Below are 56,695 nucleotides of genomic sequence, written 5' to 3' on the forward strand. Positions count from 1 at the left end.
TCGGGCTGGATCGCCTCCCGCTGGCGGACCGAGCCTTGGCGGATCTTTTCGTGCAGGAGTTGTTCGGCGATCGATACCGCCAGCTTATCGCCATGCGTCCGGGCGATGCGGTGGAGCATCATGTCCATCGCCGCCGTCCCGCCGGCGCAGGTGAAGCGGTTGCGGTCGACGGTGAACAGCTCGCCGGTCGCCTCGATCTCAGGATAAGTCTCGGCGAAGCCGGCCAGGTTCTCCCAGTGGATCGTGCAGCGATATCCGTTCAGCAGGCCGGCCCGCGCCAGGATGTGGCTGGCGGTGCAGAGGGAGCCGAACTCCACCCCCTGCGCCGCCCGTCGCCGCAGCCATGACAGCACGCCGCGGTCCTCGTACCAGTGGCCGTCGATGCCGCTGCACAGGACGATGGCGGGGATGTGGGGCGCCGCGTCGATGCCATGGTCCACCGCGATCCGCAGCCCGCAGCTCGCCTCTCCCGCGGTCCCGTCGGGGGAGAGCAATACCCAGCGGTACAGCTCCCGCCCGCTGATGTGGTTGGCGAGCCGGAGGGGCTCCAGGGCCGCCGTGAACGCGATCATCGAGAACCGGGGAATCAGCAGAAACCCCACCGTCTCAGGCGTGCTCGCGGTATGGCCCATGACTGGAGAGACCTCTCAGGACGCGCGGTTCACCGATGTATGCAGATTATGACTTCACCTTCTGGGCATCACCAAGGCAAGAGACGTTGCTTGGATCATCCGAAAGGGTTTCAAATACTCCCGGCTCACCCGGCGGAGCGATAGCTGGAAACCGCCGCTCCGGCCGGAACCGGCTGCCGGGCCGGAGCATCCCCCGCGACATAGTAGGGCACGTCGGCGCGCGGCAGCGCGTCCCGGCCCCGGATCACGTCGGCCAATTTCTCGGCCATCATGATGGTCGGCGCGTTCAAGTTCCCCGTGGTGATCTGCGGCATGATCGAGGCGTCGATCACGCGGAGCCGGTCCACCCCGTGGACCCTGCCTTGCCCGTCCACCACGGCCATGTCGTCGGTGCCCATCCGGCACGAGCAGGACGGGTGATAGGCGGTCTCGCCATGCTGCCGGACGAACTCGTCCAGTTCGGCGTCGGACTGGAAGTTCACGCCGGGGCTGATCTCCCGCCCGCGATAGGGGTCCAGCGCCGGCTGCGCCATGATCTCGCGGGTGATGCGGATGGCGTCGCGGAACTCCCGCCAGTCCTGGGCGGTGGACATGTAGTTGAACAGGATGCTCGGCGCCTCGCGCGGATCGCGTGACTTCGCATGGATGCGGCCCCGGCTGGGCGACCGCATGGAGCCGACATGGGCCTGGAAGCCGTGGGCGTTCACCGCGTTGGTGCCGTTGTAGTTAATCGCCACGGGTAGGAAATGGTACTGGATGTTCGGCCAGGCGAAGCTCTCGTCCGAGCGGATGAAGCCGCCCGCCTCGAACTGGTTGCTGGCCCCGGTGCCGGTGCCCATGAACAGCCACTCCGCCCCGATCGCCGGTTGGTTCCACCATTTCAGCGCGGGATAGAGCGACACCGGCTGGGTGCACTCGTACTGCAGGTACATCTCCAGATGGTCCTGGAGGTTGGCGCCGACGCCGGGGATCTCCGCCACCGGCGATACGCCGAGGTCGCGCAGGAGGTCGGCGGGACCGAGGCCGGAGCGCTGCAGCAGGGCCGGCGAAGCGATGGCGCCGGCGCAGACCAGGACCTCGCGGCGGGCATGCGCCGTCACCGGCTCGCCCTTGCGCAGGTACGACACGCCGACGGCGCGCTTGCCGTCGAACAGCACCCGGTCGCTCAGCGCGTGGGTGACGATGGTCAGGCCCGGCCTGCCCTTCGCCATGTCCAGGTAGCCCCGCGCGGTGCTGGCCCGGCGGCCCTGCGGCGTGACGGTCCGGTCCATCGGGCCGAAGCCTTCCTGCCGATAGCCGTTCAGGTCGTCGGTATGCGGATACCCCGCCTGCACCCCCGCCTCTATCATGGCATGGTAGAGCGGGTTGTTATGGGTCTTCGGCGTCGCCACGCTGACCGGGCCGTCGCCGCCATGGTATTCGTTCGGCCCGATGTCGCGGCTTTCCGCCTTGCGGAAATAGGGCAGGCAGTCGCGGTAGCTCCAGCCGTCAAGGCCGAACTGCTCCGCCCAGTTGTCGTAGTCCATCGCGTTGCCGCGGATGTAGCACATGCCGTTGATCAGCGACGAGCCGCCCAGCCCCTTGCCCCGGCCGCATTCCATGCGCCGGTTGTTCATGAAGGGCTCGGGCTCGGTCAGGTAGGCCCAGTTGTAGCGCCGCCCCTGGAGCGGGAAGGCCAGCGCCGCCGGCATCTGGGTGCGGAAATCCATCCGGTGGTCCGGCCCGCCGGCCTCCAGCAGCAGGACGCTGACTCCCTCGTCCTCGGTCAGGCGGGCGGCCAGCACGTTCCCGGCCGAGCCGGCGCCGACGATGATGTAGTCGAACTCCTGGATGGTAGGCATCGTTCAGGTCCCTCCTGGAAAGACGGGAGCGTTTCAAAAACCCGGAAGATCAGAATACCGAGGCGAAATCGCCCAGCTCGACCTGGACAGACTTGATCCGGGTATAGTGTTCGAGCGTGCCGAGGCCGTTCTCGCGGCCGATGCCCGACTGCTTGTAGCCGCCGACCGGCATCTCGGGCGGCGATTCGCCCCAGCTGTTGATCCAGCAGATGCCCGCCTCAAGCCTGTGGATCACGCGGTGCGCGGTGGTCAGGCTCTCGGTCACCAGCCCGGCGGCGAGGCCGTAGGAGGTGGCGTTGGCGCGGCGGACCACCTCGTCCTCGTCGTCGAAGCCCAGCAGGCTCATAACCGGGCCGAAGATCTCCTCCCGCACGATCGCCATGTCGTCGCGGCAGTCGGCGAAGATGGTGGGTTCGACGAAGGCGCCCTTGTCGAACGGCGCCCGGGTGACGCGCGATCCGCCGGCAAGAAGCCTGGCACCCTCCTTGCGGCCCAACTCGATGTAGCGGAGCACCTTCTCCAGGTGGCCGAAGCTGGACAGCGGGCCGAAATTGGTCCGCGGGTCGAGCGGATCACCCAGCCGGATGCGCTTGACGCGCTCCAGAAGCCGCGACTGGAAATCCTCCATGACGGAGCGGTGGACGAAGACCCGGGTGCCGTTGGTGCAGACCTGGCCGGAGCTGTAGAAGTTCGCCATCATCGCGATGTCGGCGGCGCGGTCCAGGTCGGCGTCGGGGAAGACGATCAGCGGCGACTTGCCGCCCAGTTCCATCGTCACTTCCTTCAACGTGGAGCCGCCGGCCGCCGCCATCACCTTGCGGCCGGTCTCGACGCCGCCGGTGAAGGAGATCTTCTCGATGCCGGGATGCTCGGCCAGCAGCGCGCCGACCCGGCCGTCACCCTGGACGACGTTGAACACGCCGTCGGGCAATCCCGCTTCCGTGTAGATCTCCGCCAGCTTGAGGGCGGTCAGCGGGGTGACCTCGCTGGGCTTGAAGATCATCGCGTTGCCGGCGGCCAGCGCCGGGGCGGACTTCCACAGGGCGATCTGGATCGGGTAGTTCCAGGCGCCGATGCCGGCGACCACGCCCAGCGGCTCCCGCCTGGTATAGACGAAGGACGAGGCGCGCAGCGGGATCTGCTGCCCCTCGATCGCCGGAACCAGCCCGGCATAGTATTCCAGCACGTCGGCGCCGGTCACGATGTCCACGACGCTCGTCTCGCTCAGCGGCTTGCCGGTGTCCAGCGTCTCCAGTTCGGCCAGTTCGTCGTTGCGCTCCCGCAGGATCTCGACGGCGCGGCGCAGGATGCGCGAGCGCTGCATGGCGGACAGGTCCATCCAGGCACGCTGCCCCTCCCGGGCGCTGGCGACGGCACGGTCGATGTCGGCGGCCGAGGCTTGGCTCACTTCGGCCAGCACCTCGCCGGTCGCCGGGTTGACCGTCGTGAAGGCAGCGCCCCCCTCGGCCGCCGAAGTGCTGCCATGAATGTAAAGCTGCTGCTGCCCGAACCTGGCCATCACACCCTCCCCGTCCCGCATATACCGATCGTTCCGTTCCGATCCGTTTCGATGTAATGGTTTTATATTGAACGTTCAACCAAAAAAGATTCGGCGACGGATCGGGAACTCCGGGCGATCTTCTTCGAAGCCGCTCAGGTCTTATGGAATGACACCATTAAGGTGTATCTTGACATTGAGGGCAGAAGGCGCAATTTGCCCCGATGACGGAGAAACGGAAGCCGACCTACGATCTGGATGCCTTCAAGGCTGCATTCGACAGTGCTGGAAAGCTCCGGGCGACGGGCTCAGCGATAAGGGGGGGCGGCAGCACTGGGATTCGGCCGCACCGAGATCGTGGCGACACTGCAGACCATGCGGCGATCTCATTTCTACAAGTCCATGACAGCCTATGCGGATCATCGGGTCTGGCAGGACGTGTACCATGTGCCATCGTCAGCAGGGATGCTGTACGTGAAGTTTACCGCCGATACCGTGACCGAATTCCTGCTGCTGTCCTTCAAGGAGAAAGACGATGAGTGATCCCGTCTGTCCCCAGACAGGAGCGCCCATGTACCGCGACACGCGGCCTATGACGCTGTCTTACCGGACTGAAAGCATCACCTTCGACATGCCGGGATGGTATTGCGACATGTCGGGCGAAAGCATCCATACCGGTGCCGACATGAAGGTTTCCGACCGGATGCTGAACCGGCTCAAGGCCCGGACCGAAGGATTGCTCGAACCGGAGGAGGTCCGCCGCATCCGCAAGAAACTCGGCCTCACCCAGGAACAGGCCGGGCAGCTCGTCGGCGGCGGCCCGCGCGCTTTTCAGAAATACGAAAACGGCGATCTGCTGCCCAGCAGGGCCATCAGCAGCGCCCTTGTCCTGCTCGACCACGACCCCGACGGTTTGAAGGTGCTCAGAGGGCGGAGCGGGAAAGCCGACATGGGGTCACTGGATAAACCGCATGAGGGGCCGCAACCCTGAGCGGCCTCATCTATCCCGCCGCGTCAATCCTGCGCCCGAGCTGCGACGCGAGATAGCTCTGCACGATCGCCCGCGCCGTGTCGGACTTCTCGACGCCTTCGAGGGAGGCGCGCAGCCACAGCCCGTCGATCAGGGCGGCAAGGCCGGTCGCCGCCTCCTCGGCGCGATCGGACGGCAGCAGGCGGCGCAGGTCGTAGAGCAGGTTGGAGCGCAGGCGCCGGGCGTTGACGCGCTGCAGGCGGGCCAGTTCGGGCACGTGCGGGACCTGCGCCCAGAAGGCGAGCCAGGCGACGATCACCGGCCGGTCGAACTGGTTGGCCGCGAAATTGCCGTCGATGATGGCGGCCAGGCGCTGTTCCGGCGAGGAGGCCGCCGCCAACCGCCCGACAACGTCCAGGCGCAGCTGCTGCAGAAGATTTCGCATCGTCGCCTCAAGAAGGTCGTCCTTGCTGCCGAAATAATGATGTATGATGCCGGTGGAAACGCCCGCTTCCTTGCTGATCCGTGATATGGTCGCATCAGCGAAACCGTAGCGGCTGATCGACGTGATCGTCGCCTCGATAAGCTGCTGTCGGCGTATTGGCTCCATACCGACTTTCGGCATGAGTTGATCCTCACCTTCTGGTTTTATCCGAAGGGGAACTTAGCTTTTTTTTATTGGACGATCAATCAAAATAAGCTATCTGTGTTCGGCATCACGGGCATGAACTGCGGGAGTTACCTGATGCAGACCTACACGCGCACGCCGAAATTTGGCGCCCTCGCACGCACCCTGGCGCTGGCCTTCACGGTATCGGCCGTAGCCTTGACGGCGGCCGTCCCCGGTCCCTCGGCCGCGGCGGAACCCGACCAGTGCAGGGCGGTACGCTTCGGCGACGTCGGCTGGAGCGACATCGCCGCGACCACGGGGACGGCATCGGTCGTGCTCCAGGGGCTGGGCTACAAGACGACGACCCAGATCGCGTCGGTGCCGGTGGTGTTCCTGGGGCTGAAGAAGAAGGACATCGACGTCTTCCTGGGCAACTGGATGCCGACGATGGAAACGTTCATCCGGCCCTATATCGAGGACAAGTCGATCGAGGTCGTGCGCGCCAACCTCGAGGGCGCCAAGTACACCCTGGCGGTCCCGTCATACGCCGCCGAGGGCGGCCTCCGCGACTTCTCGGACATCGCGAAGTTCAAGGACAAGCTCGACGGCAGGATCTACGGGATCGAGGCCGGCAACGACGGCAACGTGATCATCGACAACATGATCAAGGCCGATGCCTTCGGCCTGAAGGGCTTTCGGCTGGTCGAGTCCAGCGAAGCCGGCATGTTGAGCCAGATCAAGCGGGCCCAGCGGTCCAAGGAGTGGGCGGTCTTCCTGGGCTGGGAACCCCACCCGATGAACAAGTCGATCGACATGACCTACCTGACCGGCGGCGACGAATGGTTCGGGCCCAACCTGGGCGGGGCGACGGTCTACACCAACGTGCCGGCGGGTTATCGGCAGACCTGCCCGAACGTCGGCAAGTTCCTCGAGAATCTCGTGTTCGACCTGAACATGGAGAACGAGATCATGACGTCGATCATCGACGAAAAGCAGGCGCCGGAGGCTGCGGCGACGGCTTGGCTGAAGAGCAACCCCGCGGTTCTGGAAACATGGCTCAAGGGCGTCACCACCGTGGATGGCAAGGACGGCCTGGCGGCGGTCAGGAAGCATCTCGGCATCTCCTGATCCGGCACGCCTTATCCGGTCGGGGGAATCGGCCGGCGGACCGGGCCGTGGATGAAGTTTGTCGCAAAAAGGCAGGCAAGCCTTGTGCAGACGCCCAAATAATGGTCGCCTGGACCTTGCGACTTCTCCTGCCGTCCCTTTGCCCATCGGACCCCATGCCATGGACTCCCGGTTGATCCCGACGAAAGAAGCCCCGCCGACCTTGGAGGACGCCTGCGTGATCCAGGTCGGCGGCACCCTCGCCGATTGGGTGGGAACGGCCGACTGGATAGCGCTGGCGGCGCGGCTGGGTGCCGTACGCCCGACGATCATCGTGCCGACCGGCGGCCCCTTCGTCGATACGGTTCGGGAAGCCGAGGACATGTGGCGACTCCATCCCGCCGTCGTGCGACGGATGACGCTGCTGGCGATGGACAGCTTCGCCCTGCTGCTGCATGGCATCCACCCCGAGATCGGGATCGCGGCCGGTCCGGCGGAGATGAAGGCCAACGCCGCCACCGGGCGAGCCAGCGTCTGGCTGCCGTCTTCCCTGGCGCAAACGCGGCGGGAATTGATCGAGGATTGGGACGCGGCCTCGGACAGCCTCGCGGCGTGGCTCGCGGTGGAGATCCGCGCGGAGCGGCTGATCCTGGTCAAGGCGGGGGCCTGCCCGTGCCATTCCGTCGAGGCTCTCGGGGCGGATACCGCCGCGATGGTGCGCGACGGGGTCCTGAGCCCCGGCTTCCCGGTCTGGCGGCGCCGGTTCGGAGGCGCCGTCTGGTGCGTGGAGCGCGAGCGGGTGGAGGACGTGGCCGCCGCGCTGGAACAGGGCGGCGGCTTCGGATGCCCGCTGGCCGCGACACCCCTGATGGGCGTCGCGGCGCCGGAACGTTAGGGCCGCCCCCCCGGCCCGGTCTTCAGGCGGAGCGACGCCCGGTCAGGCGGCGGCCGATCGCGCCGGCGATCAGGCCCAGCAGCCAGACTCCCAGGGCTACGGCGACGCTGGCGCCGATCACGAAGATCCACTGCGACTGCTGGAAGCCGCAGTCGCAGACACTGTAAAGATATGCGAAGACCGCCCCGCCGCACAGCAGGGCGAAGATGGCACTGATCACCGCCGGCTCTCCATCGTTCAGGCCTGGGCCGCGAGGGCGTAGAGCCGGGCCTCGGTCTCGGCCAGGACCCAGCCTTCCACCTTGACCGTCCTGCCCTCGGCGAAGTCCTTCCGGATGCGGCCGCGCAGCCAGCCATGGATCTCGGCGTCGGGAGAGCCGGCGAGGCGGCCGCGCTCGGCGCCGAAGATCGTGTCGACCAGGACTTCGCGCGGCTGGCACAGGGCGGCGTGGCCCTGGCAGGCGAAGCCGACGCGGCGCGCGTCGTTCGGCCGGGAGAACATCCGGAGCGCCCGGTCGGCCAGATCGCGGTCTCCCGCCCTTTCCGGCAGGGCGAAGGCGCCGGCCGGGGACGGGGCCACGGCGGCCAGCCCGGTGACGGCGGCGAAGCCGGCGAGGGCGGAGCGGCGGGTAAGCTTCATGCGGGTGCTCATGCTGTCAACAGCCCCTTCAGATGTCCGGCCAGCCGGACGGAAAGCGCGGTGATGGTGAAGGTCGGGTTGGAGGTGCCGACCGTCGTGAAGACCGAATTGCCGACGACGTAGAGATTGCCGACGCCGTGGACCCTGCAATCGGCATCGACGACGCCGTCGCGCGGATCGGCGCTCATCCGGGTCGTGCCGGCATGGTGGAAGCCCCAGGTGTCGAAGCGCGACCAGACATTGGGATCGTCCTCCATGGCGATCTGCATCCGGCCGAGGCCGAGACGCCCCAGCTCCTCGCCCATCAGTTCCATGGAGCGGACCACGCTGTGCTTCTCGATCTCCTGCGTCGCCCAGTGCAGGTTGATCCGGCGCAGGCCCAGATCGTCGACCTGATCGGTCAGGGTGATGCGGCTGTCGGGGTTGGGGACCTGCTCGACCTCCATCTTCAGCAGCCAGACCGCCATGTTGCCCGGGTCGCCGGTGATCCGGCGGGCGAGGTTGCCGGCGACATAGTCGATGTCGCAGATGATGTTGCCGACATGGACGTTGAAGTCGCGAACCCAGCCGCCGCCCGAGACGAATTTCTTCAGCCCGTCGCGGATCGCAGCCAGCGACCGGTCGCCCTGGGTGCGGATGCCGTCATAGAGTTCCAGGCTGAACTGCGCGTTGCACATCCGCTCGGCGCGGATCGTCTCCTCGCTGAGGTGCAGGGAACCCTCGATGTATTCGCCGCTCGGCACCGTGTTCCGGCGGTAGAAGCTGAGGTCGGTCGAACCGTCGGACAGCAGGATCATGCCGGGGCTGGCGACCCGGTGCTCCATGAAGAACCGGCCGACATTGTCATGGTCGTTTCCGATGCCGTTGGGCCGCACCTTGTTGGCGTTCAGCAGCATCCGCGGGTTTTCCATCCCGCCGCAGGCCAGCACGAAATGGCGGGCGCGGAAGGTGGAGCGGTTGCCCGCCGCGTTCACGACGGTCACTTCCCGGATCAGGTTCTCGGTCTCGCCGATCACCAGGTCGACGACGCTGCAATTGAGGTAGCAGGTGACGTTGGGCGACGCCTTCACGGCATCCCGGTGGACCTCGCCGAAGCGGGTCGCGTGGATCTGGGTGGCGCCGGTGTGGAACCGCTTGGGGTCGAACGGCAGAACCGGCAAGCCGGCCGCCTTGGACCAGTACTCGCCGTCGAACAGATGGGGGTTGAGGCCGATGATCTCGGTCGCGCGCGGATAGTGGGCCTTGACGTCGTCCAGGGTGATCGGCCAGCCGCTGTGCGGGATCCAGTCACGCTTCTCGAAATCGATCGGGTCCAGGCTGCGGCAATAGCCGCCCCAATGGTTCGTCGTTCCCCCGAAATAGCGCAGGCGGCAGGCGTCCAGATCGGCATACTCGATACCGGTCTGGGTGCCCTCGTAATTGGGTTGGCCGTTCTCCGGATACTCGAAGCCGCCCGCTTCGATGATGGATACCCGGAAGGGCGCACCGGTCAGTTCCAGCGCCATCGTGATGCCGGCGGCACCGGCACCGATGATGCAGATTTCAGTCTCGATGACTTCGCCGGAAGGTATCTCGGCGCCTTCTAAGATCATGTCTCAATCATTCCCTGATCACTGGCCCTGGGCACGGCGAGCGCGAGCCTATGTTTCGCCCCGGACGCGGACAATCGAGCAGGGTTGGTACCCCTATCGCCACATATCTAAGGTAGAGCAACCGGCCCGGCCACAAACGTGTTTCCCCGGCACCGACGATTCAAGGAGACTCCTATGGCCCACATGGATACCGCCTTCGTGTTCGACCTGGACGGCACGCTGATCGACAGCGTCTACCAGCACGTGCTGGCATGGCAGGAAGCGCTGGACGCCGAGGGGATCGATCTGTCCGCCTGGCGCATCCACCGCAAGATCGGCATGAGCGGCGGGCTGTTCACCAACATGCTGGTCCGGGAGACAGGCCTCGACATCGAGCAGGACCTGCTGGACCGGCTGCGGGCGCGCCACGCCGAGGCCTACCGGCGGCAGTCCGGCCGGCTGCGGGCCCTGCCGGGATCGCGGGAACTGCTGGCGCACCTGACGAACTCCGGCATTCCCTGGACGATCGCGACCAGCGGCAGGATGGAGACGGCGGCGCCCGCGCTTGAGGTGCTGGGAATCGACCTGGAGAAGATCAAGGTCGTGACCCGCGACCAGGTCAAGTACGCCAAACCGGACCCCGACCTGTTCCTGACCGCGGTCGAACGGCTGGGCGTCGATATCCAGTCCACCATCGTGGTCGGCGACAGCATCTGGGACACGCTGGCGGCCCAGCGCGCCCGCGCGCTGAGCGTCGGCCTGCTGTGCGGCGGCTACGGCGCCGACGAGCTCCAGCGGGCGGGAGCCTTCCGGGTCTACGAGGATCCGGCCGACCTGCTGAAGCACCTGGACGAGGTCGGCGGCCGGCGCTGACCGGTGGCGGGCCGGACCAGGAACAAGGGATGCCGACCATGCGTTCTGTCCGGCATGGAAAATTCCTATCCGCTGCCGCGCACGGCGCGGGCGATGATCGCCCGCCGGCCGTTGGTTGCCAAGGCCTGCTCCCCGGAACCGACCGGGGTGGCGGGCCTTGACCTGATCGTCCGCAACTTCTGTCTCGACGACCCCGGACCCGTCGCCCAGGCGGTCAAAATCGCGGGACGATACGGCATCAAACGCCACGTCCTGATCCCCGCCTTCGCCCTGTGCTGGGCGGCGGGCAGTCATCGCGACCTGCCGGCGCTGGAGCAGGCCGGCAGGATCGGCGTGACCGGCGTGGTGGCGACGGCGCTGGTATCCGAAGCGATCAAGCGCAACCTGTGCCGCTCCCGCCCCTGCGACTGCGGCGATGCCGGCGAATGGGGCACCGAGGGCGCCCGCTCCTTCCCCTCCGGCCATGCGGGAAGCGCTTTCGCGGCCGCCACGGCGGTGGCCCTCGCGGCCGGGGACCGACGCATCGGCGGGGGCGTCTTCGCGGTAGCCGGCGTGCTGGCGGGCGGGCGGGTCTACGCCGACCGGCACTGGACCTCCGACGTGGTCGCCGGCGCCGTCCTGGGCACGGCGGTCACCGCGCTGGCGGCGTGGTGGCTGGGAGTACGGCGCTAGGAAAGAATGAGGAGATGGTGTCCGCGGCGGGATTCGAACCCACGGCCCCAGGATTCATCCCACTTCGGCTTTCGCCGCCGCCGGGCTATCGATCTGCCCGGCGTTCGTGGTCTGGACTGTCCCTTCACCATGGGCCGAAGCCGACAGGTGCCGCCCGTCCAGTCTCTACACCTTCCCCGACCTTTCGGAGGGGGCTTGGCTCGGGATCGGCAAGGTGCCGTCGGCACCGGAGCTTTCCCCGACTTTGAGCGGATCCGCCGCGCGGTTTCCCCTCGCGACGCCCAATTGAACTAGGAATCCTGTGCTCTATCCTGCTGAGCTACGCGGACATTATCTCCTGTGGAATGTCTAGCGGTTTTCGCCCCCTGCGGCAACCCGCAAATCGCCCGCCCCGGATCAACCTGCCCGTATCGACCTGGGGCACCGGCCATGCTATTTCCATGGACATGACCGACACCGCCCAGACCGATTCCGTCCAGACGGAAACCGCCGCCAAACCCGCCGATGGCCTCTATCTGGTGGATGGCTCCGGATTCATCTTCCGCGCCTACCACGCCATTCCGCCGCTGACCCGCGCCGACGGCACCCCGGTCAACGCGGTGATGGGCTTCACCAACATGCTGATGAAGCTGCTGGCGGACCATCATGCCGAGGCGGTGGCGGTGGTCTTCGACAGCAAGCGGCTGAACTTCCGGAACGAGTTCTACGCCGATTACAAGGCCCACCGGCCCGAACCGCCGGAGGAGCTGAAGCCCCAGTTCGGCATCATCCGCGAAGCGGTCGAGGCCTTCTGCGTACCGTCGATCGAGCTGGAGGGGTACGAGGCCGACGACCTGATCGCGACATACGCGCGCCTCGCCCGCGAGCAGGGGCGGCAGGTGACGATCGTCTCCTCCGACAAGGACCTGATGCAGCTGGTCAGCGACGGCGTCGCCATGCTGGACCCGATGAAGAACAAGCCGATCGGGCCGGAAGAGGTCTTCGAGAAGTTCGGCGTGACGCCGGACAAGGTGGTGGACGTGCAGGCGCTGGCCGGCGACCCGGTGGACAACGTGCCGGGCGTTCCCGGCATCGGCGTCAAGACCGCGGCCCAGCTGATCGGCGAGTACGGCGACCTGGAACAGCTTCTGGAGCGGGCCGGCGAGATCAAGCAGCCCAAGCGCCGTCAAGCCCTGATCGATAATGCGGAGCTGGCGCGGATCTCCAAGCGGCTGGTCCGGCTGGACGACCAAGCCCCGGTGCCGGTGCCGCTCGACGACCTGAAGGTGCGCGAGCCTGACCACGAGAAGCTGCTGGGCTTCCTGCGGCAGCAGGGATTCCGGTCGATCATCACCCGGGTCGAGAACGAGATCCGCGCCGACGGCAAGTTGGTGGACGGCGCCTCCGCCCCGGCCGGCCCGGCGGGGACCGTGGCAGCTCCGGCCTCCGCGCCGGAGGCGAAGCCCCGGGCGCAGTTCGGCGGCAAGGGCACCTACGAGCTGGTCCAGACCGCCGAGGCGCTGGACCGCTGGATCGCCGCCGCCCATGCCGCGGGAACGGTTGCGGTCGATACCGAGACCGACTCGCTCAGTGCCTGCAGCACCCGGCTGGTCGGCGTCTCGATGGCGGTGGAACAGGGGGCGGCCTGCTATATCCCGGTCGGCCATGTCGGCCCGGGGGGTGCTCCGGCGGAAGGATCGCTCGACCTCAGCCCGTCCGACGCGCCGCCGCAATTACCGATCGCCGAGGTGGTGGCGAAGCTGAAGCCGCTTCTGGAAGACCCGACCGTGCTGAAGGTCGGGCATAACCTGAAGTTCGATATCCAGGTGTTCGGCAGCCACGGCATCCGGCTCTCCCCGATCGACGACACCATGCTGATCAGCTACGTGCTGGAGACGGGATTGCACGGCCATGGCATGGACGAGCTGTCCAAGCTCCATTGCGACTATGCGCCGATCACCTACGACCAGGTGACCGGCACCGGCAAGTCGCGGGTCACCTTCGACCGGGTGCCGCTGGACAAGGCGACCGAGTACGCGGCGGAGGACGCCGACGTGACGCTCCGCCTGCATCACGCGCTGAAACCCCGGCTGGTCCAGGAACGGCTGACCACCCTCTACGAGACGATCGAGCGGCCGCTGGTCCCCGTCATCGCCGACATGGAGGCCTGCGGCATCCTGGTGGACCGCGACGTGCTCAAGGAGCTGTCGGGCGACCTGGCGTCCAGGCTGGCCGAGCTGGAGACCGCGATCCACCGGCTGGCCGGCCATCCCTTCAACGTCGGCTCGCCCAAGCAGCTGGGCGACGTGCTGTTCGGCGAGATGGGTCTCCAGGGCGGCAAGAAAGGCAAGACCGGCGCCTATTCAACCGACAGCGCCACGCTGGAGCCGCTGGCCGAGCAGGGCCACGACATCGTGCAGAAGGTGCTGGACTGGCGCCAGTTCTCCAAGCTGAAGAGCACCTACACCGACAGCCTGCAGCAGCAGATCGACGCCAAGACCGGCCGGGTCCACACCTCGTTCTCGCTGGCGATCACCAACACCGGCCGGCTGTCGTCAAACGATCCCAACCTGCAGAACATCCCGATCCGCACCGAGGAAGGCCGCAAGATCCGCCGTGCCTTCATCGCCAAGCCGGGCCATGTGCTGCTGTCGGTCGACTATTCCCAGATCGAGTTGCGGCTGGTCGCCGAGATGGCCGGGATCGAGGCGCTGAAGCACGCCTTCCGCGAGAACATCGACATCCACGCCATGACCGCGTCCCAGGTGTTCGGCGTGCCGCTGGACCAGATGACCGGGGAGATCCGGCGCAAGGCCAAGGCGATCAATTTCGGCATCATCTACGGCATCAGCGGCTTCGGCCTGGGCCGCCAGCTCGGCATCTCGGCGGGAGAGGCCAACGCCTTCATCAAGAGATACCTGGAGCGCTTCTCCGAACTGGCCGCCTACATGGAGCAGACGAAGGAGTTCTGCCGGAAGAACGGCTACGTCACGACCCTGTTCGGCCGCCGCTGCCACATCCAGGGCATCACCGAGCGGAACCCGGCGCGCCGCCAGTTCGCCGAGCGGCAGGCGATCAACGCGCCGATCCAGGGGACCGCGGCCGACATCATCAAGCGCGCCATGGTCCGCATCCCCCCGGCGCTGGAGGCGGCTGGCCTGACGGGCCGCATGCTGCTCCAGGTCCATGACGAACTGGTGTTCGAGGTACCGGAGGCCGAGGCGGCCGAGACCTCCGATACCGTCCGCCGCGTGATGGAAGGTGCCGCGAGCCTGGGCGTGCCGCTGGTCGCCGAGGCCGGTACGGGACACAGCTGGGCCGACGCGCACTGAGCGCGGCGGCCACCGGCATCAGTTCGCCCTGCGCCCCGTGAACACCGCGTCCAGGCTGGGGGCGTCGAGGATGTTCTCGGCCCATTCGTCCAGATCGCCGTCAGGGGCGCCGAGCACCCGTTCCAGCGTCGATTCGGGCACGGCACCGAAGCGCCGCCTAAGCTGGCGCAACAACAGGTCGGCCTTGCCCTCTGCCTTGCCTTCCGCCTTCCACTGTTCCGCTGCGATCGACATGATCCTGGCCTCCTGACCTGGAACGATCTCGGTCAGCGCGTCCCGAAGGACCGCCGCGTTGATCTCGTTCGGCTCTGCGATAAGGTAGCGTACCAGCGCAACCAAGTCATCAAAGCCGATGGCCAGCGCCGCCCGGCCGAGCTTCACCAGCAGCTCGTAAAGGTCGCCGCGGCGGCTGCCATGCTTCAGGATCAGCAAGCCGACCCGAAGCACCTTTTCGCGCGACAGGCTGGCGCCGTCGATGCGGCCAAGATCGGCCAGCGAGTAGCGGAAATCCAGGAGGTACGGCCGCAGCATCTCGTCGCCCAGCTCCATCCCGGCGGCGAAATCGAGGGGTATCCGCCACTCCGCCTCGCCGTGATAGACCACGAGCGGCAGGATGGGCGGCAGCGGCTTCAGCCTGCCGTCGGCATCCCTGCCCTCCCGCTGGACCCACCACTGCCAGATCTTGACCTCGTAGCCGAGCAGCTGAAGACCGATTCGCGGTTCCGGCCAGGCCTTGTGCTCCAGCAGGGCATAGATGAAGGCGGCCCCGCCCGTGAGGGTGCGGGTCCGGTAAAGCCGATCGGTGCGGTATTCCTGAAGTTCCCGATCGACGAAGGAGCCGTGCTCCAGCACGGGATCCTCCGGGGACAACTGGCGAGCGACTTCTTCCGGAAGGCGCTCGCGGATCAGGGCGCCTGCCGCGCCGGGCTGATCGAGCAGGCGCTTGAAGAAATGGTCGTGGCGCTGGATCAGGCGGGAGGTCATCGACGGGAACATCCGGTTGGAGACACATGCGTGAGTATTCGCATGCCCGACCGGCGTTTCCCTATCGAAGCGTCCGTCGCGCGGCTGCGTCAAATCGGCCGCGCGACGGTCCTCCGGTCAGACCGCGACCTTGAACTCGGCCTCGGTCTTGGACTTGATGTCGTCCACGGTCACGCCGGGAGCGACCTCGATCAGGGTCAGGCCGCCACCGTTCTCATCGATCTGGAAGACTCCCATGTCGGTGATGATCATGTCGACCACCGCGGCCCCGGTCAGCGGCAGGGTGCACTGCTTCAGGATCTTCGGCTCGCCGTCCTTGGAGGCGTGCTCCATCACCACGACCACCTTCTTGACCCCGGCGACCAGGTCCATGGCGCCGCCCATGCCCTTGACCATCTTGCCCGGGATCATCCAGTTCGCCAGGTCGCCGTTGGCCGCCACCTGCATGGCGCCGAGGATCGACAGGTCGATATGGCCGCCGCGGATCATGCCGAAGCTGTCCGCGCTGCTGAAGTAGCTGGTCTTCGACAGCTCCGTGATCGTCTGCTTGCCGGCGTTGATCAGGTCGGGGTCCTCCTCCCCCTCGTAGGGGAACGGGCCCATGCCCAGCATGCCGTTCTCGCTCTGGAGCGTCACCTCGATCCCGTCCGGGATATAGTTCGCCACCAGGGTCGGGATGCCGATCCCTAAGTTGACGTAGAAGCCGTCGCGCAGTTCCTTCGCGGCGCGCGCCGCCATCTCTTCGCGGGTCCAAGCCATGTTCTTATCTCCTCCCCTGTTGGTCAGGCGCGCTTGCGGACGGTGCGCTGCTCGATGCGCTTGCCGGCATCGGCCACGTGGATGATGCGCTTGACGAAGATGCCGGGCGTGATGATGTGGTCGGGATCGATCTCGCCGGGCTGCACCAGGTGCTCGACCTCGGCCACGGTGACCTTGGCCGCCGTCGCCATCATCGGGTTGAAGTTGCGCGCGGTCTTGCGGTAGACGAGGTTGCCCTCGGTGTCGCCCTTCCAGGCGTGGACCACCGCCAGGTCGGCGAACAGGCCGCGCTCCATCACGTAGGTCTCGCCGTCGAACTCGCGGACTTCCTTGCCATCCGCTACCGAGGTGCCGACGCCGGTCTTGGTGAAGAAGGCCGGGATGCCGGCGCCGCCGGCGCGGATGCGCTCGGCCAGGGTGCCCTGCGGGTTGAACTCGATCTCCAGTTCGCCGGCCAGGTACTGCTTGGCGAAGGTCTTGTTCTCGCCGACATAGGACGAGATCATCTTGGCGATCTGGCGGGTCTCCAGCAGGACGCCCAGGCCGACATTGTCGATGCCCGCGTTGTTGGAGATCACGGTCAGGCCCTTGACCCCGGAATCGCGGATCGCCTCGATCAGCACCTCCGGGATGCCGCACAGGCCGAAGCCGCCGGCCATGATCGTCATGTCGTCGAAGAGCAGCCCTTCCAGGGCGCTCTTGGCGTCGGCGTAGACCTTCTTCATCCCTTTATCCTTGTCTCTTTATCGTTGTTACGCCCATTGATCCGGTCCGGAACCTGATCGGCGCACTTGCCCGCCGTCAGCCGGGCCGTTACCGTCAGGGCTATTGCCGTCGGAGCCATTGTCTCCAGGGATAGTGCGGTGCGACATCCCCTGTCAATCCGGCGCATGCCCGTCGAGGGGTCTTCCCCCAAGCTTTCGACAATCTCCCGCGCACCCATTACACGGCTCCGGGCGTTGTAGCGCCAATCGGTTCCCGCGGCCTCTACCAACGGCGAGATCGTCCATCATGCCCAATCCTCGAACCGGGACACCGCATCCGCCATGCTCGACCTGGCACTGACCTCGGCCGTGGCGCTGCTGGTTACGATCGACCCGATCGGCACCGGCCCCGTGTTCGCGGCGCTTACCCGCGGGTCCGACGACGCCCATCGCCGCCGCATGGCGGTCAAGGGCGTCCTGATCGCGGCCGGCATCCTGTTCGTCTTCGCCTTCGTCGGCGATTTCCTGCTCCGCGCCCTGGGCATCGGCTTTCCCGCCTTCAGGATCGCCGGCGGCATCCTGCTGCTGCTGCTCGCCATCGACATGGCCTTCGCCCGGCCGAGCGGTCTGCGCAGCACGACCGAGCCCGAACAGGAGGAGGCGACGCACAAGGAGGACATCTCGGTCTTTCCGCTGGCGATTCCCTTGATCGCGGGCCCCGGCGCCCTGACCTCCCTGCTGCTGCTGATGGGCAAGACCGACGGCGATCCGTTGGCCCAGGCGGTAGTTCTGGGCGTGCTCGCGCTCGTGCTGCTGGCCAACCTCGCGGTCCTGCTGGCGGCGGGCCGGATCACCAAGCTGATGGGCGTCACGGGGGTCAACGTGGTCAACCGCATCCTGGGCATCCTGCTGGCGGCGCTGGCCTGCCAGTTCGTGATCGACGGCATCCTGCAGAGCGGAATAGTGAACACATGAGCGCGCACTGGACGATCGGCTTCGACGGCGACGATACGCTGTGGCACAACGAATCGATCTTCTCCATGACCCAGGAGAGGTTCCGGGCCATCCTGGGCGAGGTCGATGCCGCCGAGGTGGACCGGCGACTGCTGGAGACCGAGCGGCGCAACCTCGGCCTGTTCGGCTACGGCATCAAGGGCTTCGTCCTGTCGATGATCGAGACCGCGATCGAGGTGACCGACGGCCGCGTGGCTGCCCGCGACATCCAGATCCTGATCGAGGCCGGCAAGTCGATGCTCGCCCACCCGGTGGATCTGCTGGACGGCGTCGCCGAGACCGTCGGATATCTCAGCCACAGCCACCGGCTGGTCCTGATCACCAAGGGCGACCTGTTCGATCAGGAGAGCAAGATCGCCCGCTCCGGCCTGGCCGAGCTGTTCGACCGGATCGAGATCGTGTCGGAGAAGGACCCGGAAACCTATCGCCGGATCCTGGCGCGCCACGACATCCCGCCCGAACGGTTCCTGATGGTCGGCAACTCCGTCCGGTCCGACATCCTGCCGGTGCTCGAAGTCGGCGGGCAGGCGGTCCATGTCCCCTATCACATCACCTGGGCCCACGAGCATGTGGAACCTCCGGCCGAAGGCTACCGGCGGATCGACGGCATGGCCGAGCTGACCGGCGTGATCGCGGCGCTGTGATGCGGCAGGACGAATACCGGCCGGCCCCCCGCGACGGCGGCGACGAGGACGGGCGCCCCGACACCCGGCTGACCGGACTGACCGCCGGGTTCGTCGGGGAAGTCCGCGCCTGCCTGGCCGCCGACCGCATCGACCGGGTGCATGCGCTGGCCGAGCCGCTGGGTCCCGCCGATCTGGCCGACCTGCTGGAGTCCCTCGACCCGCGCGAGCGCGCCCGGGTGGTCGGGGCGATCCGCGACAGCTTCGACCCGACCGTGCTGACCGAGCTGGACGACAGCGTGCGGCTGGAGGTGGTGGAGCAGTTCGACACCGCCGACCTGGCGGCGGCCATCGCCCACCTGGAGAGCGACGACGCGCTGCACCTGATCGAGACGCTGGACGAGGACCGCCGGATCGCCGTGATGCAGGCGATGCCGGCCGCCTTCCGCGCCATCCTGGAACAGGGGCTCGCATATCCCGAGTCCAGCGCCGGCCGCCTGATGCAGCGCGACGTGGTCGCCGTGCCGGGCTTCTGGACGGTGGGCGAGGTGATCGACTTCCTGCGCCGCAGCCAGGGACTGCCCGACGATTTCTACGACCTGTTCGTGGTCGATCCGGCCCACCGCCCGGTCGGCACGGTGCCGACCAGCCGTGTGCTCCGCAATCCCCGCGGGACGAAGGTCGCCGACATCATGGAGGATCGCGGCCTGAGCGTCCCGGCCACCATGGACCAGGAGCAGGTGGCCGACATCTTCCGCCGCAACGACCTGATCAGCGTGCCGGTGGTCGATTCCGCCGGGCGCGTCATCGGCGCGATCACCGTGGACGACATCGTCGACGTGATCGACGAGGAGGCCGAGGAGGATCTGCTGGGCTTGGCGCGCACCGGCGAGCGGGACATCTACGCCTCGCCGCTTCGCACCGCCCGGCGGCGCCAGAGCTGGCTGCTGATCACCCTGGTCAACACGATCCTGGCCTCCATCGTGATCTCGCGTTTCGAAGGAGCGATCGAGCGGATCGTGGCGCTGGCCGTGCTGATGCCGATCGTCGCCGCCATGGGCGGCAATGCCGGCATGCAGGTCATCACGGTGATGGTCCGGGCGCTCGCCGCGCGCGACCTCGCCGCGGGCGGCACCTGGCGGGTGGTCGGCAAGGAGGTCGTCGTCGGGGTGCTCAACGGCATCGTGTTCGCGACCATCATGGGGACTATCGCGACCCTGTGGTTCGGCGAGGCGGGCCTGGGGCTGGTGCTGGCCAGCGCCATGATGTTCAACATGGTGTGGGCCGGCCTCGCCGGGACCCTGATCCCGCTGACGCTCCACCGCCTCGGGATCGACCCCGCCGTGGCCGCCGGCCCGTTCCTGACGACGACCACCGACGTGCTGGGCTTCTTCGTGTTCCTGGGGCTCGCCAGCGCCTTCCTTCTGTGACGCCGGATGCCGTATCAGACGATGACCTTGTTGTTCAGCAGCGCCAGCATCGGCACGTCGCTCGGCCGGTTGCCGTAACCCCAGGTCTCGCCGAACGGACCGTGGTGGTGGAGATAGGCGGAAACGCGCTGGGCCTTCATGGCGCGCACGCAGTTGCCGCCCTTCATGTGCCCGGTCAGGATGCCGTCTTCCTCCTCCAGCCCGGTCGCCAGCAGGTCGTCGACGCCCAGCCCGCGCAGCAGGACCGGCATGTAGAGGGCGAGCGCTCCCGTCGCGACCACGATGCGGCGGCCGGCATCCTGGTGGGCCTTCAGGGCGTCCAGGATGGGCCGGTTCCAGCGGGTCCAGCCGGCCAGCCGTTCGGCGGCGGCCTCGGCTTCGGCGACCGGAACTCCGGCCAGGGTCTGGCGGAGCAGGATGGCCTTGGTGGAGGTCCGGATATCGTCGCCGAGCTGGCGCCTCGTCGCGTGGAGCTGAATCGCCCCGTGCACCGCCCGGGCCAACGAAAGCCTGGCCCGGCGGGATCCCACGATCTGCGACAGGAACGGCAGCAGGCTGTCCCCGCGGACCAGCGTTCCGTCGAAATCGAAGAAGGCGATTCCCTGGCGATCTCCCCGGGCCCCGTTTCCGGAGCCGGATGGCTCGGGGGACGGGGAAGGATGCGGCGGCGGAAGGATTTTGCCGGTACTCACGGTTCGATGGCTCGGTAAGGGCGATCGGGCGATCAAATACTCCAGTCTTCCCGGCGGCTCAACCCCGCAGATCGGACCGTCACCGCCGATCGGGCCACAGTCGGAAGTTGACGACAATTGGTTTGGTCCGCGACTTTTGGCAGGTTCGGTTGTTGAGGTAGTGACCGGCGCAACAGAATAACAAACAGCTCAACCGGGAGCCGGGGAATTGGAGAGCCTTGAACCATGCGGATTCTCATCGTCGAGGACGAAGCGATCATCGCCCTTTGCATCGGAATGACGCTGCAAGGGGCCGGGCACGAGGTCTTGGGACCGGTGGCGACGCTGGACGGGTGCATCAAGCTCGCGGAGCGGACCATGCCGGAACTGGCACTGGTGGACATCAATCTGGAAGCCGCGGGAACAGGCGTCGACGTCGCCCGGGAGCTGCTGGAACGCTGGGGCGTGATATCGATCTTCGTGAGCGCCCAGGAGGTCGTCGCCCGGCGCAACCGGGACGCGGCGGTCGGATACCTGAACAAGCCGTTCGACACGCGGACCCTTCTGGAAAGCGTCAAGGTCGCCGAACTCATCCAGCAGGGCTCCACCCCAACCACGGTACCCAACGGGCTCGAGCTGTTCGTCGAGACCGAGGGTGAGCAGCCGAAGGAGCGCTGGCAGGCGGCCCTGGAGCGGGCGCAGGTTCCGCAAAGCTGATGTAAGCCCGGGTTCAAGGCGCCTTCGAGTCCGGGACCGCGGCGGTGTCGAGCGTCGTCCAGCGCTCCGTCTCGGCGTTGAGGGCGGCGCCGAACAGCACCGCGTAGGCCAGCATGTAGAGCCAGATCATCACCGTCAGCACCGCGCCCGCCAGCCCGAACGCCATTTCGTAATGGGCGACCTCGCGGACATAGAACGAGAACACCAGGGAAATCAGCATCCACAGGGCGGAGGCCACGACGGCGCCCCAGCCGACCCACCGCCATTTCGGGGATGACCGGCAGGGTGCCACCCGGTAGCAGACCGACAGCGCGGCGACGATGATCGCGCCGACCAGCGGCCATCGGCCGACCGACGCCGCCATCGCCCAGAACGGTCCCAGGGACGGATCCCGGGACGACTGCTCGGCCAGCGCGCCGACCAGGGTGGGTCCGGCGGTCAGGATGCCGATCGACGCCACCACCAGCACCGAGGCGCCGAGCCCCAGCAGCAGGGCCAATCCGTTGAGGACGAAGAAGCCCCGCGTCTCCACTTCCCCATAGGCATTGTTGAGCGCGGCCATCAGCGCCCGCATGCCGAACAGGGCGCTCCACAGCAGCATCAGGACGGTACCCGCCAGCCCCCAGCCGAACTGGTCGCCCGATCCGCGGGCGGTCGCCACCAGACTGCCGAAGATCGCCCTCATCGCCTCGTCCGGCAGAACGGCTTCCAGTTCCTGGATCCAGGACTGCACGGTGCCGCCGCCGCCGAGCATGCCATAGCTCAGGACCAGCAGGGCAAGCGTCGGGATCAAGGTATAGAAACCGAAGAAGGCCACGCCCGCGGCGGCAACCCAAAGGGCCTGGTCGTTCGAGGTGTTCCAGACCCGCTTCAGGATCGTCCACCAGCCGCCGCCGGGGATCGCGGCGGGATGCGCGGCCTCCCGCCCGGCCCGGTCCCTAGACATCCCGTGACATCGCCGTGAAATCGGCGGCGGGAACCTCGGCCGCGAAGAAATCCGGCGGCATCGATCCATATCGGTAACCGGCGTTCCTGATCGCGGGGCGGCATCCCGGCAGGATCCGGCAATCGAAACACCGGGCAAGCCATCCGGCTCGACTTCGGTACGGCGCGTGTCGACTTCGTTTCGTCATCATGCCCCGGAAATACAGGAATGCTTACCGGCCGTCGCTGTTGCCGAGGTGAGATAACCATCCAGGAGGACACCATGGCTGATCTTACAGGTATTCTGGGCACGATGCTCGCCACCGGCATGGCCGGCCGAAGCCGTCGCGGTCCGGCCTTCTCGTCATCGCCGTTCGGCATGGGCGGAAGCGGAATGGGCGGAGGGCTCGGCGGCCTCGGCGGAGCCCTGGGAGGCGGCATGGGGGCCGGCGGCATGCGCTCGGCCGGAATGGGCGGCGGCATGGATTTCAAGCATGTGGCCGGGCTGGGCGCGCTGGGATACCTGGCCTACAAGGCCTTCCAGGAACGGCAGGCCAACACGGGCGGCCAGGGCGGCGGCGCATCGCCGGCGGGCGGCTCCTCCGGCGGGCTCGGCGATATGATCGGCGGCATCTTCGGCGGCGGGCAGCGCGGCGGCCAGGCAAGCCAGGCGGGTTCGGGCGGCGGCCTGGGCGACCGGCTGGCCGGAATGTTCGGCCAGCAGCGGCAGGATGCCGGGCAGCCGGCGGACGACCCGAGCGCCTATCCCGACGTCGCCATGGAGGACGAGCGCGCGCTCCTGCTGATCCGCGCGATGATCGCGGCGGCCAACGCGGACGGCGAGATCACCGCCGACGAGCGCCAGCGCATCCTCGCCAAGCTCGACGAGGCCGGCGCCGGTCCCGACGAGAAGACGGTCGTGGAACGCGAGCTGGCGTCGCCGATGTCCACGGACGCCCTGGTCCGCGAAGTCCGTGATCCCGAGACGGCCGAGCAGGTCTATCTGGCCTCTGCCCTGGCGATCGAGCCGGACACCGCGGCCGAACGGTCCTACCTGCAGTATCTCGCGGCCCGCCTCAACCTGGACCCCCAGCGGGCGGAACAGCTGCACAAGGTCGCCTGACCCTTCGGCCTTACCTTTCGGAGGGACGCACCGGGAGCGTCCCTCTTCTCCACGTTCTCCAAGATGCGAGACCCAGATGGATTTTCCCAGGCTGCTGTGCGGCTTCGCCGCGCTCTGGCTGCTGGCCGCGTGCAGCGCAGCACCGGAAGCCGATCCCAACGACGGCCCCGAGATCGAGGTTCCAGTCGGCTCCGACGCTCCCGCGCGGTGATCCGGCCGTCCGCCGGTACCTGCCCGAGGGGTATAGGCTGATCGAGATCGCGCGATCAAATCCGGGACGGCAGGTTTGCAATCCTGCCAATCAACCGGTTCATCGGCCAAATCACCCGTCGGATCGCCGCGGCTCCATCGCGGCAGCGCTCCGACGCCGCGCATCGTCATCCCGATCCCATTCCATAAGCAATAAACTGGAGGACCGCATCATGTCCCATATGCGTTTCGGCGCCTTGGCCCTGGCAGCTTTCGTCGTCTCCGGCTGCTCCACCCCGTTCGGCCTGTCCAATCTCGGCGGCGAGACGTCGTCTCTCAGCGCCGCCGACCGCACCTTCATCTCGCAGGCCGCCTACGGCAGCCTTGCCGAGGTTCAGCTCGGCGAGTTGGCGCAGCAGCAGGCCTCCAGCCCGCAGGTCCGCGAGTTCGGCCGGACGATGGTGACCGAACATACGCAGATGAACGAGGACCTGATCAAGGTCGCGTCCGCCAAGGGCGTCACGCCGCCCAGCTCGCCCGATCCCGGCCGCGCCGACGTGGCCGACATGCTGGAGCAGCTGTCGGGACAGGAATTCGACCGCCAGTACATCCAGCAGCAGCTCATCGACCACCAGCTCTCGGAGACCCTGTTCGAGAACCAGGCCGAGAACGGACAGGACGTCGAGCTGAGGCAGTTCGCCCGGCGCTACGAGCCGGTCATCGAGCGCCATGTGGAGATGCTGCGCCGGATGTCGTCCCAGCGGGTCTCGTCGAACTGACCTGTCCTCGGGACCGGGAGGCGATCCCCGCCTCCCGCTTCGCGGCTTGTGCGGGCGCCCCGGGTGCGGCTAACTGTCCCCAACCGTGACAGTGAAGAAGCCCACCATGACGCCCTCCCCGAAGACGCCTCGGCCGATCATCATCGATACAGATCCGGGGCAGGATGACGCGGTCGCCATCCTGCTCGCCCTCGCGGCACCCGAGGAACTCTCGATCCTGGGGATCACCGCGGTCGCCGGCAACGTGCCGCTGCCGCTGACGGAAAAGAACGTCCGGAAGATCTGCGAACTGGCGGGCCGGCCCGACATCCCCGTCTATGCCGGCTGCGCGCGTCCCATGGTGCGCCGGGGCGTCACGGCCGAGCATGTCCACGGCAGGACCGGCCTGGATGGCCCCGACCTGCCCGAGCCGACCATGGCCCTGCGGCCGGGACACGGCGTCGATTTCCTGGTCGAGACGCTGATGGCGGCGCACGACGCCTCGATCACGCTGTGCATGCTGGGTCCGCTGACCAACCTGGGCATGGCCCTGGTCAGGGAGCCGGCGATCGTCAACAAGATCCGCGAAGTCGTGCTGATGGGCGGCGGCTGGCGGGAAACCGGCAACATCACCCCGGCGGCCGAGTTCAACATCCATGTCGATCCCCACGCCGCGCACAACGTCTTCGCGTCGGGCGTGCCGATCACCATGATGCCGCTGGACGTGACTCACAAGGCCCTGACGACCCGCCAGCGGGTCGAGCGCTTCCGCGCGCTGGGCACGCCGGTGGGAACGGCCGTGGCCGACCTGCTGGGCTTCTTCGAACGCTTCGACGAGGGCAAGTACGGGACCGACGGCGCCCCCCTGCACGATCCCTGCGTGATCGCCTGGCTGCTGCGCCCCGATCTGTTCAAGGGACGCCGCGTCGCGGTCGAGATCGAGACCGAGTCGGAGCGCACCATGGGCATGACCGTGGTCGACTGGTGGGGCGTGACCGCCCGGCCGGCCAACGCCCTGGTCATAAACCAGATCGATGCCGACGGGTTCTTCGACCTTCTGACCGAACGCCTTTCCCGTTTCCGGTGATCCGAAGCGTCAGGCCGCCGCCAGGACCGTGTCGGCCTGGACCGCGCGTCGCGCGGCCGCCTCCTGGCGGGCGGCCTCGCGGCGGCGTGCCAGTTCGTAGGCGAAGGCCCCCAGGACGGTCAGGCCGATCATGATGACCGACAGCGCGTTGACCGCCGGCGTCAGGCCGGTGCGGACCTTCGACGCGATATAGACGGTCAGCGTGGTGTCCAGGCCGCGCACGAAGATGGTGGTGTTGTAGTTCTCGAAGCTCTGCAGGAAGGCGATGAAGGCGGCCGACAGGATCGCCGGCATCAGGTACGGCAGGGTTATGCGCCGGAACACCTGGAGATGGCTGGCCCCCAGGTCGAGCGCCGCCTCCTCCAGCGTCAGGTCGAACCGCTGGAGCCGGGCCATGAACAGCAGCATCGCATAGGCCGCGATGAAGCTGGACTGGGCGATCACGGTCAGGAAGATGCCGCCCTTGACGTCGAGCCAGCGGTCCCAGAACACCAGGGTCGAGATCCCGATGATCACGCCGGGCGTCAGCAGGGGCGAGACCATGACGGCGTAGAGCACCGTGCGCGCCCGGCTCCTCAGCCGGTACAGCAGCAGGGCCGCGGCCAGCCCGATCGGCACCGCCAGGGCGATCACTCCCAAGGCTATCACGAAACTTGTCCACAGGGCTGTCCACATGGCCCCGTCGTTCCACAGCACCTTGAACCAGTCGAGCGTGAAGCCCAGCCACGGCGCCACGGTCGGGAACCGGCTGGTGTTGAAAGTCGCGGCGGTCATGATGATCAGCGGCAGGAACAGATAGCCGAAGAACACCACGAGATAGAGCGTGACCAGGGCGGAGCGGATGCGGTCGGCGGTCATCAAACGGTCTCCTGTTGCGCTGTCCACATGTTTCCACACCCCGGTTGCCGGCGGCGCCCGGACGTTAATTCTTGGCTAACCAAAATATCGGCCGGACCTTCCCCGGCTTTACCAGATGTCGCGGCCGATGCCTATTATATTGCTTCCAGTACCTTGTTAAACCTTGCATAATCCGCCCCTGCGATGGCCTACCGGTCGACCCCAGGCGGAGTACAGAATGCCGTTGCCAGAACTTCCGCACTATCCGGATGTCGTCAGCCTCATCCCGAACAGCGGCGTTCAATTCCTGGATTTCGGTTTCAGCCTGATCGACGGCGACGGCAGGAAGAACCCGAAGGCGCCGACCGACTGGGGCTTCTACGATCCCCATCCCGACACCCGGACGGGCGCGCAGGAACTGCCGATCCTGCTGCGCCGCGGTGCCGACGACATCACGCCGGGTCGCGAGGACTACGCGATCGACGTCAAGCGGCTGCTCCAGTTCGTCGGGCGGACCTGGCTGCCGATCCCGCTGTTCCGGGAGGAGCCCGGCCGGTCCTTCCACCACGGCCCGGTCAACTGGTCCAGGGCCTACCTGGTGCAGCTCCCGGAGCGGGACAGGGCGGGCAACGAATACCGCCTGGTGGTGGCCCTGGATACCGGCCTGATGGAGGAATATGACGACGGCGGCTATCTCGCCCCGTCGCCCGACGACGCCCGGAACGGCCGCCGCTTCTCGCTCCCGGGCAGGACCGACTTCTATAATTTCCTGCTGTGCCAGCCCTGGCTCAAGGGGTGGCTGAACGAGCTGTTCAAGACCATGGTCGAGCAGGAGGAGAGCCGCCGCGCCAACCGGCGCGAGGTCACCCTGTCGCAGGAAGAGCTGGTGGACCGGATGAGCGGGCCGAACGAGCCGCTCGCCCGCTACATGGCCTTCGTCGACCTGCTGTACCAGCTGGACTTCCTGCCCAAGCTGCTGTTCAGCGACACGGTCACCGCCGCGAAGCAGGTCTTCGTCGACGTGGACATGGTGCTCGACCTGGGCAACTCCCGCACCTGCGGCCTGCTGGTGGAGGCGGAGCCGGACAGCCGGGGCGCCGACATCAACCGCGCCTTCCGGCTGGAGCTGCGCGACCTGTCCCAGCCGGAGCAGGTCTATGCCGACCCGTTCGACAGCCGGTTCGAGTTCGCGATCGCCCGGTTCGGCCTGAACCACCATTCCCACCGCAGCGGCCGGGCCGACGCCTTCTCCTGGTCCACCATCGTCCGCGTCGGGCCGGAGGCGGTCCGCATGGCCGGCTCTCGCCGGGGCAGCGAGGGGCGCACCGGCATGTCGAGCCCCAAGCGCTACCTGTGGGACGAGGAGCCGAGCCAGCAGTCCTGGCGCTTCAACGGCCAGACCCTGGACGACGAGATGGAAGGGTTCGCGGCCCAGGGCGTGTTCGCCGGCCTGGTCAACGACGCGGGCAAGCCGCTGCACCAGGTCAACCCGGGGGAGGACGACCTGCCGACCCTGCTGGCCCGCTATTCCCGGTCCAACCTGGTCAGCTTCGCCTTGGCGGAGATCCTGCTCCAGGCGCTGGTCATGATCAACGCGCCGGCCCAGCGGCTGCGCCGGCGCAACGCCGACCTGCCGCGCCGGCTGCGCCGCCTGATCCTGACCATGCCGACCGCCCTGTCGCTGGCGGAGCGCGAACTGCTCCGCGCCAGGGCGGAAGCCGCGCGCGACCTGCTCTACCTGTGCCTGGGCCGGGCCGAGCGGCAGTTCGGCGACGAGCCGGGCAAGCTGCACTGGATCGAGGGCTCGCCGCCCGAGATCATCCTGAAATGGGACGAGGCGAGCGCCACCCAGGTGGTCTATCTCTACAGCCAGATCGCGCTGGCCTTCTCCGGCGATGCCCGCGCCTTCATCCGCGCGGTCCGGGGCGGCGGATCCGGCCAGGGGGACGACGGAAGCAGCCTGCGAGTCGCCACGCTGGACATCGGCGGCGGCACCACCGACCTGGTGATCACCGCTCTCCGGGCGGACGGCCAGGGCAGCAACGTCACGATCTTTCCCCGGCAGCTGTTCCGCGAGAGCTTCTCGCTGGCCGGTGACGACATCGTCCAGCTCCTGGCGCGCGAGGTCGCGGTGACCGCGCTGTCCCGCACCGTCGAGCAGTCGATCGGGCGCGAACGCGCCGAGGCGCTGACCCAGGAGCTGTTCGGCGGCAACCGCGGCGACATGTCGGCGGAGGAGCAGCTTCGCCGCCAGCAGTTCGCCATGCAGATCGCCGCCCCGGTCGCGGTGGCGCTGCTGGGCGAGTACGAGGGGTACGACCCGATCAATCCGCCGCCGGTGGAGATCAGGAAGATCGGCGACTTCTTCCGGCCCGACGCCCCGCCGCCGCCGGGGCTGGTCCAGTCCCTGGAACGCACCGTCGCCGGGGCGGGCGCCACCGACTTCCGCCTGATGGAGGTGCCGATCCCGGTCGATCTGGTCGACGTGGATCGGATCGTCCGCAGCCTGACCGGCGACATGGTCCGCGCCCTGGCGGAGGTGGTCTGGCATTACCGGGCGGACGTGATGCTGCTGTCGGGCCGGCCGTCGCGGTTCCCCGCGATCAAGGACTCGATCCTTGAGACGGGCGCGCTCCCGGCCCACCGGGTGATCGCCATGCATGAGTTCCGAGTCGGCCAGTGGTACCCGTTCCGCAACCGGGAGGCCCGGATCTCCGATCCCAAGACCACCGCCGCCGTCGGCGGCATGATCTGCCTGTTGGCCGAGGGCCATCTGCACAATTTCAACTTCCGGAGCGACGACCTCTACGCCCGGTCGGTCGCCCGGTTCGTCGGCAAGGTCGAGGCCGGCAACTCCAACAACCGGCTCCAGGCCCAGGACGTCTATCTCTCGGACCTGGATTTCGAGACGATCGAGGACCTGCCGGAAGCGAAGTTCGAGTTCCGCGGGCCGCTCATGCTGGGCGTGCGCCAGTTCCCCAACCAGTGGTGGCCGGCAAGCCTGCTCTACATGATCGATTTCGCCGACGAGGAGGCCCGGTCCCGGGCGATGCGCCGGACGCCGCTGCGCGTGCAGCTGAAGCTGGAGAGCACGCGGCGCCCGCGCGGACGGCCGAACGAGCCGCAGGAAAAGGTGGTCAACGACCGCCTCGCCATCGGCGAGGTCGAGGATTCCGAGGGCAGCGTGCTGAGCGGCCGGCAGCAGCCGCTGCGCATGCGGCTCCAGACGCTGCGCAACCGCGACGGATACTGGCTTGACACCGGCATCCTGATCGACGTCTGAGATCGGGGCGCAGGGGAGCGTAGACATGAACGACCAGCAGATCCGCTTGAAGTCCGCCGCGGACCGCATCGCCGCCACCGCCCGCCGGAGCAGGGCCTGGGTGTCCGAGACCCGCGGCGCCTCCGTCTCGGTCGCCAACGAGGCCGACAGCCTGGTCACCGAGGCCCGCCGGGTCGAGAGCGTGGCGCGCAAGCTGTCGCGCGCGGCCGAGCGCCGCATGTGCGTCGGCGTCTACGGCGCCAGCCAGCAGGGCAAGTCCTACCTGGTCTCCGTCCTGGCGCGCCCGCCCGGCAAGGCCGGCCTGCTCGCCCGTTTCGGGGCGGACCGGTTGGACTTCATCACCGAGATCAACCCGTCCGGCGGCAAGGAATCGACCGGGCTGGTCACCCGCTTCACCGTGCATCCGCCCGAAGGCCCGACGGATCCGGACTTCCCCGTGGATGTCCGGCTGCTGACCGAGACCGACATCGTCAAGATCCTGTCCAACGCCTTCCAGAGCGACTTCGACCAGAACAACCTGAAGATCGAGCGCCCGCGCGGCGAGACGGTGCGCAAGCTTCTCGCCGCCTGCGAGAGCCTGCGGAAATCCCAGCCGGCCGCCCGCCACCTGGACGAGATCACGCTGTTCGACATCGGCGAGTATTTCGGCAAGAACTTCAGCAACCGCTGGCAGGAGCTTCAGCCCCTGGGCTATTGGGACCGGCTGGTCGAGCTCGCGCCGTTCCTGGACATCGCCGGCCGGGCCAAGCTGTTCAGCGTGCTGTGGGGCGGCATCGACGACCTGACCGAGCTGTACAAGACGCTGGTGGCGGCCCTGGACCGGCTGGGCCACGCACCAGACGCCGTGACGCAGCTCGCATCCCTCCAGCCCCGCAACACCAGCATCATCGACGTCGCGGCGCTGAAGCGCCTGGGCCAGCCGTCCGACGCCAAGGACCTGCTGCGCCTGCGCAGCCTGGCGGACGGCCGGCTGGGCGATCCGGTGGAGTTGCCGCGCGCCGTGGTGACGACCCTGGTGGCCGAACTGAGGATCACCATCGACGAGCTGCCCTGGCCGATGAACGCCCATACCGACCTGCTCGACTTCCCGGGCGCGCGGTCCCGCTACAAGCTGGCGGAGCTGCCCGAGCCGGGCGCCACCACGGGCGCGGACGAGCAAAGCCGCGAGGGCTTGGTGCTGGAGCTGCTGCTGCGCGGCAAGATCGCCTATCTGTTCCAGCGCTACTCGGAAGAGCGCGAGCTGACGGCCATGCTGCTGTGCATGGGCAACAAGCCGAACGAGGTCAAGGACTTAGGATTCCTGGTCCGGCACTGGATCGAGCTGACCCACGGCGCCACGCCGGAACAGCGCGCCCGCGTGACCACTTCCCTGTTCCTCGTCCTGACCATGATCGACCTGGAGTTCCAGGCCAAGGCCGGCGAGGACATCGACCAGAAATGGCAGATCCGGCTGCACACCTCGCTGCTGGAACCGTACAAGTACGATGGCTGGGTCGACAACTTCGACGGCAAGCCGTTCGACAACACGCTGCTGCTGCGCAATCCCAATTTCGACCAGGAATGGCTGGTCGAGTACCGTACCAGGCCCGGCTCGCACGAGCCGGAGCGACCGCTGGTCGAGGAGGCTCTGTCCCGCCGCAACGAGGCGCACCGCCGGAAACTGGAGGACAGCTTCTTCGCCTCCACCCAGGTCCAGCGCCATGTCCGCGACCCGAGGGCGGCCTGGGAGGCGATCCTGAAGCTGAACGACGGCGGCGTCACCCATATCGTGGACCGCCTGACCGGAGTGTCCGACCCGGCGCTGAAGGCGGCCCAGGTCGAGCAGCGCCTGCGCGAGAGCGTCGCCCAGCTCCAGAACTCCCTCAAGCGCTTCTACCACGGCGTGGACGAGGAGGCCCGGCGCGAGAAGGAGGAAGCGCTGAAAGCCCTGCGCAAGGCCCTGGTCGCCGCCTTCCAGCGCAAGCGGTTCCGCACATTCCCGCGCTTCCTGTCCCACCTGATGGTCGGCGAGCGCGACCTGCGCGAGATCGCGCTCAACGTCGCCATGATGAAGATCGAGGAGGCCGAGGAAGCGCCGCCCGACGACCTGGACATCTTCGGCAGCCCGGTGGCCGCCGCGGCCCCGGTCAGGGCCGCGCGGGACGACCGGCCCGCCCTGTTCGCCCGCGAGCTTCACCGGCACTGGGTCGCCCGGCTGCGCCACCTGCCGCAGGAGGAACAGCTGCTTCAGCATTTCGGGCTGGAGGCGCAGACCGTGGGCGACCTGGTGGACCAACTGGTGATCGCGGCCGATCGCGTCGGGATGATCGACAAGGTGGCGACGGCGATCCGCAGCGAGACCGCGCTCGCCGCCATGCGCTGGGACGAGATCGCCGACCGGCTGGTCACCATAGCGTCCAACGCCTTCAACGTCTTCGTCGCCGAGATGGGGTTCCACGACGTGGCCCTCGCGCAACGGCCGGGCGTTCCGGAAGGCTCCCCCGCGCCGAACCACAGGGTCTTCGAGCCGCCACCGCCTGTGACCGGCGCGCTTCCGGTTCTGGGCGACGAGCCGCTGCTTCTGGAACAGCGCTATTTCATCGACTGGGGCGTCGCCTTCCTCCAGGCGGGGCTCGCCAACCTGAGCTACGGCGGCGGCCGGGAGCTGGACGAGGCGCAGAACCGGGCGCTCGGCGACATCCTGTCGAACCTTTCCGTAGACCGCCTGCTCGCAGGCCCGACCCGGCCGGCATGACGGCGCCCGAGGACCTTGGATAATGGCCACAGAAGTCACCCAGCCGCCGGGCTCGGCCCCGGGCGCCGCCCTGATCTCCGTCAGCGGTCGGCAAGGCCTCGACCCGGAAAGCCTGCGGCTCGCGATCGCCCAGCCCAACGGGCAGAAATTCCTCCAGCAGTACGGGGCCGGCGACGCCTGGGGCTCGACCCGGACCTGGCTGAAGCCGGCCGGGGCGGAGCTGGACGGCGCCCTGCTCCGCATCCGGGTTGACGAGAGGCTGACCTGGAATCTCCAGGCCAACGTGACCTACCTGCTGGCGCTCGCTGATGCCGGCGGCGAGTCGCCGGGGGAGGAGCGGCTCCGCTGGAAGGCCATCCGCCTGCCGTCCGAAGCGCCTCCGCGAGCGGCCGAGCCCGAACCGGAGCCGGAACCGGTGGTTACGGCAACTGAACCCGAGCCCGAGCCGTTGCCCGCCCCGGAACTGAAGGCCCCGGAACGGCAACCGAAACCCGAACCGCACCGCCCCCGCTGGCTGGTGCCGGCGCTCGCGGCGCTGGTAGCCCTTGTCGCGGCGGGTGGCGGCGCGTGGTGGTTCCTGAACCGGGAAGAACCGGTGCCCCCGGTCGCGGAAAGTCCCGCCCCGCCGCCCGAGGCGCCTCCCGCTCCCGCCGCCCCGCTGACCACGGCGACGGCGACGGCGTTCCTGCGCACCAGCCCGGACCCGGCCGGCGCCCTGACGGAGGCGAAGCGCTACATGCAGGAAGGCTCCCGCGACGCGGTCCAGGGCGCTCTCCTGCTGTTCCGGCGCGCGGCCGACGGCGGCCAGCCCGAAGCGGCGACCGCGATCGGCGCCATGTACGACCCGGAGACCTTCTCCCCCGAGCGCAGCGCCGTTCCGGCCCCCGATGCCGAGAAGGCCCAGCTCTGGTACGAGAAAGCCGCCGACGCCAACGACGCCGAGGGATTATACCGCCTCGGTCGCCTGTTCATCAGCGGGCGCGTCGAGGGACCGGGGATCTCCCCGGAAGCCGGCGTCAGAACCCTCCAGCGCGCCGCCCAGCTCGGCCACCCCGAGGCGAAGGCGGAACTGGAAAAACTCGGACAGCCGCAATGAGCAACGACCATCGTCCCTCTGCCGGATCATCGGACGCCGCCATGGGCCATCGACGCCCCTCTTCATCATGGCCGGACTTGATCCGGCCATCCACGCGCGAACCTCGCCACGTCGGCTTGCGCGTGGATGCGCGGGTCGAGCCCGCGCATGACGAAAAGGAAATCGCTTGCCGCCATAAGACCTTCCTTGGCGCTCCCGCAACACGGCGGTCGCCCCTCGGCTGGCTCGCTGCGTCGGCGCTGGCGCTGGTCCTCGCCTCGCCCGCGGCGCTCGCCTGCTCGCCGGCCCCCTTGCTCCAGCCGGGCAAGACCCAGCTCCAGGAACGGGTGCTGACCCGGCCCGGCGGCAAGCTGACGCCCGACGGCGGGGCGGCGAAGCCGGTGCCGGGATTCAGCGTCCTCTATGTCTACGAGCGCAGCCCCGACGGCGCGCGGGTCCGGGTCGGCGCGAGCGCGGACTGCAAGCCGGAGGGCTGGATGCCGGCCGAGGCGGTGGTGCCCTGGCGGCACACGCTGGTCGGTGCCTTCGCCAACCGGACCGGGCGCGACCGCGTGCTGTTCTTCGGCGCGGAGGATGGGCTGCGAAGCCTGGTCGGCAGCCGCGACGCAGGTGCCCAGGCCGCCAAGCTGGCCGAGGCAGCCAAAACCGCCGGCCCCGGCCAGGGTGCGGCCGGCCCGCTGGTCTCGATCGAGCCGGAAACCCCGGTCGATATCAACAAGCAGTTCTACCTGCTGCCGATCCTGGAGGCGAAGACCCAGCGCTTCCCGACCGGCCGCCCGGTCCGCATGGTCAAGGTCGCGGCGGTGACCTCGCGCGACCAGGGAGCCCCGGCTCCAGCGGCGTCCGCCACCCCGGCACCGCCGCCCGCCCCCGCGATCCGGCAGAATTTCCGGACCGCCATCGTCTTCGTGATCGATGCCTCCAGCTCGATGCAACCCTATATCGACCGGACCCGCAAGGCGATCGAACGCATCTATGACGGCATCAAGGCGGCCCAGCTGCAGGAACAGGTCCGGTTCGGCCTGATCGGCTACCGCGACGATCCCAAGGCGGTCGCCGGCCTCGAATACCTGACCAAGGTGTTCGTCGATCCCAACAAGGTCGACACGCGGGAGGAATTCGACGCGGCCGCCGCCGGCCTCGCCGCTTCCAAGGTATCGACCCGCGCCTTCGCCGAGGACGGCTATGCCGGGGTCGACTCCGCGATCAACGCGATCGACTGGACCCCGTTCGGCGGGCGTTTCGTCGTGCTGATCACCGACGCCAGTTCCCGCGATCCCGGCAGCCTGTCGGCCACCGGGCTGGACGCCAGGGCGCTGTCGATCGCCCTGCTGGAGAAGAAGATCGCGACCATGGCGCTCCACCTGCTGACCGAGGAGGGCAGGAAGGACCATGCCAAGGGTGCGGCCCAGTACCGCGAGCTGACCACGTATCCCGGGCGGAAACCCCTTTATTACCCCGTGGAGGCCGGCGACGTCGGCCAGTTCGGCGCGCGGGTCGATACGCTGACCGACAGCCTCGTCACGCTGGTCCAGGCGGCCGAGGCCGGCGAGGGCCTGAACACGCCCCCTCCCCCGCCGCCCAAGGCGGCACCCGGAAAGCTAGCCGCCGATCCCCTGGCGGAGGACATCGCCGCGATCGGGCACGCCATGCGGCTGGCCTACCTGGGCAGCGTGAAGGGCACCGCGGCGCCACCGATGTTCGAGGCCTGGGCGGCGGACCGCGACTTCGCCAACGACACGGTGGCGAGCCTCGACGTCCGGGTCCTGCTGTCCAAATCGCAGCTGTCCGACCTCCAGGCGACCGTGGGCGCCCTGGCCGACGCCTATTCCAAGGGCCAGGTCGATCCCAGCGACCTGTTCAACCAGCTGCGCAGCGCCGCCGCGACCCTGAGCCGCGATCCGGCCAAGGTCGGCACCTCGGACAACCGGGCGCTCAACCAAGCCTTGTTGGGCGAGTATCTGGACGGCCTGCCCTACACCAGCCGGGTGATGGCGATCGACCAGGACGCCTGGCTCGGCATGAACCCGGGCGAGCAGCAGGCGCTGATCGACGATCTCCAGGTCAAGGCGCGGCTCTACCGGCGGTTCCACGACGACGTGAGCAATTGGGTCAGGCTGGCCGAGGGCGCCCCCCCGGAAGACGCGGTCTATCCCGTCCCGCTGACGGCGCTGCCGTGACCGGCGGGCCGCTGCTTCGTCTCGAAGGGGTCGAGCGCACCCACAGGGCCGCCGACGGCGGCTTCGCGCTGTCCGTGCCCCGGCTGGACGTGGCTGCCGGCGAGCGGGTGGTGGTCCTGGGACCGAGCGGGTCGGGCAAGAGCACGCTGCTCGACCTGCTGGCCTTCCTGGCGGCGCCGGACCGGGCCGAATCCTTCCTGTTCAGCCCGGACGGGCACAGCCACGACATAGCCGCGCTGTGGCGCCGGGGCGACCGCGCGGCGCTGACCCGGCTGCGCGCGGCCCACATGGGCTACGTGCTCCAGACCGGCGGGCTGCTGCCCTACCTGACCGTGCGCGAGAACCTGCTGCTGGCCCGCCGCCTGCTGGGGCTGGAGGTTCCCGGTCCGGCCGACCGGCTGGCCGAGGCAGTCGGGGTCGCCGACCTGCTCGGCCGCCGGCCGGCGCAGCTTTCGATCGGCCAGCGCCAGCGCGTCGCCGTGATCCGGGCGCTGGCCCACATGCCGCAGATGATCCTGGCGGACGAGCCGACGGCGGCGCTCGACGCCGGGCTGGGGGAAAGGGTGATCGATACGCTGGTGGCGGTCAGCGGCGCGGTGGGCGCGGCACTGGTCCTGGTCACCCACGACGAGGAACTGGCCGACCGTGCCCAGGGACGGATCGTCCGCTGCCTGGCCCGTCGCGGCGCCGACGCGCCCGGCAGCGTGGTGGCCGCATGATCACCTCCCGGATCGGCCAGATGTTCCGGCTGGTTGTCGCCGACCTGCGGCGGGACTGGGCCATGGCGGTATGCCAGGTCTTCGCGCTGGCCGCGGTGCTGACGCCCCTGCTGGTGCTGTTCGGCCTTCAGCAAGGGGTGCTCGGCCAGATGCTGCGCGACCTCCAGGCCAACCCCGCGATGCGCGAGATCGTCCCCCGGGTGACCGGGACCAACCGGTTCGACGCGGCCTGGCTGGACGCCGCCCGGCGCCGGGCCGACGTGGCCTTCGCCGTCGGCGACGCCCGCACCCTGGCGGCGGAGGTCGAGATGGTGCCCCTCGCCCGCCCGCAGGCCGAAGCCGTGCTGGGCGTGCTGGTGCCGACGCGACCGGGCGACCCGCTGGCGGCCTCGGCGGGGGAGCCCTGGGCCTCCGGGCTGGACCGGGTGGTGCTGTCGTTCGGCGCCGCGCGCGCGTTGGGCGCCGCCGCCGGCGAGCGGATCCAGCTCCTGGTGCCGCGCCGGCGCGACGGCACGGACGAGACACAGGCCCATGCGGTCACGGTGGCTTCCGTCCTGCCGCCCGACCGCATGGCCGAGACCCGGCGGGCCGTCCTGGTGGACGACAGGCTGGTCCTGCACGTCCAGCGCTACCGCGATGGTTTCGCGGTGCCCGAACTGGGCTGGCCGGGCGCCCCCGCCGGGACCGAACCCCAGCGCTTCGAGCGGTTCCGACTCTACGCCCGGACCATCGACGATGTGGCGCCGCTGACCGCCTGGCTGCGTTCCGGAGGTGTCGAGCCAGTCAGCCGGCTCGACGAGATCGCGCCCATCCAGGCGCTCAATGCCAACCTGAGCCTGATCCTGGCGGTCATCAGCGCCTTTGCCGCGGCCGGATCGATCGTGGCGCTGGCCGCGACCCAGTGGAGCGGAGTGGAGCGCAAGCGGCGCGAGCTGGCCCTGCTGACCCTGATCGGCTACGGCCGGGGCTGGCTGATCAGCCTGCCCCTCGCCCAGGCGCTGCTGCTGGCGGCGCTGGGATCGGCCCTGGCGGTCGGCCTGTTCGCGGCGGCCGCCGGGGTGATCAATGCCCGTTTCCCGGCGATCGGATCGGTCGCGGCCGGCGCCTGCCGGCTGTCTCCCGACCAGCTCCTGCTGGCCGCCGCCGTCACCTGCGTGCTTGCCATGGGGGCCGCCCTGCTGGCGGCGGCCCGCGTGACCCGGATCGAGCCGGCCGCCGCCCTGCGGGATACCTGAGCCATGAAGATGCGATCCTTCCCGTTCCGTCTCGCAGCCCTCCTTCTGGTAGCGGCGCTCTGGCCGGTCCCGGCGGATGCCGCCGGGACGCCCTGGCCGGAAGACCTCTACAACCCGGCCCCCGCGGCGGGCGACCTCGTCCTGCCGATGCCGTGCGGCGGCGCCATGGCGTTCCGGCCCGTCGTGGTCCCGGCGAAGGACCTGCTGGACGACCGCCGAATCACGGTCGGCGGAACGGAGGAGGCCGCCGGCTACAAGGAGAACCAGCGGGCGGACTTCATCGCCGGCGGCTTCAGCGATCCCAAGGAGAAGGGCAAGCGCACCTATTTCATCGGCAAGTACGAGGTCACCCGGCTTCAGCTCGCCTCGTTCGGCGGCACCTGCCCGGAGCCCGACGGCGAGTCGCGCCTGCCCGCCGTGTCGCTGACCTGGCGGGAGGCATCGGACTTCGCCGACGCCTATACGGTCTGGCTGCTGGCCAATGCCCGCAAGGACCTGCCCAAGGAGGCCGGGCAGGCGGGCTTCGTCCGGCTGCCGACCGAGACGGAGTGGGAATATGCCGCCCGGGGCGGCGCCCTGGTCTCCGAAGCCGACTTCGCGGCCCCCCTGTTCCCCATGACCGAGCCGCTCTCCGCCTACGTCTATTACGGTGGGGCCGAGTCGTCCAACAACGAGCTGCAATGGATCGGGCTGCTCCAGCCCAACCCGCTCGGCCTGCACGACGTCCTGGGCAACGCGTCGGAACTGACCGGCGAGTTGTTCCGGCTGAACCGGCTGTCCCGGCTGCACGGTCAGGCCGGCGGCTACGTGGTGCGGGGCGGCGACTACCTGACCGGTGCGGCATCGATCCGAAGTGCCGCGCGCGACGAGTTCCCGCCCTATGACGACCGCGGCCCGCGCCGGCAGAAGACCGTCGGCTTCCGCGTCGTCCTCGTGCCGCCGGTCCTGCCCTCGCCCGAGCGGGTGCGCGAGGTCCAGGCGGTTTGGGGCAAGCTGCCCGAGTCGGGAGGCGGCACCCTGTCCGAGCCGGTTCAGGACGACCCCCTGAAAGAGATCGAGACGCTCGCCGGCGCCGTCCAGGACCCGCAGGTCCGCCAGCGGCTGAAGGGCCTCGGCGCCGTGGTCGCCGCCAACATCAAGACCCGCAACGACCAGCGGGACCGGGCGGCGCGGGCCAGCCTGAACCTGGCGACCTGGCTCGCCGGGAACCTGCGGGTCGACACCCGGAAGATCCTCGGCCTGGAGGAAACGGCGGCGCTCGGCAACGAGGCGGTTCGGGCGCGGATTCCCAACGACATCGCGGCGCTGCGCGGCACCATCGGCTATTACAGGGACACGCTCCGATATCTGCTGAACGATTATCCCAGGACCGTCCGGGAGGAGCAGGCCCGGGTCCTGCGCCAGGAGCTGGAAGCCCGGCAGGCCGCCGGACAGGCCGTCCTGGTGGAGGCGGTCGCGCGGGACAGCGAGCGCTACCAGCGCGACGGCGATCTGCCGGCCGATCAGGTCGAACTCCAGCTCCGGCGGGAACTGTGCGCGGGAGAGGTCAGCAAGGCGTTCCCCAGCGCCTGCCGGCCATTCCGCCGATGATGGAAAACCGGGAAAACCTGCGTCCGATTCAAATGCATAGGACAGCCACATACCACCATGGTAAGTTCCCGCGGCCCGGCACACTATGCCTTATGGTAGTCTCGCGCCGGTGGACACAGAGGCTTGCATGAAGACCATCGTTCGGCTGATCGCGATCACACTTTCCCTGAGCCTGGCGCTTGGCGGCTGCGTCACCACCCAGGGTGCGGACGGCCAGGCCGTCTCCAGCAACTGCGAGGACCCGAGCCTGTCCGGAGCCGAAAGGCAGCTCTGCCAGGACAACAAGTCGTTCAACAACACGGTGCTGGGCGGCGCCCTGGCCGGCGGCGCGATCGGCGGCGGTGCTGCGGCGCTGGGCTGCCTGGCCGCAAAGGAGAACCCGCTGACCTGCGCGCTGATCGGCCTGACGGTCGGCGCGCTGATCGGGGCGGCGGACGGTTACGCCACCGCCAAGACCCAGGAGGCGTCCCGGCAGAACGTCCGCGCCATCGATCTGGTGACGGCGGACATCCGCCGCGACAACGAGAAGCTCGAATCGATGCTCCGCAGCAGCGAGGCCGTTTCCCGCGAGAACCGGACGCGGCTGGCCCAGGCCGAGCAGCAGCTGAGATCCGGCAGGATCACGCTGAAGCAGGCCCAGGCGGAGAAGGCCAAGGCCGAGGCGGGCAGGAAGCAGATCGAGGCCACGCTGACTTCCATGGAGGACGCGAGGAAGGCCTATGAGAGGACGCAGCAGCAGACCGGCCAGAGTTCCCCCGCCTTCGCCAGGGAAATGCAGGACATGGAAAAGCAGATCGCCCAGATGCGCCAGCAGCGCGACGCGCTGAATCAGGCTATCACCACGAGCCGGATCGGCTGAGGGAGCGCATGATGAGGACATGGACCGGAACCATAGCCGGCGGCTTGGCCCTGCTTCTGGGTGGCTGCGCCGCGGTGGAGACCTATGTCGGAGAGCGCCGGGATCTGGCGGCGGGCGGCCCCGAGGCGCGCATCCAGGAGGCCCAGGGCCGGCAGGCGCAGGCCCGCGCCGCCAATACGGCGCTCCAGCGCCAGGTGGCCGAGGTCCAGGCGCAACAGGCGTCGCTGTCCCGCGATCTCCAGGCGTCCCAGGCGCAGCTCGGCGAGCTCGACCGGAAGCTGGCCGGCGCCCGCTCCGCCACGGCGGCGCAGAGACGCGACTACGACCGGCTGGTCGCCCGCCAGAAGCAGATCCGCCAGGAACTGGACGCGCTGGCCCGTCAGCCGCAGCCGGTTTCCGCCATCGACGCCTCGGCCCAGTCGCTGAAGCTCCAGCAGATGCAGGACGAGCGCGACGCCCTGCAGCGCCAGATCGACGCCCTGCAGCAGGCCCTGTCCTGAGGGCGGACCGGACAATGACGAGGCAAGGACCGGCATGAGGACAGGCACCATCCTGCGCCAGCAATCCACGGAGGGGCTGGAGCCCTACGGCGCCTTCAACCAGCCGGTCTACAAGAGCCACGGCCAGATCCGCACGGCGCTGCTCAACGAGCTGGGACCCCTTTACGCCGATTACTTCCCGCGCCCGGACTCCGACCCCGACGGAAAGTGGATCGGCTGGCTGACCCAGAAGGAGGGTCAGCCGCGCCGCTGGGTGGACATGTCGCCGGAGGAACAGCACCGGGTCGAGCCAATCAAGAACCAAGTCTTGGACGGGCTTTCCGGCTATATCGCCAAGTTGCGGGAGGCGCCGGAGAACTCGTCCCGCAACAATTTCTCCCGTGTGCTGGAGAAGGCGCAGGAAGTGCCCGGCCCCGACTACCTGTATTTCGTCGGCGACCAGCCGATGATCGCCTTCTGGGGCTTCAAGGGCGTCGGGCGGCCGCAGGGCGTCAACCCGCTGCGCCTTCCGCCCACGACCGTCCGCTTCGATCCGCCCGTGGCCCCGGTCAGTCCGGCGATGCCGGGCGGAACGGCGGTGCCGCCGGCCGGTGTGCCGGTGGCGACCGGCCGGCCCTGGTGGCACTGGCTGCTGATGGGGCTGGGGGCGCTGCTGTTCCTGCTGCTTCTCCTGTGGCTCCTTTGGTGGCTGTTCGCGCCGCGCCTCGGCCTCCCGCCGTTCCCCGTCCTGCCCTGGCAGGAGGAGGAGATCGTGGAGCCGCCGCGCGATCCGCTGGTGCCCCGGGTCGTCCCGGCGGAGCCGGGCGTTCCGGTCGGACCGGGTGTCGGGGTGCCCGGAGCCGGCGTTCCCGGGGTGGGGGTGCCGGCGCCGGCCGTTCCGGAACCAGGGGTTCCCGTTCCCGAAGTTCCTGTTCCGGAAGTGCCCGCTCCGGGCGGCGGGACGCCGCCCCTCCCCGATGCGCCGCCGCCCGCCGAAGTTCCGCCGGAGCCGGCGCAGGTGCCGCCGGACCTGCCGGAACTGCCGCCCGAGGGCCGGCCCGCCGGGCCGCCCGGCGCTCCGCTGGCGCTGCCTGCCGGGCCGCTCGATCCGGGTCCCGCCCGGTTCATGGAAGGGGTCTGGCGCAGCCGGTCGGGCCTGCGCGACGGGGAGGGCCGACCGCTCGAGCAGCTCTACCGCTTCGGCCAGGACGGCAAGGGCGAAGTCACGGTCCGCGGCCCCGGCGGTACGGTCTGCAAGGCTCCGGCCGAGGCGGTGATGACGGCGGGCCGGCAGCTCTCCATCCGGGAGGGCCAGACCCTGACCTGCGCCGACGGCCAGACCATGAGCGGGGCCGAGACCAACTGCGGTACCCGGCCGGACCAGACCGTCGGCTGCACCGGCACGAACAAGACGGACGGCAGCGAGTTCGACGTCCGGATGGAGAAGGTGGAGCCGTGACCCGGACGAGGGACCAGGAGTGACCGAGCAGATCCTGGCGCGCGGCCGCCTGTCCGACCACACGGGCCTTGCCGTGTTCAACAAGCCCGTGTTCGAAAGCCATGGGCGGCTGGTCGAGACGGTCCGGCAGCACCTGGGCCAGCGCTACGCCGCCGTCTTCTCCCGGCCGGAGGTCAGGCCCGACGGCGAGGTGGTCTGGTGGACCACCCAGGAGGGGACGGTGCGGCGCTGGACCGAGCTGGGGCCGGAGGAGCGCGCCCGGCTCGACCCCGCCCGGCTGGAGATGGGCGCGGGGCTGGAACGGCTGGCCTCCGACCTGGGCCGCTCCGGCATCAATACCCGGCTGGGCAACATGGCTCCGATCCTGGCGGCGGCCCCCGAGATCCCCGGGATCGAGCACCTGTACGTGGTCGGCGACCAGTTCGCCCTGGCCTTTTGGGGCTTCCGCGACGGCACCGGCAGCGTGAACGCCTTCGGCCGGATCCCCGAGCCGGCCGTCCCGCCGCCGGCATCCCCGGTGGTCCCGCCGGCGCCGGTCCGGGGCTTTCCCTGGCTGAGGCTGCTTCTGGGCGCCCTGCTGCTGGCCCTGCTCGCCGCGCTGCTGTGGTGGTGGCTGGCTGGCCGCATGCCCGAGCCGGTCCCCGAACCCGTCCCGGCGCCGCCGGTCGTGCCGCAGGTGCCGCAGGCACCGCCGCCCGTGGAGCCCGAGCCCCCTCCCGCGCCCGAGCCGGCCCCCGAGCCCCCGCCCCCGCCGCCCGAGCCGGCACCGGAACCGCCGCCGCCCGAGCCGCCGCGCGCGGCCGTTCCGCCGGCGAAACCTCCGGAGCCGGCCCCGTCGCCGGCGGAGGCGCGGCTGCCTCAGTGCCCGCAGGGCGTGAAGCCGAGCGACCGGCGGAACCTGGTCGTGGTGTTCGACGTCTCGCTCAGCATGGGCTTTCCGGCCGACGTCGATCCGGCCCAGCTGAACAGCCTGGTGGAGCGGATCGAGCGGGGCGACATCTTCGCGCAGTTCCAGCTGGCCCAGCTCCAGGCCCGGTCGCGGGTCTCGCGGATCGACGTCGCCCGCTCCGCCATGACCGGCCTGATCGACGGGCTGGACCCGTCGGTCGATGTCGGCCTGGTGAACGTGGGCACCTGCCCGGCCGCGGAGACCATCGGCGTCTTCCCGCCCAGCCAGCGCGGGCGTCTGCGCTCCATCGTGCAGAATGCCGAGTTGATCCCCGAGACCCCCCTGGCGGACGGGCTGGTCAAGGCCGGCGAGCTGATCCGCAGGGGCGGCGGCACCGGCATGATCGTGGTGATCTCCGACGGCGAGGACAGCTGCGGCCAGGACCCCTGCGCCACCGCCCGCCGGCTCGCCCAGACCTTGCCGGGGGTCAAGGTGAACCTGCTGGACGTGTTCGGGTCCGGCGAGCGGAGCTGCATCGTCGCCCCCTCGGGCGGCCGGATGTTCACGCCCCGGTCGGCGAGCCAGGTGGACGACCTGCTGAACTCCGCCGCCGAGGGGGTCGAGGACGCCAGTTGCCGCCCGTGAGGGCTATTTCGCGACGTCCGTCAGGCCGACCTTGAAGAGCCGCATCATCAGCAAGATGAAGCCGACGCACAGGACCAGCAGGATGAAGGCGTAGGCGGCGCCCTGGTTCCAGTTTCCGCCCTCGAAGAACCAATTGTAGATGATCTCGGTGAACCAGCGGCTGTTGGGGCCGCCGAGCAGGGCCGGCACGGCGTAGCTGCCGGCGGCCAGCATGAAGGTCATGATGCAGCCGACCGCGATGCCCGGCTTGGCGTGCGGGATGACGATGCGGCGGTGAATGCGCAGCCAGCCGCTGCCCAGGTCGCGCGCCGCCTCGATCTGGTTGCGGTCGAGGGATTCGATCGCGTTGTACAGCGGGAAGACCATGAACAGGATGTAGACATAGACCATGCCGACGATCACGCCGGCCGGGCTGCCCAGGAAGCGGATGGGCCGGTCGATCAGGCCGAGATTGACCAGCAGCAGGTTCAGCGGCCCGTTGAAGGCCAGGATGATGTACCAGGCGAAGGTTCGCAGCAACTCGTTGATCCAGAACGGGATCACCAGCAGCAGGACCAGCATCGGCAGCGTCCGGGGCCGGGCCACCTGGGCCATGAAATAGGCCACGGGATAGCACACCGCGAAGGTCAGCGCCGTCACCAGCGCGCTGGCCCAGATGGTCTGGAGGAAGATGCTGCGGTGGATCGCGTTGTTCCACAACGTGACGTAGTTCTGGACGGTGTAGACGTCGTCCGGCCCGCCGATCCGCGACGGCGGCAGGCTGGGTCGCAACGAGAAGTCGATCATCAGGATCTGGGGCAGGACAACCAGCATGACCACCCAGAAGGCGCACAGCGCGACGATGATCGCGGTCAGCACCGGGCCGTAGCGGCGCAGCACCTCGGTCATGGCGAATCCCTCATGCGGCGTCGTCGGACGGCGGCAGGACGACGGCATCCTCCGGCCGGAAGCTGACTGCGGCTTCGGCGCCGGGCTGCCAGCGCGGGCCGGTGCCGGTGCCGGTATTGGCGGTCTGGAACAGGATCAGGCGTTCCTGCACCGGTTCCAGGAAGATGTTGACGAAGGCGCCCTCGAAGTCCTGGTGGCTGACCCGCGTGCGGATCAGGTTGTTCTCCGCCGTGCCGTCGTCGGCGCGGACCCGTTCCGGCCGGACGAACAGGATGGCCTGGTCCCCCTCGCGCAGGTCGCGCGGGTTGCGCCCGATCAGCTTGCCGGCGGGGGTCTCGATCGCGGCCCGGCCGCCGGCCGCCGCCATGACCCGCCCGGTGAAGCGGTTGCTCTCCCCCACGAAGCTGGCGACGAAGGCGCTGGCCGGGTCGTCGTAGATGGCCCGCCCGTCACCGACCTGCTGGAGCACGCCGCGCGACATGACGCCGATCCGGTCGGACATGGTCAGCGCCTCCCCCTGGTCGTGGGTGATGTAGATGAAGGTGACCCCGGTGCGCTTCTGGATCTCGCGCAGTTCGGAACGCATGTGCTGGCGCAGCTTGAGGTCCAGGGCGGACAGCGGCTCGTCCAGCAGCAGCACCGCCGGCTCCACCGCGAGCGCCCGGGCGATCGCGATGCGCTGGCGCTGGCCGCCGGACAGTTCGGTCACCTTCTTGTCCGCCGTGTCCGGCAGGGCCACGAGGTCGAGCAGTTGCCGAACCCGGTGCCGGCGGTCGGCGGAGGCGACGCCCCGCACCTCCAGGCCGAAGCCGATATTCTCCGCCACCGTCATCAGCGGGAACAGCGCCAGGTTCTGGAAGATCAGCGCGGTCGGCCGCTTGTTGGGGCCGATGCCGGCCATGTCCCGGCCGCCGATCCGGATGGCCCCGGACGTCGGTTCCATGAAGCCGGAGATCATCCGCAGGATGGTGGTCTTGCCGCAGCCCGAAGGCCCCAGGAAGCTGAAGAATTCCCCTGCCGGAATGGTCAGGTGCACGTCGGAGACCGCCGTCAGCGCGCCGAAGCGCATGGTGACGTGGTCGAGTTCGATATCCTGGCTCATGGTTCCCCGTAGCCGTGAAGCCGGGGCCTGAAAGCGGATCAGGCCCCGGCTCCCCTCCGTTCCTTACGCCGCCAGGAAGCGGTCCTGGTACTCGTTGCGGATGGAGACGTACCACGCCTCCTGGATCGGCCACCACCACAGCTTGTCCAGCGCGTCTGCCGGATAGGCGTCGGCGAAGAACTGCTTGTTGAAGTCGCTGAGATACTGCTCCGCGCCCTTGGAGGTCGTGTTGATGCTGGTGTGGTTGGAATAGAGCGCGCCGGCCTGCGGCGTATAGTACCAGTTGATCCACTCGTAGGCCTGCGCCAGGTTCTGCGCGCCCTTGGTGATGCAGAAGCCTTCCATCCAGGCGAGCGCCCCTTCCTTGGGCGCGATGAAGCGGATCGGCAAGTTCTCCTTGCGGAGCGTCGCCGCCGAACTGTCCCAGGTCTGGCCGATCACGCAGCCATTGGTGCGGAAGGCGCCCTGGGCCTCGTTCTCGTTGGACCAGAACTGGCCGACCGACGGCTTGTTCTCGGTCGCGACCTTGATGATGGCGTCGAAGTTGGCGCGGGCCTTCGCCTCCTCCGTGAACTGCTGGCGCACCGGATGGGGCAGCTTGCCCTGCGACTCCAGCCACAGCGCGATGCCGATCAGGCTGGAATGGCCGCGCACGGTGACCTGGCCCTTGTATTCCGGCTTCCACAGGTCGCCGTAGCTGGCCTGGCCGTACTGGAGCTTGGCGACGGTATTGTCGAAGGCGATCGCCTCGGTGCCCCAGTCGCTGGGCGCCAAGTAGCGCTTGCCGCCGATCACGCCGCCCATGCCGGCGGAACCCTTGACCGCCGAGTCGATGCAGCCATCGAAATTGACTTTGGACTCGTCGAGCGGCTGGACCAGCTCGTACTCCACATAGTTCGGCACGCGGTCGACGGTCGGCATGATCACGTCGAACCCGGCCCCGCCAGAGGCGCGGAGCTGGTTCAGCAATTCGTCGTTGGTGCCGTACTCGGTCAGGACCGCCTTGATGCCGGTCTTCTTCTCGAAGTCGGCGATCATTTCGGGGGAGATATAACCGGACCAGGCGAACAGCTTGACCTCGCCCGAGGCGGCGCGGGCATTGCGCACGATGAAGGGGCCGGCCGCGGACAGGGCGCCCGCCGCGGCGGCGCCCTTGAGCAGGGTGCGGCGGGTGAAGGCCCGGGCGGCACGCTGCGTCGCCTGGCTGGACAGTTTTTCCGCTGAGTCAGTCATGTCTCTTGTTCTCCCAGAACGGTTCCGTGGCCGGCGGACTATGCAGCAGGCCCAAGCCGAGCGGCAATTTCAGACACCGCAGTTTAGAAAATTTTCATCAATGTGTCATGGCTCGGCCCTGGCGTGCAAGGCCGCGAAAGGCAATCATATCAATCGCTTTCACTGTCCGGAGACGCGCCGATGAGCGGCCGCCCTTCCCGCAACGTGCTCCTGATCCTGGCCGACCAGTGGCGCGGCGACTGCCTGTCGGCCCTCGGCCATGCCTGCGTGCGCACGCCGCACCTGGACGCCCTCGCCGCCGAGGGGACGCTGTTCCGCCGCCATTTCGGACAGGCGAGCCCCTGCGGGCCGGCGCGCGCCTCCCTGCTGACGGGGATGTATCTCCAGAACCATCGATCCGTCGCCAACGGCACCCCGCTGGACGCCCGGCATACCAACCTGGCGCTGGAAGCGCGCCGACTCGGCCATGCCCCCGCCCTGTTCGGCTATACCGACACCTCCCCCGACCCGCGCCGCCACGATCCGGCCGACCCGGCGCTGCGCAGCTACGAGGGCGTGATGCCGGGCTTCGACCCGGCCTGCCTGCTGACCGAGTCGATCGAGCCCTGGGCGGAACACCTGCGGGCTAAGGGCTATCCGGTGCCGGAGCAGGCCCGCGAAATCTACCGCACGGCCGAGTCCTTCGGCCCGGCCGTCTACCGGGCGGGGGACAGCGATACCGCCTTCCTCGCCGACCGCGTCTCCGCCTGGCTGGCGGGGCGCGGCCGGGAGCCCTGGTTCGCCCTGGCCGCCTTCATCAGGCCGCATCCGCCCTGGGTAGCGCCCGATCCCTATCACCGCCTGATCGATCCCGCCGCGACGCCGCCGGCGGTGCGCGCCCCGGACTGGCGGACGGAGGCGGACGGACACCCGTGGCTCGCCTGGCACCTCGCCCGCCAGCGGACCGACTGCTGGGTGGAGGGAGCGGACCTGGACCCGCGCACCCTGGATGCCGGCACCCTGGCCCGGTTGCGCGCGACCTATTACGGGCTGGTCGCCGAGTTCGACGCCCAGGTCGGCCGGATCATGGCACTGCTGAGGGAGACCGGCGCGCTGGACGATACGCTGGTGATCGTCACGTCCGACCATGGCGAGATGCTGGGCGACCACTGGATGCTGGGCAAGGCCGGCTACTTCGACGAGGCCTACCATGTCCCGATGATCGTTCGGGACCCGGATCGATCCGGCGGCGGCACGGTGGATGCCTTCACGGAGCATGTGGACCTGATGCCGACCGTCATCGACTGGCTTGGCGGCACCCCGCCGGCCCAGTGCGACGGCCGCTCGCTGCTGCCGCTGCTGGGTGGTTCCCCCGTTCCGGCGGACTGGCGCCGCCATGCCCACTGGGAATTCGACTTCCGCGACGTTGTCCGGGGCGAGGCGGAACGGGCGCTGGGGCTGCGTCCCGGCCAGTGCGTGCTCAACGTGCTGCGCGGCGAGCGCTACAAATATGTCCACTTCGCCGGCCTGCCGCCGCTGTTCTTCGACCTGGAGGCCGACCCGGGGCAGTTCCGGAACCTCGCCGACGATCCCGCCCATGCGGCCCTGGTCCGCGACCATGCCCAGGCGCTGCTGTCCTGGCGGATGGAGAATGACGAGCGGGTGCTGGCGAACATGCTGCTGACCCCGGATGGGGTGGTGGGCGGATGACGACACACCCCCCGGGGGGAATGTCGTCAAACGTGGTCATCAGCGCCTGCGGAAAGGCGGAATGTTCACATCCCTCCCCCCTGGCATGTCAGCAAATGTCATCATGCGACCGGCCCCCCGTCCAGCCCCCACGGTGACGTTCGTATTCACGCTTCAAAGATCCGGCACCAGGGTGCGGATCGAAGCTTAGCGCGAACAGATAAAGGAATTGCTTCCTGGAGCGGCGTTCGGCATCCGGGCTTTCCATGGCCCGGACATGCCAAAGGGGGCCGGAAGCCCCCTTTGATAGTTTGATCTCCGACGCAGTCCGCCTTGGCGGCACGACCCCATTAAGTGGCCTCGGCATCGAAGTGGCAAACAATTAGACCCATGCCATGACCGGGTCAAGGGCCTTTGCATAAATATGTCGCAAGGAGGTATCGGGCGGGTGTGTCCCATGCCGCCGGAATAGGCGCTTCGGCATGGTGGATCGGGCATCCCGACGATCAACACAACCTGGCTCTCCTGTCGGACCGGATGCAAGGGAAGTTTCCGGTATTGGCCACAGATGAACACAGATAGGCGCAGATAAAGATAATGGTGAGAATTTTTATTCACCAAGTAATTTTAGAAATTACACAATATTGGTTGCTAGAACATTTAACTAGCTTTTAATTCTGCGATGCATTGAGTTCCAAAACTCGACAGTTGAATCTCAACACCTCTGGCAACATAGCAAGCACCCCATGACCGACAGTCTGGATGTAGCGGAAAGCTCCGGGTTGTCGGACTGCCCTTTTCATGCATAATGCAAAATTACGAATTCGGCGCAACGCGCCGTCGTCAAGCCAAGGGCCCGGGATGGAACGAACGTCCACGAGAGCCGGCATGCAGAAGGGGAGGGAAAATCCATGAAGCGCATTGTCCTGAACGCATTGGGGCCGTTGGTCGGCGCGCTGCTGGCCGGAGGGGTGTTTTCGCTGCCGGCGGCGGCACAGACCGAGCTGAAGTTCGGCCATGTCGGGGCGCCGGGGTCGCTGTTCGACCAGTCGGCCAACGAGTTCGCCAAGCGGGCCAACGAGAAGCTGGGCAACAAGGCCAAGGTGGTCGTGTTCGGGTCCAGCCAACTCGGCACCGACGAGCAGATGCTGCAGAAGCTGCGGCTGGGAACCATCGACTTCGCCCTGCCCTCCACCGTGATGTCGACGGTGTCGGACGTCTTCGGGCTGTTCGAGATGCCGTACCTGGTCAAGGACCGGGAGCACATGAAGCGGATCGCCGAGGACGTGTTCTGGCCCTCGTTGGCCCCGGCGGCGGAGAAGCAGGGCTACAAGATCATCGGCCTGTGGGAGAACGGCTTCCGCCACGTCACCACCAACACCCGCCCGATCGAGAAGCCCGAGGACCTGAAAGGCATCAAGCTGCGCGTGCCGGGCGGCAAATGGCGGGTCCGGATGTTCCAGAGCTATGGCGCGAACCCCAGCCCGATGGCGTTCTCGGAATTGTTCGTGGCGTTGCAGACCGGCGTGATGGACGGGCAGGAGAACCCGCTGACGCAGATCCACAGCTCCAAGCTCCAGGAAGTCCAGAAGTTCCTGTCCATGACCGGCCACGTCTATACCCCAGCATATGTGACCGTGGGCAGCCGCAAATGGGCCAGCCTGCCGGCCGACGTGCGGCAGGTCCTGGAGGAAACGGCCCGGGAAACGCAGGCCTTCGTCTATGAAACGGCGGCGCGCATGGACGAGGAACTGGAGACCAAGCTGCGCGACGAGGGCATGCAGGTGAACGAGGTGGACAAGGACGCCTTCGTCAAGGCGAGCGAGCCGATCTACCGCGACTTCTCCGACGAGGTCCCGGCCGCCAAGACCATGGTCGAGAAGGCCGTCGAACTCGGCAAGTCATCGTAAAGACCGGATCTCCGACATGGCGAATTCCTCATCATCCCTGGCGCTGATGCGCACGGGTTTCGAACGTTTCCTCGCCGCCATCGTGATCGTCCTGCTGGTCGGCATGACGGCGGTCGTGTTCGGGGCGGTGGTGTTCCGCAAGCTGGGCGCGTCGCTGGTCTGGTATGACGAGGTCGCCTCGATCCTGCTGGCTTGGCTGACCTATTACGGGTCGGCGCTGGCGGCGCTGAAGCGGTCCCATATCGGCTTTCCCGGACTGATCGCCGCCATGCCGCCGGCGCTGCGGCTGCCGGTCGTGATCCTGGCCGAGGTCATCGTGATCGGCTTCTTCGTGCTGCTGGCCTGGGTCGGCATCGAGGTGCTGGGATATCTGGAAGGCTTGACGCTGGTCAGCCTGCCGTGGGTGCCGGTCTGGTTCACCCAGTCGGTGATCCCGATCGGCGCCGTGCTGTTCATCATCGCCGAGCTGATGAACCTGCCGGAAATCCTGCGGGAGGCGCGCGGGCACGGGCCGATCCACGATCCCGAGATCCCGCCCGAACTGCTGAATCCCGACCTGCTGAAAGATGCCCGGGGGGCCGAGCGATGACCCTGCTGTACATGGCGGCCGGGCTGTTCGGCCTGGTCCTGATCAACGTGCCGATCGCGGTGGCGCTGGGCGTCGTGTCGGTGGTCGCGATGCTGCTGTCGTCGGGAACGGCGACGCTGCCCAACATGGCGATGGTGCTGTACGACGGCGCCACCAGCTTCCCGCTGCTGGCGATCCCGCTGTTCATCTTCGCGGGTGCCATCATGAACTCGGCCGGCATCTCGCGCCGGCTGATCGCCTTCGCCTCGGCGCTGGTCGGTTTCGTGCGCGGCGGGCTCGCCATGGTCAACGTGGCGACTTCCCTGTTCTTCGCGGAAATCTCGGGCTCGGCGGTGGCCGACGTGGCGGCGATCGGGTCGATCCTGATCCCTGCCATGAAGAAGAGGGGCTATCCCGCCACCTTCGCCGCCGCCATCACCTCGTCGGCGGCGACGCTGGCGGTGATCATCCCGCCGTCGATCCCCATGATCCTCTATGCGGTGATGTCGGGCAGCTCTGTGGTGCAGCTCTTCGTGGCCGGCATCGTGCCGGGCCTGCTGGGGGCGGCCGGGCTGATGGGGCTGGCCTACGGGTTCGCGGTCCGCCGCAACTACCCGGTGGAGGAGATGTTCCGGGTCAGCCGGGTGAAGGAGACCTTCCGCGAGGCGGTCTGGGCCTTCACCATGCCGGTCATCATCCTGGGCGGCATCTTCGGCGGCTGGTTCACCGCGACGGAGGGCGCGGCCCTGGCCGTGGTGGCGGCCCTGTTCCTGGGGACGGTGGTCTACCGCGAGCTGGACCTGGCGCACCTGTACGACGCGATCCTGGAAGGCGGCATCCAGACCGCCGTGGTGATGCTTCTGGTCGCCACCTCGGCCCTGATGGGCACCTACCTGACCGAGCAGCAGGTGCCGCAGCAGCTTGCCCAGGCGGTGGCCGACTTCACCAACAACCGCTACGTCGTGCTGGCGCTGCTGAACGTCATCTTCCTGCTGGCCGGCCTGTTCCTGCACTCGGCCGCGGCGATCATCCTGATCGTTCCGATCGTCATGCCGCTGGTCAACCTGGTGGGCATCGACCCGGTGCATTTCGGCATCATCGTGACGCTGAACCTGGGCATCGGACAGCAGACGCCGCCGGTCGCCAGCGTGCTGGTGACGGCCTGCTCGATCGCCAAGGCCGACATCTGGGCCGTCAGCAAGGTGAACATCTACTTCATCGGCGTGCTGATGGCGGTGCTGCTGCTGTCCACATACGTGCCGATCGTGCCGATGGGTCTGGTCGAGCTGTTCTACCGATAAGCATACTAAGCACACAGGGGGGAAACCCGTGGAAAACCTGATCCTGACCGAGCACCATGGCCCGGTCGTCACCGTCACCCTGAACCGGCCGGACAAGCTGAACGCCTTCACCAAGTCCATGTGGCAGCGCCTGGGCGAGGTGATGCGGCGGCTGTCGGACGACGACTCCGTCCGGTGCATCGTCTTGCGGGGCGCCGGGGACCGGGCGTTCAGCCCCGGCAACGACATCTCGGAGTTCGAGAACGAACGGTCCAACTCCGAGCAGGCCAGCGCCTACGGCAAGATCATCGCCGGCACGCTGGACGCGATGCGGACGTGCCGTCACCCGACGGTGGCGCTGATCAAGGGGATCTGCGTCGGCGGCGGGCTGGAGATCGCGGGAAGCTGCGACATCCGCATCTGCGGCACGTCGAGCCGGTTCGGCGCGCCCATCAACAAGCTGGGGCTGGTGATGGGCTATGCCGAGCTGGACGCGCTGATAGCCTTGGCCGGCCGCTCCACCGCGCTGGAGATCCTGCTGGAAGGCCGGATCTTCGGGGCGGCCGAGGCGAAGGACAAGGGCCTGGTCACCCGCGTGGTGGACGACGCCGAGGTGGACAAGGAGGCCATGGCGACCGCCCGGCGGATTTCCGAAGGCGCGCCGCTGGTCGCCCGCTGGCACAAGAAGTTCGCCCGGCGGCTGGCCGAGGGCTCGCCGCTGAGCGAGGCTGAGATGGACGAGGGGTACGCCTGCTACGACACGGAGGATTTCCGGATCGGGTACCGCGCCTTCCTCGACAAGGTGAAGCCAGAGTTCAAGGGACGCTGATCGATGCTTGCTGATCGGACGGGGCCGCTGAAGGGGCTCAAGGTCGTCGAACTCGCCCACATCATGGCCGGCCCGGTGTGCGGGCTGTTCCTGGCGGACCTGGGGGCCGACGTCATCAAGGTGGAGAAGATCCCCGGCGGCGACGACAGCCGCCGGTTCCTGCCGCCGGACATCGAGGGCGAGTCCGCCGCCTTCATGATGATGAACCGCAACAAGCGCGGCATCGCCATCGACCTGAAGACGGCGGACGGCAAGGCGGCGCTGGAGCGGCTGCTGATGGACGCCGACGTGGTGATCGAGAACTACCGGCAGGACACCATGGACCGGCTGGGGCTGGGATACGAGAGCCTGCGGGAGCGGAACCCCCGGCTGATCTACTGCGCGGTGTCGGGCTTCGGGCGGACGGGTCCCTATGCCGACCGGGGCGGCTTCGACCTGATCGCCCAGGGCATGAGCGGGATCATGAGCATCACCGGGGAGGCGCCGGGCCGGCCGCCGGTCAAGGTGGGCGCGCCGTTGACGGACATCACGGCGGGGATCCTGGCGGCGCTGGGGGTGGTCAGCGCGGTCGTGGCGCGGGCTTCGACAGGCAGGGGGCAGTTGGTCGATACCTCTCTGTTCGAGGCGGGGATCGTCCACACCTACTGGCAATCGGCGATCTGCTTCGCGACCGGCGCGTCGCCGGGTCCGATGGGGTCGGCCCATCCGCTGAACGCGCCGTACCAGGCGTTCGAGACGGCGGACGGCTGGATCAACGTGGGCGCCGCGAACCAGACCAACTGGCTGAAGCTGGTCGACGTGCTGGAGGCGCGGGAGCTGCTGGACGATCCGCGGTTCGCCGACAACCGGCGGCGGATGAACAACCTGGAGGATCTGGTGGAGGCGCTGACCGTCCATTTCCGCCATCGGACCACGGCGGAGTGGCTGGAGCGCCTGAACGCCGCCGGCGTGCCGGCCGGGCCGGTGCTGTCGATCGCCGAGATGCACGCCGACCCGCAGACGCTGGCGCGGGAGATGGTGGTCGAGGTGGACCACCCGGTCGCCGGGGCGGTCAAGGCGCTGGGGCTGCCGATCAAGCTATCCGACACGCCGGGCGGGGTCTTCGGGCCGGCGCCGCGGTTCGGGGAACATACGGCGGAGGTGCTGGCGGAGCACGGGTTCGGCGAGGAGGAGATCCGGCGGATGACGGAGGCGGGGGCGGTGGGGGGTTGAAAGGGGTTGGGCCGCAGATGGACACAGATGGGCGCTACGCGCCCTGTAGAATGATGCGTTGATACTGGATGCGGGGCTTGCCGAAACTAATGAGCAGGGCGATAGGTATTCTGCCTGCCTTCAGGTAATTGAGGGTTTGGGCGACATGGGCGGGCGACAGGGTTTCGGTACATTTCAGCTCGATGATCATCCTGTCTTCGACCATGATATCCGCGAAGTATCGGCCAACCTCGTCTCCTTTATAAAATACTGGGAAAGGCACTTCCTCACGTGCATGGATTTCCCGGCGGGTCAGTTCCGCGACCAGTGCCCGCCTGTAGACTATTTCAAGAAACCCATGACCAAGAATGTTCGAAACTTCAAAAGCCGCACCAAGAACCGCATGCGACAGACGATCCCGCTCATCGATACCCATCTGTGTCCATCTGCGTGCATCTGTGGATAAATAATCCTGGAACTTACGCAGGGAGGTGATGCAGCGGCAATGCGGTCTCGTAGCGCACCTGTTTCAATGCGAAGCTGGATTTGATGCTGGAGACGCCGGGTATTCGGGTCAGGTGGGTCTTGAGGAAATGTTCGTAGGCCGCGAGGTCGGGGACGACTACGCGGAGCAGGTAATCTGCTTCTCCCGTCATCAGGTAACATTCCAGCACCTCCGGCCGATGCATGATCGCGGCCTCGAAGGCGTCGAGACGTTCTTCGATCTGCTTTTCCAGCGTGACGCTGACGAACACGTTTACCGGAAGGTCCACGGTCGAGGGATCGACCAGCGCCACGTAGGTGCGGATCACCCCGCTTTCCTCCAGCGCCTTGACCCGGCGGAGGCAGGGCGAGGGCGACAGGCCGATGGCGGAGGCGAGGTCGTTGTTGGCGATCCGGCCGTCCTTCTGGAGACGGGCGAGGATCTTCCGGTCGATGGCGTCGAGGCTGGGTTTTGGCATCGGATGGCGTGAAGATGCTTTGTCATGGCATGCGATGCCAAAAGGATGGCATCTGACGGCGCAGTTCGCAACCATTTGCCCAGGCGCCGGTGTTATCGTGGTGGCCTGTCCTCATCCTGGGAAGCGAAGCGGAAATGGTTGACTCAACGACCATCGAACACGGTGCCGATACCGTCGAATGCCTGCGCGAGCTGGAGCGCAAGATCCTCTGGCTGGCGTCCTGGACGATCCACAATGCCAATCATGTCCGGCCCAACCTGGACGGGCTTAAGGTAGGCGGGCACCAGGCTTCGTCGGCCTCCCTGGCGACGATCATGACGGCGCTGTATTTCGCGGCCCTGCGGCCGGAGGACCGGGTCGCGGTTAAGCCGCACGCGAGCCCGATCTTCCACGCGATCCAATACCTGATGGGCAACCAGACGCGCGAGAAGCTGGAGAATTTCCGGGGCTACAAGGGCGCGCAGAGCTATCCGTCGCGGACCAAGGACGTGGACGACGTCGATTTCTCGACCGGGTCGGTGGGCATGGGCGTCGCCCAGACGCTGTTCTCGTCCCTGGTCCAGGATTACCTGAAGGCCCGGGGATGGGCCTCCTCGATCCCGGAGGGGCGCATGGTCGCCCTGATCGGCGATGCCGAGATGGACGAGGGCAACATCTTCGAGGCGCTGCTGGAAGGCTGGAAGCACGGCCTGCGCAACACCTGGTGGATCGTCGACTACAACAGGCAGAGCCTGGACGCGGTGATCCGGGAAGGTTTGTGGGAGCGGCTGGAAGGCATCTTCCGCAACTTCGGCTGGGACGTCGTGATCCTGAAGCACGGCAGGCTGATGCGGGAGGCGTTCGCCGAGGAGGGCGGCGACCGGCTGCGGGAGTGGATCGACACCTGCCCGAACCAGCTCTATTCCGCCCTGACCTTCCAGGGCGGTGCGGCGTGGCGCCGGCGGCTGATGGACGATCTTGGCGACCAGGGAACCGTGTCCCGGCTGATCGAGCGGCGCTCCGACGGGGAGTTGGCGGACCTGATGGGCAACCTGGGCGGCCACGACCTGCCGTCGCTGCTGGAAGCCTTCGAGGCGGCGCGGCGGCATGACCGGCCGGTGTGCTTCATCGCCTATACGGTCAAGGGGTTCGGGCTGCCGCTGGCGGGGCACAAGGACAACCATGCGGGGCTGCTGACTCCCGCGCAGATGGAGGCGTTCCGCGACGGGCTGAAGATCCGGCCGGGGCACGAGTGGGACCGCTTCGAAGGGCTGGGGATCGGGGAGGACCGGCTGTCGGCGTTCCTGGACACCGTGCCGTTCTTCGCCAAGGGGCCGCGGCGCTATTCGGCCCCGGTGGTTCCGGTGCCGGAGGCTTTGGAAGTTCCGAAGCAGAAGGCGCTGTCCACCCAGGCGGGCTTCGGGCTGATCATGAACGAGCTGGGGCGGACCAAGGAGGGGCTGGCGGAGCGGATCGTG

At 68.1% G+C, this 56,695-nt stretch carries 51 protein-coding genes (2 of these 51 cut by a window edge); 33 read left to right on the forward strand and 18 right to left on the reverse strand.

Annotated elements, in window-relative coordinates; all coding sequences use genetic code 11:
* The 3 genes from JL101_RS24790 to betB all read right to left on the reverse strand — a co-directional run.
* Positions 1-632, reverse strand: partial view of a GlxA family transcriptional regulator gene (locus tag JL101_RS24790; protein ID WP_203099679.1) — the 5' portion only. The gene continues 376 nt to the left of window position 1, outside the view; the window shows 632 of its 1,008 coding nt (coding positions 1-632); the start codon lies at positions 630-632; the stop codon falls past the left edge of the window.
* 125 nt (positions 633-757) lie between these two features.
* The gene (gene betA / locus JL101_RS24795; protein WP_203099680.1) at positions 758-2,473 is read right to left on the reverse strand and encodes a choline dehydrogenase; all 1,716 of its coding nucleotides are present in this window, start codon (positions 2,471-2,473) and stop codon (positions 758-760) included.
* Positions 2,474-2,522: 49 nt separating this feature from the next.
* Entirely contained in the window at positions 2,523-3,992 is a 1,470-nt protein-coding gene (betB, locus tag JL101_RS24800) for a betaine-aldehyde dehydrogenase (protein ID WP_203099681.1), read from the reverse strand.
* A gap of 336 nt (positions 3,993-4,328) precedes the next feature.
* Here betB and JL101_RS24805 point away from each other — a divergent pair, with 336 nt between their 5' ends.
* Positions 4,329-4,514: a type II toxin-antitoxin system MqsR family toxin gene (locus tag JL101_RS24805; protein WP_203099682.1), complete on the forward strand. Its 186-nt coding sequence runs from the start codon at positions 4,329-4,331 to the stop codon at positions 4,512-4,514.
* Positions 4,515-4,542: 28 nt separating this feature from the next.
* A complete protein-coding gene (locus JL101_RS24810; RefSeq protein ID WP_203099683.1) occupies positions 4,543-4,962 on the forward strand; it encodes a type II toxin-antitoxin system MqsA family antitoxin in 420 nt (139 codons plus the stop codon).
* Positions 4,963-4,972: 10 nt separating this feature from the next.
* Here JL101_RS24810 and betI read toward each other — a convergent pair whose 3' ends face one another.
* Entirely contained in the window at positions 4,973-5,566 is a 594-nt protein-coding gene (gene betI, locus JL101_RS24815) for a transcriptional regulator BetI (protein ID WP_203099684.1), read from the reverse strand.
* 120 nt (positions 5,567-5,686) lie between these two features.
* Between betI and JL101_RS24820 the strand changes: the two genes are divergently transcribed.
* Together JL101_RS24820 and JL101_RS24825 are read left to right on the forward strand one after the other, a co-directional pair.
* Positions 5,687-6,679, forward strand: a complete 993-nt coding sequence (locus JL101_RS24820) for a choline ABC transporter substrate-binding protein (RefSeq protein ID WP_203099685.1) — start codon at positions 5,687-5,689, stop codon at positions 6,677-6,679.
* Positions 6,680-6,839: 160 nt separating this feature from the next.
* Positions 6,840-7,553 carry an amino acid kinase family protein gene (locus tag JL101_RS24825; protein ID WP_203099686.1) on the forward strand — a complete coding sequence of 238 codons (714 nt, stop codon included), beginning with the start codon at positions 6,840-6,842 and terminating at the stop codon, positions 7,551-7,553.
* A 22-nt stretch (positions 7,554-7,575) separates the two neighbouring features.
* On the opposite strand, the gene JL101_RS24830 is transcribed toward JL101_RS24825, so the two are convergent.
* From JL101_RS24830 to JL101_RS24840, 3 genes are read right to left on the reverse strand one after another with little or no spacing between them, the layout of a single operon-like run.
* The gene (locus JL101_RS24830; RefSeq protein ID WP_203099687.1) at positions 7,576-7,773 is read right to left on the reverse strand and encodes a hypothetical protein; all 198 of its coding nucleotides are present in this window, start codon (positions 7,771-7,773) and stop codon (positions 7,576-7,578) included.
* Positions 7,774-7,790: 17 nt separating this feature from the next.
* A complete protein-coding gene (locus JL101_RS24835) occupies positions 7,791-8,192 on the reverse strand; it encodes a hypothetical protein (protein ID WP_203099688.1) in 402 nt (133 codons plus the stop codon).
* 8 nt (positions 8,193-8,200) lie between these two features.
* Positions 8,201-9,784, reverse strand: a complete 1,584-nt coding sequence (locus tag JL101_RS24840; protein WP_203099689.1) for an FAD-dependent oxidoreductase — start codon at positions 9,782-9,784, stop codon at positions 8,201-8,203.
* A gap of 174 nt (positions 9,785-9,958) precedes the next feature.
* Between JL101_RS24840 and JL101_RS24845 the strand changes: the two genes are divergently transcribed.
* The 3 genes from JL101_RS24845 to polA all read left to right on the forward strand — a co-directional run bounded on the left by JL101_RS24845 (position 9,959) and on the right by polA (position 14,619).
* Positions 9,959-10,636: an HAD family hydrolase gene (locus JL101_RS24845; RefSeq protein ID WP_203099690.1), complete on the forward strand. Its 678-nt coding sequence runs from the start codon at positions 9,959-9,961 to the stop codon at positions 10,634-10,636.
* 54 nt (positions 10,637-10,690) lie between these two features.
* Positions 10,691-11,308, forward strand: a complete 618-nt coding sequence (locus tag JL101_RS24850; RefSeq protein ID WP_203099691.1) for a phosphatase PAP2 family protein — start codon at positions 10,691-10,693, stop codon at positions 11,306-11,308.
* Positions 11,309-11,754: 446 nt separating this feature from the next.
* Entirely contained in the window at positions 11,755-14,619 is a 2,865-nt protein-coding gene (gene polA / locus JL101_RS24855; RefSeq protein WP_203099821.1) for a DNA polymerase I, read from the forward strand.
* An 18-nt stretch (positions 14,620-14,637) separates the two neighbouring features.
* Here polA and JL101_RS24860 read toward each other — a convergent pair whose 3' ends face one another.
* The 3 genes from JL101_RS24860 to JL101_RS24870 form a co-directional block, all read right to left on the reverse strand.
* On the reverse strand, positions 14,638-15,603 hold the full coding sequence (locus JL101_RS24860) for an Rpn family recombination-promoting nuclease/putative transposase (protein WP_203099692.1): 966 nt from the start codon (positions 15,601-15,603) through the stop codon (positions 14,638-14,640).
* 117 nt (positions 15,604-15,720) lie between these two features.
* Positions 15,721-16,362 (reverse strand): CoA transferase subunit B, encoded by a 642-nt coding sequence (locus JL101_RS24865; protein ID WP_203099693.1) that lies wholly within the window; start codon positions 16,360-16,362, stop codon positions 15,721-15,723.
* 23 nt (positions 16,363-16,385) lie between these two features.
* A complete protein-coding gene (locus tag JL101_RS24870; RefSeq protein ID WP_201075162.1) occupies positions 16,386-17,087 on the reverse strand; it encodes a CoA transferase subunit A in 702 nt (233 codons plus the stop codon).
* Positions 17,088-17,408: 321 nt separating this feature from the next.
* On the opposite strand from JL101_RS24870, the gene JL101_RS24875 reads away from it, so the two are divergent.
* Genes JL101_RS24875 through mgtE form a run of 3 tightly spaced genes read left to right on the forward strand, consistent with a single transcriptional unit; the run spans position 17,409 to position 20,133 of the window.
* A complete protein-coding gene (locus JL101_RS24875; RefSeq protein WP_203099696.1) occupies positions 17,409-18,041 on the forward strand; it encodes a MarC family protein in 633 nt (210 codons plus the stop codon).
* Positions 18,038-18,724 carry an HAD family hydrolase gene (locus tag JL101_RS24880; protein ID WP_203099698.1) on the forward strand — a complete coding sequence of 229 codons (687 nt, stop codon included), beginning with the start codon at positions 18,038-18,040 and terminating at the stop codon, positions 18,722-18,724. The genes JL101_RS24875 and JL101_RS24880 overlap by 4 nt, the downstream gene beginning before the upstream one ends.
* Positions 18,724-20,133 (forward strand): magnesium transporter, encoded by a 1,410-nt coding sequence (gene mgtE / locus JL101_RS24885; RefSeq protein WP_203099700.1) that lies wholly within the window; start codon positions 18,724-18,726, stop codon positions 20,131-20,133. The genes JL101_RS24880 and mgtE overlap by 1 nt, the downstream gene beginning before the upstream one ends.
* Before the next feature lie 14 nt (positions 20,134-20,147).
* Here the strand turns inward: mgtE and JL101_RS24890 are convergent, their stop codons facing one another.
* On the reverse strand, positions 20,148-20,825 hold the full coding sequence (locus JL101_RS24890; RefSeq protein WP_228435148.1) for an HAD-IB family hydrolase: 678 nt from the start codon (positions 20,823-20,825) through the stop codon (positions 20,148-20,150).
* A 225-nt stretch (positions 20,826-21,050) separates the two neighbouring features.
* Between JL101_RS24890 and JL101_RS24895 the strand changes: the two genes are divergently transcribed.
* Positions 21,051-21,521 carry a response regulator gene (locus tag JL101_RS24895; RefSeq protein WP_203099702.1) on the forward strand — a complete coding sequence of 157 codons (471 nt, stop codon included), beginning with the start codon at positions 21,051-21,053 and terminating at the stop codon, positions 21,519-21,521.
* 13 nt (positions 21,522-21,534) lie between these two features.
* Here JL101_RS24895 and JL101_RS24900 read toward each other — a convergent pair whose 3' ends face one another.
* Complete coding sequence (locus JL101_RS24900; RefSeq protein ID WP_203099704.1) at positions 21,535-22,467, reverse strand: YihY/virulence factor BrkB family protein; 933 nt, start codon at positions 22,465-22,467, stop codon at positions 21,535-21,537.
* 261 nt (positions 22,468-22,728) lie between these two features.
* Here JL101_RS24900 and JL101_RS24905 point away from each other — a divergent pair, with 261 nt between their 5' ends.
* The 4 genes from JL101_RS24905 to JL101_RS24915 all read left to right on the forward strand — a co-directional run bounded on the left by JL101_RS24905 (position 22,729) and on the right by JL101_RS24915 (position 25,602).
* Entirely contained in the window at positions 22,729-23,568 is an 840-nt protein-coding gene (locus JL101_RS24905; RefSeq protein ID WP_203099706.1) for a tellurite resistance TerB family protein, read from the forward strand.
* Between the two features lie 76 nt (positions 23,569-23,644).
* Positions 23,645-23,779 carry a hypothetical protein gene (locus tag JL101_RS36585; RefSeq protein ID WP_267133539.1) on the forward strand — a complete coding sequence of 45 codons (135 nt, stop codon included), beginning with the start codon at positions 23,645-23,647 and terminating at the stop codon, positions 23,777-23,779.
* Positions 23,780-23,990: 211 nt separating this feature from the next.
* Positions 23,991-24,536, forward strand: coding sequence for a DUF4142 domain-containing protein (locus JL101_RS24910; protein WP_203099708.1), 546 nt, complete (start codon positions 23,991-23,993; stop codon positions 24,534-24,536).
* A gap of 106 nt (positions 24,537-24,642) precedes the next feature.
* The gene (locus tag JL101_RS24915; protein WP_203099710.1) at positions 24,643-25,602 is read left to right on the forward strand and encodes a nucleoside hydrolase; all 960 of its coding nucleotides are present in this window, start codon (positions 24,643-24,645) and stop codon (positions 25,600-25,602) included.
* A gap of 9 nt (positions 25,603-25,611) precedes the next feature.
* Here JL101_RS24915 and JL101_RS24920 read toward each other — a convergent pair whose 3' ends face one another.
* The gene (locus tag JL101_RS24920) at positions 25,612-26,460 is read right to left on the reverse strand and encodes an ABC transporter permease (RefSeq protein WP_203099712.1); all 849 of its coding nucleotides are present in this window, start codon (positions 26,458-26,460) and stop codon (positions 25,612-25,614) included.
* Between the two features lie 217 nt (positions 26,461-26,677).
* On the opposite strand from JL101_RS24920, the gene JL101_RS24925 reads away from it, so the two are divergent.
* From JL101_RS24925 to JL101_RS24975, 11 genes are all read left to right on the forward strand, one after another.
* Positions 26,678-29,722 carry a virulence factor SrfB gene (locus JL101_RS24925; RefSeq protein WP_203099714.1) on the forward strand — a complete coding sequence of 1,015 codons (3,045 nt, stop codon included), beginning with the start codon at positions 26,678-26,680 and terminating at the stop codon, positions 29,720-29,722.
* Positions 29,723-29,747: 25 nt separating this feature from the next.
* The gene (locus JL101_RS24930) at positions 29,748-32,456 is read left to right on the forward strand and encodes a virulence factor SrfC family protein (protein ID WP_203099716.1); all 2,709 of its coding nucleotides are present in this window, start codon (positions 29,748-29,750) and stop codon (positions 32,454-32,456) included.
* 22 nt (positions 32,457-32,478) lie between these two features.
* Positions 32,479-33,552 (forward strand): tetratricopeptide repeat protein, encoded by a 1,074-nt coding sequence (locus JL101_RS24935; protein ID WP_203099718.1) that lies wholly within the window; start codon positions 32,479-32,481, stop codon positions 33,550-33,552.
* A 77-nt stretch (positions 33,553-33,629) separates the two neighbouring features.
* On the forward strand, positions 33,630-35,732 hold the full coding sequence (locus tag JL101_RS24940; protein ID WP_203099720.1) for a vWA domain-containing protein: 2,103 nt from the start codon (positions 33,630-33,632) through the stop codon (positions 35,730-35,732).
* The gene (locus JL101_RS24945; protein WP_203099722.1) at positions 35,729-36,451 is read left to right on the forward strand and encodes an ABC transporter ATP-binding protein; all 723 of its coding nucleotides are present in this window, start codon (positions 35,729-35,731) and stop codon (positions 36,449-36,451) included. The genes JL101_RS24940 and JL101_RS24945 overlap by 4 nt, the downstream gene beginning before the upstream one ends.
* Positions 36,448-37,686 (forward strand): FtsX-like permease family protein, encoded by a 1,239-nt coding sequence (locus JL101_RS24950; protein ID WP_203099724.1) that lies wholly within the window; start codon positions 36,448-36,450, stop codon positions 37,684-37,686. The genes JL101_RS24945 and JL101_RS24950 overlap by 4 nt, the downstream gene beginning before the upstream one ends.
* A gap of 3 nt (positions 37,687-37,689) precedes the next feature.
* Entirely contained in the window at positions 37,690-39,276 is a 1,587-nt protein-coding gene (locus tag JL101_RS24955) for a formylglycine-generating enzyme family protein (protein WP_203099726.1), read from the forward strand.
* Between the two features lie 127 nt (positions 39,277-39,403).
* A complete protein-coding gene (locus JL101_RS24960) occupies positions 39,404-40,135 on the forward strand; it encodes a hypothetical protein (RefSeq protein WP_203099728.1) in 732 nt (243 codons plus the stop codon).
* 8 nt (positions 40,136-40,143) lie between these two features.
* Complete coding sequence (locus tag JL101_RS24965) at positions 40,144-40,635, forward strand: hypothetical protein (RefSeq protein WP_203099731.1); 492 nt, start codon at positions 40,144-40,146, stop codon at positions 40,633-40,635.
* A 34-nt stretch (positions 40,636-40,669) separates the two neighbouring features.
* A complete protein-coding gene (locus JL101_RS24970) occupies positions 40,670-42,073 on the forward strand; it encodes a hypothetical protein (protein ID WP_203099733.1) in 1,404 nt (467 codons plus the stop codon).
* A 19-nt stretch (positions 42,074-42,092) separates the two neighbouring features.
* Positions 42,093-43,607: a hypothetical protein gene (locus tag JL101_RS24975; protein ID WP_203099735.1), complete on the forward strand. Its 1,515-nt coding sequence runs from the start codon at positions 42,093-42,095 to the stop codon at positions 43,605-43,607.
* 3 nt (positions 43,608-43,610) lie between these two features.
* On the opposite strand, the gene JL101_RS24980 is transcribed toward JL101_RS24975, so the two are convergent.
* From JL101_RS24980 to JL101_RS24990, 3 genes are all read right to left on the reverse strand, one after another.
* Complete coding sequence (locus JL101_RS24980) at positions 43,611-44,495, reverse strand: ABC transporter permease (RefSeq protein ID WP_202683529.1); 885 nt, start codon at positions 44,493-44,495, stop codon at positions 43,611-43,613.
* 10 nt (positions 44,496-44,505) lie between these two features.
* Positions 44,506-45,597, reverse strand: a complete 1,092-nt coding sequence (locus JL101_RS24985; protein ID WP_203099737.1) for an ABC transporter ATP-binding protein — start codon at positions 45,595-45,597, stop codon at positions 44,506-44,508.
* Between the two features lie 63 nt (positions 45,598-45,660).
* Positions 45,661-46,830, reverse strand: a complete 1,170-nt coding sequence (locus tag JL101_RS24990) for an extracellular solute-binding protein (protein WP_203099739.1) — start codon at positions 46,828-46,830, stop codon at positions 45,661-45,663.
* Positions 46,831-47,010: 180 nt separating this feature from the next.
* On the opposite strand from JL101_RS24990, the gene JL101_RS24995 reads away from it, so the two are divergent.
* The 6 genes from JL101_RS24995 (at position 47,011) to JL101_RS25020 (ending at position 54,297) form a co-directional block, all read left to right on the forward strand.
* Positions 47,011-48,519: an alkaline phosphatase family protein gene (locus JL101_RS24995; RefSeq protein ID WP_203099741.1), complete on the forward strand. Its 1,509-nt coding sequence runs from the start codon at positions 47,011-47,013 to the stop codon at positions 48,517-48,519.
* Positions 48,520-49,409: 890 nt separating this feature from the next.
* The gene (locus JL101_RS25000; RefSeq protein WP_203099743.1) at positions 49,410-50,408 is read left to right on the forward strand and encodes a TRAP transporter substrate-binding protein; all 999 of its coding nucleotides are present in this window, start codon (positions 49,410-49,412) and stop codon (positions 50,406-50,408) included.
* A gap of 16 nt (positions 50,409-50,424) precedes the next feature.
* Entirely contained in the window at positions 50,425-50,997 is a 573-nt protein-coding gene (locus JL101_RS25005) for a TRAP transporter small permease (RefSeq protein ID WP_203099745.1), read from the forward strand.
* Positions 50,994-52,277 carry a TRAP transporter large permease gene (locus JL101_RS25010; RefSeq protein ID WP_203099747.1) on the forward strand — a complete coding sequence of 428 codons (1,284 nt, stop codon included), beginning with the start codon at positions 50,994-50,996 and terminating at the stop codon, positions 52,275-52,277. Before JL101_RS25005 ends, JL101_RS25010 begins: the two co-directional genes overlap by 4 nt.
* A 28-nt stretch (positions 52,278-52,305) precedes the next feature.
* A complete protein-coding gene (locus tag JL101_RS25015; RefSeq protein WP_203099749.1) occupies positions 52,306-53,085 on the forward strand; it encodes an enoyl-CoA hydratase/isomerase family protein in 780 nt (259 codons plus the stop codon).
* A gap of 3 nt (positions 53,086-53,088) precedes the next feature.
* Positions 53,089-54,297 carry a CaiB/BaiF CoA transferase family protein gene (locus JL101_RS25020; RefSeq protein ID WP_203099751.1) on the forward strand — a complete coding sequence of 403 codons (1,209 nt, stop codon included), beginning with the start codon at positions 53,089-53,091 and terminating at the stop codon, positions 54,295-54,297.
* A 34-nt stretch (positions 54,298-54,331) separates the two neighbouring features.
* Here JL101_RS25020 and JL101_RS25025 read toward each other — a convergent pair whose 3' ends face one another.
* Both JL101_RS25025 and JL101_RS25030 read right to left on the reverse strand, forming a co-directional pair.
* A complete protein-coding gene (locus JL101_RS25025; protein ID WP_203099753.1) occupies positions 54,332-54,712 on the reverse strand; it encodes a GxxExxY protein in 381 nt (126 codons plus the stop codon).
* A gap of 43 nt (positions 54,713-54,755) precedes the next feature.
* On the reverse strand, positions 54,756-55,238 hold the full coding sequence (locus tag JL101_RS25030) for an Lrp/AsnC family transcriptional regulator (protein WP_158047560.1): 483 nt from the start codon (positions 55,236-55,238) through the stop codon (positions 54,756-54,758).
* Positions 55,239-55,372: 134 nt separating this feature from the next.
* Here JL101_RS25030 and JL101_RS25035 point away from each other — a divergent pair, with 134 nt between their 5' ends.
* A protein-coding gene (locus tag JL101_RS25035; RefSeq protein ID WP_203099755.1) for a transketolase crosses the window boundary here: on the forward strand, positions 55,373-56,695 show its 5' portion. The gene runs 1,104 nt beyond the window's last position; only the first 1,323 of its 2,427 coding nucleotides appear in the window; its start codon is at positions 55,373-55,375; its stop codon lies off the right edge, out of view.

It is taken from the genome of Skermanella rosea (assembly GCF_016806835.2).
Classification (GTDB): domain Bacteria; phylum Pseudomonadota; class Alphaproteobacteria; order Azospirillales; family Azospirillaceae; genus Skermanella; species Skermanella rosea.

What these genes read in the sequence shown, in the direction of transcription:
- betA (WP_203099680.1), bottom strand. Translation starts at nt 2,473, where the DNA reads ATGCCTACCATCCAGGAGTTCGACTACATCATCGTCGGCGCCGGCTCG.
- betB (WP_203099681.1), bottom strand. Translation starts at nt 3,992, where the DNA reads ATGGCCAGGTTCGGGCAGCAGCAGCTTTACATTCATGGCAGCACTTCG.
- JL101_RS24810 (WP_203099683.1), top strand. Translation starts at nt 4,543, where the DNA reads ATGTACCGCGACACGCGGCCTATGACGCTGTCTTACCGGACTGAAAGC.
- betI (WP_203099684.1), bottom strand. Translation starts at nt 5,566, where the DNA reads ATGCCGAAAGTCGGTATGGAGCCAATACGCCGACAGCAGCTTATCGAG.
- JL101_RS24820 (WP_203099685.1), top strand. Translation starts at nt 5,687, where the DNA reads ATGCAGACCTACACGCGCACGCCGAAATTTGGCGCCCTCGCACGCACC.
- JL101_RS24825 (WP_203099686.1), top strand. Translation starts at nt 6,840, where the DNA reads ATGGACTCCCGGTTGATCCCGACGAAAGAAGCCCCGCCGACCTTGGAG.
- JL101_RS24835 (WP_203099688.1), bottom strand. Translation starts at nt 8,192, where the DNA reads ATGAAGCTTACCCGCCGCTCCGCCCTCGCCGGCTTCGCCGCCGTCACC.
- JL101_RS24840 (WP_203099689.1), bottom strand. Translation starts at nt 9,784, where the DNA reads ATGATCTTAGAAGGCGCCGAGATACCTTCCGGCGAAGTCATCGAGACT.
- JL101_RS24845 (WP_203099690.1), top strand. Translation starts at nt 9,959, where the DNA reads ATGGCCCACATGGATACCGCCTTCGTGTTCGACCTGGACGGCACGCTG.
- JL101_RS24850 (WP_203099691.1), top strand. Translation starts at nt 10,691, where the DNA reads ATGGAAAATTCCTATCCGCTGCCGCGCACGGCGCGGGCGATGATCGCC.
- polA (WP_203099821.1), top strand. Translation starts at nt 11,755, where the DNA reads ATGACCGACACCGCCCAGACCGATTCCGTCCAGACGGAAACCGCCGCC.
- JL101_RS24860 (WP_203099692.1), bottom strand. Translation starts at nt 15,603, where the DNA reads ATGACCTCCCGCCTGATCCAGCGCCACGACCATTTCTTCAAGCGCCTG.
- JL101_RS24865 (WP_203099693.1), bottom strand. Translation starts at nt 16,362, where the DNA reads ATGGCTTGGACCCGCGAAGAGATGGCGGCGCGCGCCGCGAAGGAACTG.
- JL101_RS24870 (WP_201075162.1), bottom strand. Translation starts at nt 17,087, where the DNA reads ATGAAGAAGGTCTACGCCGACGCCAAGAGCGCCCTGGAAGGGCTGCTC.
- JL101_RS24875 (WP_203099696.1), top strand. Translation starts at nt 17,409, where the DNA reads ATGCTCGACCTGGCACTGACCTCGGCCGTGGCGCTGCTGGTTACGATC.
- JL101_RS24880 (WP_203099698.1), top strand. Translation starts at nt 18,038, where the DNA reads ATGAGCGCGCACTGGACGATCGGCTTCGACGGCGACGATACGCTGTGG.
- mgtE (WP_203099700.1), top strand. Translation starts at nt 18,724, where the DNA reads ATGCGGCAGGACGAATACCGGCCGGCCCCCCGCGACGGCGGCGACGAG.
- JL101_RS24895 (WP_203099702.1), top strand. Translation starts at nt 21,051, where the DNA reads ATGCGGATTCTCATCGTCGAGGACGAAGCGATCATCGCCCTTTGCATC.
- JL101_RS24900 (WP_203099704.1), bottom strand. Translation starts at nt 22,467, where the DNA reads ATGTCTAGGGACCGGGCCGGGCGGGAGGCCGCGCATCCCGCCGCGATC.
- JL101_RS24905 (WP_203099706.1), top strand. Translation starts at nt 22,729, where the DNA reads ATGGCTGATCTTACAGGTATTCTGGGCACGATGCTCGCCACCGGCATG.
- JL101_RS36585 (WP_267133539.1), top strand. Translation starts at nt 23,645, where the DNA reads ATGGATTTTCCCAGGCTGCTGTGCGGCTTCGCCGCGCTCTGGCTGCTG.
- JL101_RS24910 (WP_203099708.1), top strand. Translation starts at nt 23,991, where the DNA reads ATGTCCCATATGCGTTTCGGCGCCTTGGCCCTGGCAGCTTTCGTCGTC.
- JL101_RS24915 (WP_203099710.1), top strand. Translation starts at nt 24,643, where the DNA reads ATGACGCCCTCCCCGAAGACGCCTCGGCCGATCATCATCGATACAGAT.
- JL101_RS24920 (WP_203099712.1), bottom strand. Translation starts at nt 26,460, where the DNA reads ATGACCGCCGACCGCATCCGCTCCGCCCTGGTCACGCTCTATCTCGTG.
- JL101_RS24925 (WP_203099714.1), top strand. Translation starts at nt 26,678, where the DNA reads ATGCCGTTGCCAGAACTTCCGCACTATCCGGATGTCGTCAGCCTCATC.
- JL101_RS24930 (WP_203099716.1), top strand. Translation starts at nt 29,748, where the DNA reads ATGAACGACCAGCAGATCCGCTTGAAGTCCGCCGCGGACCGCATCGCC.
- JL101_RS24935 (WP_203099718.1), top strand. Translation starts at nt 32,479, where the DNA reads ATGGCCACAGAAGTCACCCAGCCGCCGGGCTCGGCCCCGGGCGCCGCC.
- JL101_RS24950 (WP_203099724.1), top strand. Translation starts at nt 36,448, where the DNA reads ATGATCACCTCCCGGATCGGCCAGATGTTCCGGCTGGTTGTCGCCGAC.
- JL101_RS24955 (WP_203099726.1), top strand. Translation starts at nt 37,690, where the DNA reads ATGAAGATGCGATCCTTCCCGTTCCGTCTCGCAGCCCTCCTTCTGGTA.
- JL101_RS24960 (WP_203099728.1), top strand. Translation starts at nt 39,404, where the DNA reads ATGAAGACCATCGTTCGGCTGATCGCGATCACACTTTCCCTGAGCCTG.
- JL101_RS24965 (WP_203099731.1), top strand. Translation starts at nt 40,144, where the DNA reads ATGATGAGGACATGGACCGGAACCATAGCCGGCGGCTTGGCCCTGCTT.
- JL101_RS24970 (WP_203099733.1), top strand. Translation starts at nt 40,670, where the DNA reads ATGAGGACAGGCACCATCCTGCGCCAGCAATCCACGGAGGGGCTGGAG.
- JL101_RS24980 (WP_202683529.1), bottom strand. Translation starts at nt 44,495, where the DNA reads ATGACCGAGGTGCTGCGCCGCTACGGCCCGGTGCTGACCGCGATCATC.
- JL101_RS24985 (WP_203099737.1), bottom strand. Translation starts at nt 45,597, where the DNA reads ATGAGCCAGGATATCGAACTCGACCACGTCACCATGCGCTTCGGCGCG.
- JL101_RS24990 (WP_203099739.1), bottom strand. Translation starts at nt 46,830, where the DNA reads ATGACTGACTCAGCGGAAAAACTGTCCAGCCAGGCGACGCAGCGTGCC.
- JL101_RS24995 (WP_203099741.1), top strand. Translation starts at nt 47,011, where the DNA reads ATGAGCGGCCGCCCTTCCCGCAACGTGCTCCTGATCCTGGCCGACCAG.
- JL101_RS25000 (WP_203099743.1), top strand. Translation starts at nt 49,410, where the DNA reads ATGAAGCGCATTGTCCTGAACGCATTGGGGCCGTTGGTCGGCGCGCTG.
- JL101_RS25005 (WP_203099745.1), top strand. Translation starts at nt 50,425, where the DNA reads ATGGCGAATTCCTCATCATCCCTGGCGCTGATGCGCACGGGTTTCGAA.
- JL101_RS25010 (WP_203099747.1), top strand. Translation starts at nt 50,994, where the DNA reads ATGACCCTGCTGTACATGGCGGCCGGGCTGTTCGGCCTGGTCCTGATC.
- JL101_RS25020 (WP_203099751.1), top strand. Translation starts at nt 53,089, where the DNA reads ATGCTTGCTGATCGGACGGGGCCGCTGAAGGGGCTCAAGGTCGTCGAA.
- JL101_RS25025 (WP_203099753.1), bottom strand. Translation starts at nt 54,712, where the DNA reads ATGGGTATCGATGAGCGGGATCGTCTGTCGCATGCGGTTCTTGGTGCG.
- JL101_RS25030 (WP_158047560.1), bottom strand. Translation starts at nt 55,238, where the DNA reads ATGCCAAAACCCAGCCTCGACGCCATCGACCGGAAGATCCTCGCCCGT.